This window comes from Pirellulales bacterium, from assembly GCA_035533075.1.
Lineage (GTDB): Bacteria > Planctomycetota > Planctomycetia > Pirellulales > JAICIG01 > DASSFG01.
In genome coordinates this window covers 1-57,671 of the sequence record DATLUO010000097.1, presented here as the reverse complement: position 1 = coordinate 57,671, position 57,671 = coordinate 1, and the positions used below count along the sequence as shown (strand labels likewise).

The 57,671-nt window shown below is 64.1% G+C and carries 37 protein-coding genes; 15 read left to right on the top strand and 22 right to left on the bottom strand.

Annotated elements, in window-relative coordinates:
* Positions 1-168: 168 nt before the first annotated feature.
* Both VNH11_13015 and VNH11_13010 read right to left on the bottom strand, forming a co-directional pair.
* The gene (locus VNH11_13015; protein ID HVA47282.1) at positions 169-555 is read right to left on the bottom strand and encodes a response regulator; all 387 of its coding nucleotides are present in this window, start codon (positions 553-555) and stop codon (positions 169-171) included.
* Between the two features lie 152 nt (positions 556-707).
* Positions 708-2,129: a sigma-70 family RNA polymerase sigma factor gene (locus tag VNH11_13010; protein HVA47281.1), complete on the bottom strand. Its 1,422-nt coding sequence runs from the start codon at positions 2,127-2,129 to the stop codon at positions 708-710.
* Between the two features lie 311 nt (positions 2,130-2,440).
* Between VNH11_13010 and VNH11_13005 the strand changes: the two genes are divergently transcribed.
* Positions 2,441-3,910: a hypothetical protein gene (locus VNH11_13005; GenBank protein HVA47280.1), complete on the top strand. Its 1,470-nt coding sequence runs from the start codon at positions 2,441-2,443 to the stop codon at positions 3,908-3,910.
* A 21-nt stretch (positions 3,911-3,931) separates the two neighbouring features.
* Here VNH11_13005 and VNH11_13000 read toward each other — a convergent pair whose 3' ends face one another.
* Positions 3,932-9,085 carry a vWA domain-containing protein gene (locus VNH11_13000; GenBank protein ID HVA47279.1) on the bottom strand — a complete coding sequence of 1,718 codons (5,154 nt, stop codon included), beginning with the start codon at positions 9,083-9,085 and terminating at the stop codon, positions 3,932-3,934.
* Between the two features lie 170 nt (positions 9,086-9,255).
* On the opposite strand from VNH11_13000, the gene VNH11_12995 reads away from it, so the two are divergent.
* Both VNH11_12995 and VNH11_12990 read left to right on the top strand, forming a co-directional pair.
* The gene (locus VNH11_12995; GenBank protein HVA47278.1) at positions 9,256-11,424 is read left to right on the top strand and encodes a BatA domain-containing protein; all 2,169 of its coding nucleotides are present in this window, start codon (positions 9,256-9,258) and stop codon (positions 11,422-11,424) included.
* 226 nt (positions 11,425-11,650) lie between these two features.
* Entirely contained in the window at positions 11,651-11,884 is a 234-nt protein-coding gene (locus VNH11_12990; GenBank protein HVA47277.1) for a hypothetical protein, read from the top strand.
* Positions 11,885-12,074: 190 nt separating this feature from the next.
* Here the strand turns inward: VNH11_12990 and VNH11_12985 are convergent, their stop codons facing one another.
* The 6 genes from VNH11_12985 to lnt form a co-directional block, all read right to left on the bottom strand.
* Complete coding sequence (locus tag VNH11_12985) at positions 12,075-14,888, bottom strand: DEAD/DEAH box helicase family protein (protein ID HVA47276.1); 2,814 nt, start codon at positions 14,886-14,888, stop codon at positions 12,075-12,077.
* Positions 14,885-15,451 (bottom strand): hypothetical protein, encoded by a 567-nt coding sequence (locus VNH11_12980; protein ID HVA47275.1) that lies wholly within the window; start codon positions 15,449-15,451, stop codon positions 14,885-14,887. The genes VNH11_12985 and VNH11_12980 overlap by 4 nt, the downstream gene beginning before the upstream one ends.
* The gene (locus VNH11_12975) at positions 15,448-16,575 is read right to left on the bottom strand and encodes an AAA family ATPase (protein ID HVA47274.1); all 1,128 of its coding nucleotides are present in this window, start codon (positions 16,573-16,575) and stop codon (positions 15,448-15,450) included. Before VNH11_12975 ends, VNH11_12980 begins: the two co-directional genes overlap by 4 nt.
* Positions 16,572-19,643, bottom strand: coding sequence for a DNA methyltransferase (locus VNH11_12970; GenBank protein HVA47273.1), 3,072 nt, complete (start codon positions 19,641-19,643; stop codon positions 16,572-16,574). Before VNH11_12970 ends, VNH11_12975 begins: the two co-directional genes overlap by 4 nt.
* Positions 19,644-19,943: 300 nt before the next feature.
* Entirely contained in the window at positions 19,944-22,112 is a 2,169-nt protein-coding gene (locus VNH11_12965) for a glycoside hydrolase family 32 protein (protein ID HVA47272.1), read from the bottom strand.
* Positions 22,113-22,236: 124 nt separating this feature from the next.
* The gene (gene lnt, locus VNH11_12960; GenBank protein HVA47271.1) at positions 22,237-23,934 is read right to left on the bottom strand and encodes an apolipoprotein N-acyltransferase; all 1,698 of its coding nucleotides are present in this window, start codon (positions 23,932-23,934) and stop codon (positions 22,237-22,239) included.
* Between the two features lie 142 nt (positions 23,935-24,076).
* Here lnt and VNH11_12955 point away from each other — a divergent pair, with 142 nt between their 5' ends.
* The 3 genes from VNH11_12955 (at position 24,077) to VNH11_12945 (ending at position 26,954) form a co-directional block, all read left to right on the top strand.
* Positions 24,077-24,733: a DUF1080 domain-containing protein gene (locus VNH11_12955; GenBank protein ID HVA47270.1), complete on the top strand. Its 657-nt coding sequence runs from the start codon at positions 24,077-24,079 to the stop codon at positions 24,731-24,733.
* Between the two features lie 293 nt (positions 24,734-25,026).
* The gene (locus VNH11_12950) at positions 25,027-26,250 is read left to right on the top strand and encodes a glycosyltransferase family 2 protein (protein ID HVA47269.1); all 1,224 of its coding nucleotides are present in this window, start codon (positions 25,027-25,029) and stop codon (positions 26,248-26,250) included.
* Between the two features lie 77 nt (positions 26,251-26,327).
* Complete coding sequence (locus tag VNH11_12945) at positions 26,328-26,954, top strand: Uma2 family endonuclease (protein ID HVA47268.1); 627 nt, start codon at positions 26,328-26,330, stop codon at positions 26,952-26,954.
* A 50-nt stretch (positions 26,955-27,004) separates the two neighbouring features.
* On the opposite strand, the gene VNH11_12940 is transcribed toward VNH11_12945, so the two are convergent.
* Together VNH11_12940 and VNH11_12935 are read right to left on the bottom strand one after the other, a co-directional pair.
* Complete coding sequence (locus tag VNH11_12940; protein ID HVA47267.1) at positions 27,005-28,375, bottom strand: trypsin-like peptidase domain-containing protein; 1,371 nt, start codon at positions 28,373-28,375, stop codon at positions 27,005-27,007.
* A 220-nt stretch (positions 28,376-28,595) separates the two neighbouring features.
* Entirely contained in the window at positions 28,596-29,225 is a 630-nt protein-coding gene (locus VNH11_12935) for a hypothetical protein (GenBank protein HVA47266.1), read from the bottom strand.
* A 181-nt stretch (positions 29,226-29,406) separates the two neighbouring features.
* On the opposite strand from VNH11_12935, the gene VNH11_12930 reads away from it, so the two are divergent.
* Positions 29,407-30,288, top strand: a complete 882-nt coding sequence (locus tag VNH11_12930; GenBank protein HVA47265.1) for a formylmethanofuran dehydrogenase subunit C — start codon at positions 29,407-29,409, stop codon at positions 30,286-30,288.
* On the opposite strand, the gene VNH11_12925 is transcribed toward VNH11_12930, so the two are convergent.
* Positions 30,200-30,892, bottom strand: coding sequence for a DUF4339 domain-containing protein (locus VNH11_12925; protein ID HVA47264.1), 693 nt, complete (start codon positions 30,890-30,892; stop codon positions 30,200-30,202). The two genes, VNH11_12930 and VNH11_12925, sit on opposite strands and share 89 nt — an antisense overlap.
* A gap of 167 nt (positions 30,893-31,059) precedes the next feature.
* Here VNH11_12925 and VNH11_12920 point away from each other — a divergent pair, with 167 nt between their 5' ends.
* Both VNH11_12920 and VNH11_12915 read left to right on the top strand, forming a co-directional pair.
* Positions 31,060-31,929 (top strand): sugar phosphate isomerase/epimerase family protein, encoded by an 870-nt coding sequence (locus VNH11_12920; GenBank protein ID HVA47263.1) that lies wholly within the window; start codon positions 31,060-31,062, stop codon positions 31,927-31,929.
* 63 nt (positions 31,930-31,992) lie between these two features.
* On the top strand, positions 31,993-32,946 hold the full coding sequence (locus VNH11_12915; protein HVA47262.1) for a UbiA family prenyltransferase: 954 nt from the start codon (positions 31,993-31,995) through the stop codon (positions 32,944-32,946).
* An 82-nt stretch (positions 32,947-33,028) separates the two neighbouring features.
* Here VNH11_12915 and VNH11_12910 read toward each other — a convergent pair whose 3' ends face one another.
* From VNH11_12910 to VNH11_12900, 3 genes are read right to left on the bottom strand one after another with little or no spacing between them, the layout of a single operon-like run.
* Positions 33,029-34,180: a DNA topoisomerase IV subunit A gene (locus VNH11_12910; protein ID HVA47261.1), complete on the bottom strand. Its 1,152-nt coding sequence runs from the start codon at positions 34,178-34,180 to the stop codon at positions 33,029-33,031.
* Between the two features lie 9 nt (positions 34,181-34,189).
* Positions 34,190-34,738: a hypothetical protein gene (locus VNH11_12905; GenBank protein HVA47260.1), complete on the bottom strand. Its 549-nt coding sequence runs from the start codon at positions 34,736-34,738 to the stop codon at positions 34,190-34,192.
* 4 nt (positions 34,739-34,742) lie between these two features.
* Entirely contained in the window at positions 34,743-36,809 is a 2,067-nt protein-coding gene (locus tag VNH11_12900; protein HVA47259.1) for a DNA topoisomerase VI subunit B, read from the bottom strand.
* A 376-nt stretch (positions 36,810-37,185) separates the two neighbouring features.
* On the opposite strand from VNH11_12900, the gene VNH11_12895 reads away from it, so the two are divergent.
* Both VNH11_12895 and VNH11_12890 read left to right on the top strand, forming a co-directional pair.
* A complete protein-coding gene (locus tag VNH11_12895) occupies positions 37,186-37,554 on the top strand; it encodes a hypothetical protein (protein HVA47258.1) in 369 nt (122 codons plus the stop codon).
* Between the two features lie 61 nt (positions 37,555-37,615).
* The gene (locus VNH11_12890; GenBank protein ID HVA47257.1) at positions 37,616-37,984 is read left to right on the top strand and encodes a hypothetical protein; all 369 of its coding nucleotides are present in this window, start codon (positions 37,616-37,618) and stop codon (positions 37,982-37,984) included.
* A gap of 9 nt (positions 37,985-37,993) precedes the next feature.
* Here VNH11_12890 and VNH11_12885 read toward each other — a convergent pair whose 3' ends face one another.
* A complete protein-coding gene (locus tag VNH11_12885; protein HVA47256.1) occupies positions 37,994-38,407 on the bottom strand; it encodes a DUF4186 domain-containing protein in 414 nt (137 codons plus the stop codon).
* Positions 38,408-38,582: 175 nt separating this feature from the next.
* On the opposite strand from VNH11_12885, the gene VNH11_12880 reads away from it, so the two are divergent.
* Together VNH11_12880 and VNH11_12875 are read left to right on the top strand one after the other, a co-directional pair.
* A complete protein-coding gene (locus VNH11_12880) occupies positions 38,583-39,827 on the top strand; it encodes a DNA repair exonuclease (GenBank protein ID HVA47255.1) in 1,245 nt (414 codons plus the stop codon).
* The gene (locus VNH11_12875; GenBank protein HVA47254.1) at positions 39,824-43,393 is read left to right on the top strand and encodes an AAA family ATPase; all 3,570 of its coding nucleotides are present in this window, start codon (positions 39,824-39,826) and stop codon (positions 43,391-43,393) included. The genes VNH11_12880 and VNH11_12875 overlap by 4 nt, the downstream gene beginning before the upstream one ends.
* 53 nt (positions 43,394-43,446) lie before the next feature.
* Here the strand turns inward: VNH11_12875 and VNH11_12870 are convergent, their stop codons facing one another.
* Entirely contained in the window at positions 43,447-44,751 is a 1,305-nt protein-coding gene (locus VNH11_12870) for a DUF6666 family protein (protein ID HVA47253.1), read from the bottom strand.
* Between the two features lie 319 nt (positions 44,752-45,070).
* On the opposite strand from VNH11_12870, the gene VNH11_12865 reads away from it, so the two are divergent.
* Together VNH11_12865 and VNH11_12860 are read left to right on the top strand one after the other, a co-directional pair.
* Positions 45,071-46,708, top strand: coding sequence for a hypothetical protein (locus VNH11_12865; GenBank protein HVA47252.1), 1,638 nt, complete (start codon positions 45,071-45,073; stop codon positions 46,706-46,708).
* A 60-nt stretch (positions 46,709-46,768) separates the two neighbouring features.
* Positions 46,769-48,394, top strand: coding sequence for a BBP7 family outer membrane beta-barrel protein (locus tag VNH11_12860; GenBank protein HVA47251.1), 1,626 nt, complete (start codon positions 46,769-46,771; stop codon positions 48,392-48,394).
* Between the two features lie 12 nt (positions 48,395-48,406).
* Here the strand turns inward: VNH11_12860 and VNH11_12855 are convergent, their stop codons facing one another.
* The 5 genes from VNH11_12855 to VNH11_12835 all read right to left on the bottom strand — a co-directional run bounded on the left by VNH11_12855 (position 48,407) and on the right by VNH11_12835 (position 57,563).
* Positions 48,407-50,191, bottom strand: coding sequence for a heavy metal translocating P-type ATPase (locus tag VNH11_12855; protein HVA47250.1), 1,785 nt, complete (start codon positions 50,189-50,191; stop codon positions 48,407-48,409).
* A gap of 252 nt (positions 50,192-50,443) precedes the next feature.
* A complete protein-coding gene (locus VNH11_12850) occupies positions 50,444-51,505 on the bottom strand; it encodes an efflux RND transporter periplasmic adaptor subunit (GenBank protein ID HVA47249.1) in 1,062 nt (353 codons plus the stop codon).
* An 84-nt stretch (positions 51,506-51,589) separates the two neighbouring features.
* Complete coding sequence (locus VNH11_12845) at positions 51,590-52,315, bottom strand: ABC transporter ATP-binding protein (GenBank protein ID HVA47248.1); 726 nt, start codon at positions 52,313-52,315, stop codon at positions 51,590-51,592.
* 15 nt (positions 52,316-52,330) lie between these two features.
* Positions 52,331-53,467 carry an ABC transporter permease gene (locus tag VNH11_12840; GenBank protein ID HVA47247.1) on the bottom strand — a complete coding sequence of 379 codons (1,137 nt, stop codon included), beginning with the start codon at positions 53,465-53,467 and terminating at the stop codon, positions 52,331-52,333.
* 25 nt (positions 53,468-53,492) lie between these two features.
* Entirely contained in the window at positions 53,493-57,563 is a 4,071-nt protein-coding gene (locus VNH11_12835; protein ID HVA47246.1) for a hypothetical protein, read from the bottom strand.
* Between the last annotated feature and the right edge of the window lie 108 nt (positions 57,564-57,671).

The following is a 57,671-nucleotide window of genomic DNA, read 5'->3' as shown; positions in this document are numbered from 1 at the left end:
CGGAGGGACAATATCGAGGATGTCCATGTGGCGGAAAAGCTCGGCGGCGAGCGGTCGTGGTCGCGGTCCGCAACGGCTCGCAGGCGGGCATCGCCTGGAACGTCGGTGATGAGGAACTGCTCCTTCGCTCCGTCTCTCCCTCGCTCCGTCTCTCCTTCCCCCCTCCCGTCACACGGGCTGGCCGCCGTTAATCCGCGCCAACGCCTCTTGGATCGCGCGGTCGAGATCGCGCAACGTAATCGGCTTCGCCAGATAGACCTCGATCGGCTCCTGGCTGCGAACGACCTGCTGGAAGTCGGGATGACCCGATAATAAGATGATCGGCACCGGGGCCAGCGATCGCAACTCCTCGGCCGTGGCCAGTCCATCGAGCACGGGCATCTCCAAATCGATGATGGCCAACTCCGGCCGCGCCTGCCCGCACTGGTCCAGCAACTGTTGGCCGTTCTCGGCCAGCGAAAGCACGGTATGGCCCAACGCAACGAGCATCCGCTCGAGCGTATGGCGCACGGCGGGCTCGTCGTCGGCGATGCTGACAGTCAGTGAATGTGGCATGCGACCTTCACGCCCCTTTCCAACGGAGGCAACGGGCCTGCGGCGGATCCGCCGGAACTTCGATGCGCTTGCGCAAAAAAATGCTCCCGGCGCCGCCCAGACGCGAGGAGCTCTCACAACGTCGTTGCCGGCGACGGCTGACCGCGCCCGGCTTATCCACGGTTCATTGTATGTATTTCGTCGGTGTCGAGAAACCCCCGCAACAGACGGCTGCGGGTGGGATGGCGCAAGCGCTCGACGGCGCGGAGCTCGATTTGCCGCACCCCTTCGCGAGTCAGACTCATGAGCTTGCCCACCTCGTCCAGGGTCCGCTGCGACCCGTCGAGCAGGCCAAATCGCAGGCTGATCACGGTCCGCTGCCGCTCATTGAGTTCGGTGAGCACGTCGGCCAAACGCGACTTGAGCTGTTCGCGGCTAAAATCTTCGGCAAAGGCGCTCGCGCGGGGGTCGACGATCAGTTCTCCCATGGCCGCCTCGCTGTTTTCATCGAAGGGCTGATCGAGTGAAAACGGCTCACGATGGACCCGCAGCATCCGCTCCGCCTGCTCGGTCGACATGCCGGCCTTGCTGGCGAGCGTCTCCACGTCGGGATGGAAACCGTGCTGCTGCACCAGCGAGCGAGCGGCGCCTTGAATGCGGCGCAAGCGCTCGACGACCTGTTCGGGCAGGCGAATCGTCCGCGGCTGCAAACGGACCGCTTGCTTCATCGCCTGGCGCGCCCACCAGGTGGCATAGGTGGCGAACTTGCCCCTCTTCGGGTCCCAGCGGTCGACCGCCTGCAGCAGGCTGGCGTTTCCCTCCTGGATCAGGTCGAGAAAGCCGACGCCGCGGCGGCGATAGCGCTTGGCCAGCGCCACCACCAGCCGCAGGTTGCTGGAAACGATGTGTTGTTTGATCTCCTCATACTCGCGCTCGTGCCGCCGGCAAGACTCGATTTGCCGGCCAAGCGTCGCAGGAAGCTGCCCGGTCTCTCGCAGCAGGGCATGCAACCGTCGCCGCTCCTCTTTTGTCCGGGCATCGGGTGTCACGGCATCGGGGCCCGACGTCTGAACGGGTGTAACGCGACGGCGGAGCGACTCGACTTCCATTGCCAGCGACTCCAACTGCTGTTCCCACCGCTGCAAATGCCGCGTGCGGATGCCAATCTGATCGACCGCAGACCCGACCGTGCGGCGCCGCGCCGCCATCCTCCGCCAAGCGGCCCGCCGCTCTTCGACGGGCAAACCGCGGCGCATCAACTGTGCAAAATCGCGGCGGTTGTCGCGCAAAACGGTACGAAGCCGCTCGACGACCGTCGGCAACAGCGCCGTCACCCTTTGCCGCTCGGCGGCGTCGTTGGTCGAAAATCCGATCGTGTGGTCGAGCCGCAACTCGCGCTGTTGCAAGCGCTCAAGCAAGCGGGCCGCCTTTTCAAGAACGAAATCGCTCGATAAAAGGCAGGTCCGCAGCCGCCGGCGCGCGTCCACCAGCCGGTCTGCCGCGGCCGACTCTTCAGCCGCCGTCAGCCGCGGGAACCTCCCCATCTGGTCAAGATAGGCCTGAAGCGAGTCGTTGTTCTCGTACGTCGATCTCATGGAGCAAGCATATAAGCACGTGGCGCGCCACACCGGCCGGGCCGGGGAAACGACAGGGAATTCCAAAATTGAGACGCACGTGGGCCCGCTTGCTCCGCAAGCGGAACGGCATTGCTTCGGGCCGCATCCCCCCAACTGGAAGGCCCTCCCGCTTGCGGAGCAAGCGGGCTACGAGTGACAGAACATTCGTTTGGCATTAAGAATGCGTCAGCTTTCGCGCTATGAGGAATGTTTGCCTTTCTGCCATCGTTGTCTGGGCAGGGTTGACGCCCGCATGGGCTCCGGGCGCAGAGCAAGTTGGCCCTGAGGTGGTGCGGGCCGCTTTGGACGGCACGCAACGGTGGCTGTCGACGAGCGAACATGGTCGCGCCTGGCGCAACTATCTCGGCACCGACGCGTTGCGGCGCGAGCTGGACGAAGAGCGTCCCGACCTTTCGGTCATCCGACGATCACTTCGCCGGCTATCGAGCGATGCATCGGCTCTGTCGGCCCAGCCGCTTTTAGAACTGCGGAGCGGCTTGCAGGGGTGGTTGGCCTGGGAGTGTCTTCCCGCCGACCGGCAACTTGTGTCCGTCGCCGATTCGATCTTGCGGCGGCCCCACGCGCGCGCTCGCCCAGCGGCGCGGTTGGTCTCCCATAAGACCGATGCGGCGCACAAGCACGAGTTGCGGGCGCGACTGACCGCGTTGCTGGCCTTGCTGCCGCGGTACGCCGATCGACCGACGGAGGAACTGGCGGAAGCGATCGACATGCACCTCCGCTGGCTTGACGATGCGAGCGACGCCCGGCCGCTCGTCGCGGCCATTCGGCAGTATTACAGCCACCCGAACGTTTGGATCGATATTTCGGAGGAATATCTCGAGCAGTCGGTGATCCAAAGCATTGACCGCTGGGAACACGTGCAAAGCGTGATCCTCGGCACGCCGGTCTCGGGCCGCGGACGGCTCAGGGCGGCGAGCGACCTGGTGATCGAACCGTATGCCGACCAGGCCCGGTTGCGGATCGTGGTCCGCGGAACCCTCGACACCGAGACCATCGGCCGGGCAGGACCGGCGCGAATCTCCGCGCGCGCGCTGACGAGCTTTCGTGCCGAAAAGCCGCTGCTGCTCAGCGGCGCCGGCTTGAAGGTGCTGCCGGCGGTCTGTGTCGCCGAGACTCGAACGCTGGCGTCGAACGTCGCGGCGTTCCGCCGCGGACTCGCCGCCGGCCTCGTGCGGCGGGTTGCCCTGCGGCGTTGGCAAGCCGTAAGAGAGGCGTCCGAACGCGATTCGGCCCGGCAGGCTGAAACGCAACTCAAAGCGGCCCTGGATCGCGAGTCCGACGCTCTCATTAAGAGGCTCGACCGAGTCGCCTTGGCGCCTGTATTGGCGATGGTCGGCGGCCACGCTGCGCGGACCCGCATTCGCTTCTGCTCCGAAACACGGATGCTTCGAATCGGCGCGGTCTACGGCCCGCTGGGCGCGCCCCCCGGCCGTCCGCGTCACGAGCAGAACCGCGCGTTTACGCTGCAAGTGCATTCGGCCCTCGTCGACCGGCTGAAAAACAGCGTCGCGGCCAGTCCCTGCTCTATGATTGGCGTCCAGCAGTGCGAAGCCCTGGCCTGGAACTGGATCGAAAAGACGCTGTCGCCCCGCTTGACGCCCGGCGGCGTCACATTGCGGGATGGCGAATGGGGCACGCTCGTTCCCGTAGGTCTCGTAGGCGACTGGATGGCGGTCCAGTGGCGGGCCGGCGCGCCCCAGCCGCGGCTGGCCAAGGCCGCTCGCTTGCGCGTCAAGTAGCCAAGCCTTGCCTGCACAGTCTCATTCAACCGTCACCCGCAACGGGATTTTGTCCACGGCGATCGCGTCGCGAGCGAGATCTTTCTTGGTGGTCAGCAACAGCCTGTCGTTCACCAGCGACGAACGCGGACGGCCGTGGAAGTAAAAAACGTGCGTCGCCGATCGCCCGCTGTAGCTGAAGGTGCGCACCACGCGGTCCGGCGGCTCCAACGTCTGCACGCGCAGCCAATCCGCGGCGGCGTCCTCGGGCGGGTGCTCCTCGGTCACCACCAGCCGGCAGCCGTCGTCCTCGTCGGCCGTTTGCACGCCCAATCGCAGCGCCGGCGCTCCGGGGATCACCAGTTCCTGCGTCTCGTCGACCGGCGTTTCCATTTTGCCGATCACAACTTCCTTCGACGGCCTCATGTGGTCGAACTTGAACCAAAGACGGATCTCGGCGTCGCGCGCCGCCACCGGCCACTGCGGCACTCGGCACAGCAACACGGGCACCGGCCGCTCTTCTTCGAACAACAAGTCATAGAACGGGTACGGGCCCGAGGCTGCGCCCTGGGCCGCCAGCGGCGTGATTTCCACCCAAGCTTCGGCCGGCCGTGGGCTGAAGCCGGGCGGGTCGCCCGCGTCTTGAATCGAAATGGCAAATCGCAAGGGCCGCTTCGACTTCGCCGCACCGCCCTCCCACTGCGGCGAGTAGGCCGCGATGTCGAACATCACCGGACGAAACTCGTCGTCGGCCGCTCCCAATGGCACGACGTTCGGCGTCTTGCGGCTGATCGACTGCTCGGCCACGTATTGCCCCTCGGGCTCGTAACGCTCGAACACAAGCTGTTCCTGCTTGCCCCGCCGTTCGACCGACAGCCTCAACGCCTCTTCGCCCTCCAGCTTCACCTTGCGCGCCAAGGCCGGACGGTCGAGCACTCGCACCTCATACTCGCGCGACAGGTCGGGCAGAAACGGCCCCGGCACCACCAGCGGTTTGCCCAGGGGCTCGGGTCCCAGCGTGCGGGCCTCGCGCGGATCGAGCGACCGCAGCTCGTATTCCGCCAGCCCGAGCGCGTCTTTCAAGGTTTGCTCCAGCTTCTGCCACTTGTCGACCGCGATGTATTGACCCAGGCGGTTATTTGCCAGCAGGCCGCGGAGCTCGGCATTCTGCAAAGGCGTGCAATCGAGCACGTGTAGCTTGATCGGCTGGCGACCCTTGTTCTGCTTGTCGGCCTGCATGGCTGTGATGAGTTGCCTGTCCAGAATCCGCGGTTGCTGCTGCGTCACATCGTTCTTGCCATCGGTAATCACCACCAGGTGCCGCGCGCCGGAGCCCGCCGGCCAATGAAACGGCTTCATCGCTTCGACGATCGCCATGTAGAGCGGCGTTTCGCCCCACGGCTTTGCCCCACGCAGCTTGTTCTGAAACTCGCGTTTGGCGGCGTTGTCGAGCAGAACCAAGGGAATCACCTGCTCCACGTCGTTGCCGATCGGCAGGTTCGCCGGCGGAGGCTGCCAGTTGGGATTGATTGCCACAGGGCCGCCGGCCACAAGGCGTCCCAACCGGTGTCCATAGAGCCACAGGCCGACGCGCAGCCGCTGCGTTCGAGAAAGGTCTTCGATAATGCCATCGAGCGTGTTACGGGCCACGTCGATCCGCCGTGCGCCGCCGCCGGCGTCGGGCTCGCCCATGCTGCCCGAACAGTCGAGGATGAACACAATCGAGGCTTCCTTGAGGTCGTCGCCGGTCACGGTCACGGTCGTATCGACGGGCTGCGCGCGCCGCTGGTAGACGATCTCGATCCCCTCTCGCTCGACCACGAGGTTGAACGGACGTGCCTTGCGGTGGCCGCGATAGAACCAAACGACGGACCAGGGCCGACCAGAACCTTCTTGTTCGGCGTCGGTCGACTTGCCGCTCACGCTGCCCCGGCGAATTTCGATCGTCGTTTCCGTCTGGGGCTGCTTCTGTCCGGCAGTCGACACCGGCAACCGGGCCTGAAAGTCTCTCTGGTCTGACGCGGTCCGGCGGGCTTGCACGGGACGCTTGTCGCCATCGAGGACAAACAGCGCGGCTTCTCCCGGAGGCAACTGCGGCGTGAAGATCATCGGCACTTTGCGCTGGAAGGTGGTGCCCGGCGCCCGCGAGACGTCGTTGCGGTCTTTGGCGAGGCCCGATTCTTCGGCGGCCGCGACAAGCTGCTGCGCTCGGTCCTTCAAGGGCGACCAGCGGGCTTGCAGGTCGTTGCCGCCCGTCTGATCGGCCCCACCGAGCTTGCGGGCCGCATCGCGCAGCTCGTCGAACACCAAGGCGAAGTAGGGCTTCGCGGGACGGTCCTCGTCGCCCGAACCCCAAAAATCGTCGAGCGTGCGCTCGGCACGCCAGGCCAAAAACTCGTTCAGGTCGAACCTGGCCAGTCGGTCGATGGGGTCGTTGGCGGCGAACTCGGCCGAGGCGCAGAGAGCCGCCGCCGGCCGCAGCCGTCGCTCTGCGAAGCTGTAAACCGACCGGGCGGGCGCGGGCTCCGCATCGTCGCCGACCGGTTGAGGCCCGACGACACCGACCGAGGCCAATTCGAGCAGTCGTTGCCGCACGTCGCCCCCCTGCCGCGCCAGCCGCAGCCACGACGCTTCGGCCGCCTGTTTGCCGCTCGAATCGGGCTCCTTCGACGTTATCGCCTCCCAACCCACCAGCGCCAGCGCCGGATGGTCGCCCGCAGTCAACCGCCGCAGATAGACATTATCGTCGCCGGATTCCGTTGGCGGCGTGGATGTGCCCGTGGTGCTTGTCGCGGCCGACGTTCCCGCCGACGCCAGCGGTTTTTGCAAGGCGTCGGAGTACTGCCTCCGCAGCGCGATTCGCTTATGTCCCGACACCAGCGGACTGGCCAACAGGGAGACAAGCTGCCGCAGCGTCACTTCGTCGCGCGCCTTGACGACCGCGCGATCGACTGCGTCCTGCAGCTTCACGCCCACGCCCCTTCGCCAGCCGTCGACCCTGTCGGCGCCGAATTCCAGCTCTTCGAGGGTTTCTTCTTGGCCCGCGGCCGCCACGTCATTGCGGAGGAAACCTTCAAGATAGGCGTCGAGACGAACGTCGAGATCGCGCAGGCTGGCGATCGTCTCGGAGATTTTGCCGATCGCCTCGACGTCGCCGCCGTCGAGCGTGTCGGGTCGCCGCAGCAGCCACTGGGCGAGGTAGGGGAACTCGGCCCATGCCTGATCGCGCTTGGCAAGGATCTCGGCCAGCCGCTCGCCGTCGCGCTGGGCGGATTCATAATCCTGCTTGCGCGCCAGACACGGCCCGGCCTGTTTGCAGACATCGTCGTTGATAAACAGGGCGTCTTCCAGACGGCGGAGATCGGCATCGGCCCGTTCGACCCGCCGCCGGAGCGCATAGTGTGCCCGAACGTCGCGCGGAGCGGCCGCCTCTTCGGCCGATTCGCGGAGCTTGAGCACCGGCAGAAGCTGCTTGTCGGCCTGGTTCCAAAGCGAATCGGGCGCATGGTCCGCCAGCAACTTCAATAAACGGATTTCGACGACATCGTATTTATCTGGCGGCGCCGGAGCGTCGACGAAATCGACCGCCCTGCGGCCGGCATCGCGGCCGTCCTGCCCCGCCGGCGCGCGGCCCGTCGCCAGCCATTGCCAAACGCCGTCGGCGCGGACGAAATAGTCGCCCTTCACCTCGCTGGACGGACTCTTCTTCTCGCCTTGAAGATACCCGGCCACCTCCTCGCGCAGCGACGGGTCGATCGGCAACTTTCGCCAACGGCGGGCCAGCGGCAAGCTCGGGACGGGCAGCGCCTCCTGCCGCCGCTGGCTCAGCTTCTGGGCCAGGCCTTTCAATTGCGAAAGGCAGGCGCCGCATTCGTCACGATATTCGCGGCCGGCCAGCAGCAGCGAGCCGCAACGCACCAGTTCCTGCTGAAAGCGGTGCCAGTCGAGGCAGTGCTCCGACCATACCGGCGAAGACTCGTTTACGACCGGGCCTTGCAGCCGCTCGTGCTCCCGCCACAGATCATCGAGCTGACTCCACAACGGCTGCAGCTCGTTGAATTCGCTCTGAATCTTTGCCGCATCGGGCGGCTGAACCACATCGACCGCGCCCAAATCGTTGTAAGCGACGTCAAAATCGGCCTCTTCGGGCACCAGCAACGGAAGCTGATCGTCGTAACGATTGGCGCGGACCCAGTTCGAGACGCGCGTGCGGACGAACCGGGCGAGCTCTTGCAAAGAGATTTTGCCGTTGCGATCGTCGTCGGCCGCGGGATCGCCGATCAAGGCCTGCGAGAGATAAAAGCCGAACGGCGTGCCTTGCAGCTCCACGCCAGGCCAGGCAAGCTGGCCCGCCTGCGCCGCGCTGAGAATCGCCACTGATTTGGCGTTTCCCCGTGCGGCGGGCAGCGCTTCGGCAAATCCGTTGTAGAGCAAGCCGATGGCCCAATCGGCGTCGAGACGGTTGCAATCGAGCACCAGCAGTTTTTTGACATCGGGCCGTATTTCGTCGAGCCGCTGCACAACGTCGGCCACGGCCAACCAGCGGTCGGACTTCAAGTAGGCGGGTTCGGCTGCTGCGCGCGATTTTGCCGCGTCGGCCGGAATAATGCACGCGCGGCCTTTCTCATCGACGGCCCCGTGCCCGGTGATGTAGAGCACCACCGTGCCGCCGGAGCCCAGCATTCGCCGGCCCGGTCCGCCGGGCGTGGCGCCCTCCAGCCATTGCCCCACCTGCTTCAGCAGGGACTCGGCCGATTTGGAGTTCCAGGCGGCCCGCTCGTCGTCGCTGCCGTCGGCCGCGGTCGGCGACGACTTGACGGTCAACATGCCGCTGCCGCGGGAGGCGGCCTTGGCCACCTCGGACAGCCGCGTCACGTCTTCAGCGGCAAAGCTGTTGGGCGGCAGCGGCGCGACGTACTGCGTGATGCTGACCGCCAACAGCGGCGTGGCGCGGGGCCGCATCAGCCAATACCAGGCGAAGGCGCCGCAGAGTCCAAGCACGCTGCTGGTCAACAAGGCCAGTTTGACTCGCCGCCGCAGGTTCTGCTGGGCGACTTCGCGGTTGGTTTTTTCGCCGCGGTCGCGCCAGCGATAATCGGAGGGCGAGGCGGTGGCAGTCGCCGAGCCGCGCCAGCTTGCGCGCCGTGGGGAGCGTGCCTGGTCATCCTTGCCCGGTCCCGCGTCGTTTGCTGCCATGATGAGTGCCTCTCAAGGAACGTGGCAGAAGGGTCCGCAACCCTGCGGAGCGTGGCTCGCCACGGCACTCTTATCTAAGCAGACGGCTGCGTCAGTGACAAGCACGTGGCTCCGCGGGCCCGCGTGAAGTCTATTTGACGTTGCTCGACTGGGCCCGGTAACCTAACGGAATGGATTTTGTCACCCCCGCGTTGCTCTTCGGCGCCGCCGCCGCGGCGCTGCCCGTCGTGCTGCACCTGGTGATGCGGCAGCAGCCGCGACACCTCGAGTTTCCCGCGCTGCGCTTTGTGCAGCGGCGAGAAATCGCCAATCGCCGCCGCATGCGGTTGCGGCACTTGCTGCTGCTGCTGTTGCGGATGGCGGTCCTTTGTCTGCTGGCGTTCGGCCTGGCGCGTCCGAGCATCAAATCGAGCGGTTTCATCGGCGATCAGGAAGCGCCGGTGGCGGCGGCCATGGTTTTCGACACCTCGCCGCGGATGGACTACAAAAGCGAGAACAAAACGCGGCTGGAAGAGGCCCGCGAGACGGCCGATTGGCTCGTCAAGCAACTGCCGCCCGACAGCCTGGTGGCCGTGCTCGATTCCACGCCCGGCCAGCCCGTGTTTCAGGTCGATCTGGGAGCCGCCCAGCAACGCATCAGCCGGCTGGAGACGACCGCCGCCCCGCAAGACCTATGGGACGTGATCGAGCAGGCGGTCGAGTTGTTGAGGAAAGGCGAGCCGGAGCGAAAGGAGATGCCCGAACGCAAGGAGCTGTATGTCTTTTCCGACCTGACCAAGGCCGAGTGGGATCCGCGGGCCGCGGCCAAGCTGCGTCAGCGTCTGGCGGAGAGCCTGGGACTGGGCATCTATGTGATCGACGTGGGGGTGAAAGAGCCGCAAAACCTGGCCTTGGGCGAGTTGCGTCTGTTGGCCGAGTCGATCACCCGCAACCGCCCCTGGTCGCTCACCACCGAAGTCGTCAGCACGGGGTTGGCCGCTGAAAGGGCCGTGGAAGTTTATCTGGTGAACGAAAGCGGCGAGGAAGAAAAACGCGCCCAAGACATCGTCGCGGTGGCGTCGGGCGCCAGCCAGGGAACCGAGTTTTCGCTCGGCCCGCTCGACACCGGCACGCACCAGGGCTTCGTGCGGTTGGTCGGTGCCGACGGTCTGGCCGCCGACGACCGCCGCTGGTTCACCCTCGACGTCAAGCCGCCCTGGAAAGTCCTTGTCGCCTCGTCGCCGCCCCTCTATGAACGCACGCGCTATTTCACGGAAGCACTGGCCCCCGACGGCTTCCGGCAGACGGGCCGGGCACAGTTCGAGTGCGACGTGGTCTCGTTCGGCGAGCTATCGCAACGGTCGCTGGAGGATTATGCGGTGGTGGCGCTGGTCGATCCCGGCGCGCTCGACGACGATGTCTGGAACCAGCTCGACCGCTATGCGGAGTCGGGCGGAGGCGTGGGCATTTTTCTGGGAGCGGCGGCGCGGCCGGAGAGCTATCAATCGGCGGCGGCCAAGCGGCTGTTGCCCGGCGAGCTGGGCAAATTCCCACGCAACTTTCCGGACGGCGGCAAATACCTGGTGATCTCGAACGAGCAGCATCCGATGGTGGCCAAGTTCCGGCCGCTCAAAGGCTCGGTGCCTTGGGACGCGTTTCCGATCTATCGCTACTGGCCGTTGCACAAGCGGCCAAACGGGACGGCCGTGGTGGCCACGTGCAACAAAGAGCCGTTGCTGGTCGAGCGGCCGGTCGGCAAGGGGCACGTGGTGCTCATGACCACGCCGATTTCGATGCTCAACAGCGCCGGCGATGAGCCGTGGAACGAGCTGGTGCGGGGGCTGGAAAACTGGCCCTACTTCATGCTGGTCCTGCAGGTCGGCTCATACCTGGCCGGCAGCACCGAAGGGCAGTTGAACTACCTGGCGGGCGAGGCCGCCGTGCTTCGCCTGTCGGCCGACGAACGCTACACGACCTATCTCTTGACCACGCCGCGCGGCGACACCTACCGCCAGTCGGCCGATCCGAAGCAGCGAGCGATCGTCGTGACTTCGACGGCCTGGGTGGGCAACTATCAGGTGACGGCCGGCGGCAAGCAGGGCGGACTCGACCGCGGCTTCAGCGTCAACTTGCCGCCGAGCGCCAGCGAGCTGGGCCGCACCGACGAGGACGGGCTGAAGCAGGTTTTCGGCGACACCGAGTTCCGCCTGGCCCGCAGCCGCGACGAGATCGACCGCCAGATGAGCACGGGCCGGGTCGGCCGCGAACTGTTTCCACTCTTGATGGCGCTCGTGGCCCTCGTACTGGCGGTGGAACATTTTATGTCGAACCGGTTTTATCGCAGCGAGCGGAAAGCGTAAATGCCCATCTGTCGATTTGGCTCGGGGGGCGCGCCGCGAGCGCGGCGTTGGCATGGCGATCTCCAAGCGGCGTTTTTACTTAAGCGATGGACAAGCAGCCGCAAACCTCCGTGGCCTTGCGTCCGCCACAAATGCGACGATAATAGATAAATGGGTCCGTGCGACAAGGGCGTCATTGCGTAGAGACTCGGCGATCGGTACCATCCCGTTATAGGAAGGTTCAATCGTGCCCGTAATTGACTTTGACGACCGCGACCAGTACGATGCGGCCGTTGCGTTCCTGGCGGGCTGCGGCATCGGATTCCACACGCGTCCGCCGCAACAGCTTGTGGTCCGATCGGAGGATTACAAAGCCCTCAAGGACGCACAGATCATTCGCGAACCGGGGGCAAGAGTGAACCGCGCCGGTGGCAAAAAGACCCGTTCGCCCTCGAAACCCAAAACTGGCCGCGCTCGTTGACAAGCCGCCAGGAAATTTGTGGCTGCCAAGTCTGGCCCGCAATGAGCTTGCGGGGCATGCGTACCGATACACCATTGTTCTGCCGCTCCTCTCCGGATTCGGAGAGGAAGTATTCTCTGTCCAGGGCATTTCGAAGATGGCCAATTCGCGCCAAACGAAGCAGAGCGACGAACACCGACTTTTGCAAACGTTAACGGTGCGACCTGGCGTGCCGCTCAAGAATCTCCGCCACATCCTTGGGGTGGCGCGAAACGTCGCAAGCCCAGCGGCCAAAGTCGCCGACGCCGTTCACGGCTTCAACCCACTCGGCCAGGTAACGCCGCTTGGTTTGCTCGGCCACCGAATCTTGCCCTTTGACCTCCAGCACCAACAACGTGCCGCCCCGCAGCCGAATCAGGAAGTCGGGACGATATTTCCGCACTACGCCCTGCAAGCTGTAAAGAACCTCGAAACCTAAGTGGTCGTTCTTCGCCCACGCCTCGACCAGATCGTTGCGATCGAGTTCGAACGCCTCGGTGGCTTCCCAGGTACTGTCAAAGACGCAAAAATTCACGTGCGAACGTCGTGTTAACTCATGTGGCTTGCCCGTGTACCAGGGCTGCATGTCGGCCGTCGAACGCCGCGGGTGATCGTCGTCGAAAACCGGCACAAGCCGCTCGGTGTTCTTTTCTCGTACCGCGTTCCAAAGATGCTGCACCAGCTTGGTCATGTTCAGCGCGATCACCAGTCGCCGTCGCAATTCGTCCTGAGCGAACGAGTCGGGCACGATCTGCAACCGGTCCGACTGAATAAAACGCTCGACCAGGCCGACAAGCTGCCCGAGCAGAAACTCGCGGTTGCCGCGCCAGCTTGGCCGCGCCAGGTCGAAGACGTCGCGCGCGGCCTCGAAGGCGATCTTCTGCGCGCGGAACCGCCGGGCCAGACTCTCCAATTCGATCTGCGCCAACCGCGTCACGTCGGGCTTGCCCTCGATCACCGGCGCCAGTTCGGCCAGCATCGTCAAGTGAAAGGCGTCCAACACCAACGGCTCGACGGACGACCAATCGAGGGCCAGCCGCGGCTGCAACACGTGGTCGATCCGCACGATGTTCGGCCAGACAATCTCAAACTGCCGCCGCTCGGCAAGCGCCTCGATCTTGGTCTTGGGCGGGGGCGGCGGGGGCGGCGGCCCGTCGCCTTCTTCGTGCGGCAGGAAGGTGAACGGGACGCCGAAGATGTTCACGTACTCCGGCTCATACATGCCGGTCGCCTCATTCACGTCGTAACTGGTCCGCCGCAACCCGCGGCCCACGACCTGCTCGCACAGCAACTGGCTGGAAAAAGCCCGCAGGCCCATGATGTGCGTCACGGTCTTCGTGTCCCACCCCTCGGAAAGCATGCCCACCGAGATCACCGCCTGGATCTGCTCGCCCGGCTGGCCGACCTGCCCGACCGTGTCGACCGTCCGCCGCAAGAGCTCCGCCTGCTGTTGCTTGGTCAGCTTCCGCACGGGTTGCTCCTGATCGTCGTCGTCGCCCTCGTTCTCGCCCGTCAGCGCCGTCGGCTCCTCCTGGGCCTCCGCCATCTCCAGCACCTTCGAGTCGATGTGCAACGTCCGCTCGGGCCGCGCCAGCTCGTCGATTTGGATCTTGGCGCGGTCGAAGGCGAACTTGACCCGCGCTGCCGTCTCGGTGCGGTTGGCCACGGTAATCATCACGGGCGGCGTCGGTTCGCCTTGCTCGCGCCAGCGAGTGGCCGTCTCCAGCCAGTCTTTGCCGAGCAGGTAATAGCCGTTCGTCACCAGGTCGGGCAGCGGCTCGAACGGCTCGGCCTTGCGGTTCAAGTCGTCTTTCACTTCGGGATCGTTGTAAATGTGGTACAGCCGCGACTTGTAGTCGGGCGCCAGCCGCCCGTCGTCGCGAACGACCACCCGCGGCGTCTTGACCAGTCCCGATTCGATGGCATCAGCCAGTCCAAAATCGCTGACGATCCACCCGAACAGCATTTCTTCGGTGCTTTGCCGGCCTGTCGGCGCGAAGGGCGTGGCCGAAAGGTCGTGGCAGGCCAAGATGCCACGCGCGCGATGAATTCGATCGAGCCCGCCGATCCATTTGGTCGCCGTCTCGACTTCGGCCTTGCTCGCGCCCGGCTTGCCGTGGCCGGCCACTCGCCAGGCATGGTGCGCCTCGTCGTTGATGACGAGAAGGTTTCGGGCCGACGCCATCTCGCCCAGCACGTCACGGACGTAGGCTTCGTCGCTTTTGGCCCCGCGCTTGTCGACCCCCTTTCGCCGGGCGATCTGCTCCTCGCTTTCCCAGTCGAGCGCGTGCCAGTTGCGCACCAGCACTTTGCCTTGCCGCAACTTCTCCGTCAGTCCCGGCGGCACGACGGCGAACAGGTCGTAGTAGTTTCCCTCGCTGCCCGGCACGAGCACCTGCAAGCGGCTCTTCACCGTCAGGCCCGGCGCCACCACCAGCACGTTGCGGGCAAATCGCTTGTCCTGCGGGTAGGTCGCCTTGTTGAGCACGTGCCAGGCGATGAGCATGGCCATCACGATGGTCTTGCCGCTGCCCGTGGCCATCTTGGAGCACCACCGCGTGAAGTCGCCGCCGTCGCCTGGCACGTCGATTCCCTGCCGCTCGGCGGCCGGCGCCTCGACCAGCCAGATGAGCGTTTCGATCGCTTCGAGCTGGCAAAAGAAAAACTGCCGGTCCTCGCGCTGTTCGGCGTCGCGCCAATGTTCCAAGAGGCGTCGCGTGATGCCGTTGACACCCGCGTAGGGATTATCGGGGCGTTCTCGCCAGGCTTTGACGCGCTGTCGAATCTGGTTCACCAGCGGCAGCTCGACGAACACGCCCGGATCGTCGAACGACTGGCTACCGGGCGTGGCCATAATGTAGCCCGCCGGCCGCCGCGCGGCCTTACGCGTGAACAGCCGCGACGCGCGGTCGTAGCTCCAATGCGCCGCCGGCTCGCGGAAGGGCGAGTTGATGATCAGTTCGGGGATGGAATAGCTGGATGTCATGGCCGTCCCGCTCCAGGCAGGTTGGAAACTTTCATGCCTTTCGGCCAATTTCGTGTCGCCAGACTGGCAACGATTACCTTGGTTGTCAGCCACCTCAGCCGCTCCTTGAGCAACCGTATTCGCACGCGCTCGGTCAGCGTTGCGTTACGTGTGCCTCCGGGCGGCGGAGGATCGTCTTCCAACCAAAGCAGCACTTTCATTGGCGGCTCGCGCTGGGACAACCGTTCGATGAAGGGGAGCCAGACGTCGGGAGTTGAGGATCTCTGCCAGGCCCCGACCAGGCCAGCGATCGAGTCGCGGACCTTCTCACCAAGCTCCGCGGCTAGTTCGCCGTCGAATTGGCGCGCTTTGTTTTGGATTCGATAGCCGCGGAAGTCTTTGACTTCCATCCAAAGCATTTCCGCCGCCGGCTGCGCTTCGAGGAGGGCGATAAAATCGACCGCCTTGGTCCCTTGCAGCCTCGCCATCTCGGCGGAGTAGTCGCGGTGCCCGTCATACTTGACGACGTACCACTCGTCACTGAATTGGAATCGCAGTTGTCCCTCGCGGAATTCGCTGCTCATGGGCCCCTCTTGGCTGCGGCGGCGCTTTCGCCTGAAAATAGCCTTCGCTCGCGATCACTCTGCTCGGCGTATTCCGCCAGGATCGGGTTGTTTTGGATGTCAGCCAAGACCCCGCCCGACTCAATCACGACCGACGCGTTTGGCTTAGGCCGGCTTAGCCCGAAAAACCGCGCGTTTGCCGCCTTGCCCTCTTCGGTGCCATATTCAACCGCCACCGACAACTGATCGCTCAGCAGAAAATCGTGCGTAGCCACAAACACCTGCACTCCCACCTTGGCAAGCAAGAACACAAGTTCCGATACCAAGGTGATCAGTCGCGGATTGAGACCCGCTTCGGGTTCGTCCCAAAAGAGCACCGTTTCGGAGGTGATACTGCCGTTGCCGATGAGCCGCACGATCTCGCCTAGTTTGCGATAGCCCGCCGCCACTAAGTGCGCTTCGAGCTTACCGATGTAGAAGCGGCCGCCTTTGACCACGACCTTCCCACCGATCAGTTTCTCGATGCGCCGCAGCATCGCTATCGCCCACTCAGGTTCTTCGCGCAACAGAGGCACATCCAGTTCGATGCACAGGTCGTTGTACGTTTCGTCGAGCGAGAGAGCCCGCTTGGCATAGCTGCCGATGAATCCCTCGTACAACGCCAACACGTCGGCCGGAGGCAGAAACACGCACGGTGTGGCAAGGTCGAACTGCGGCGAACCTTCAAAGCCGTAAATTGGCGATAAACCACGTTGCTTCGCGGGCTGAATCGACATTTCGACCGCAGCACCGTCCGTTGCGAGGCGCAGGCTCGCACCGCTCCTTGCGCCGTTTCGCACCAGCCGCTCCAACCGTCCGTGCTCGGGCATGAAAACCGCTCTGAGCTTCTGGAGTACGCCGTGCTGAGACGCCACAAGCGCCTCTGCCAAGTCCTGCGTGGAATGATCTGGATTGGTTGACCCCTTTACGATCGCGTACATCAGCTTCAACAGGTGCGACTTGCCCGTGCCGTTCTCGCCGATGATCACGTTCAGCCCCGGCGAAAACTCGAACTTCGCTTCGTCGAAGACGGTGAAGTTCTTCACCGTCAGTTCCTTGATCTTTGCCCCTCGACCTCGCTGGCGCTTCGGGTTGGTGTTCTTCATCCGTTCAACTCCACGATCTTGAGGCTTTCGATGCCGCGGTCGTCGACAATCTTCACGGCCACGCGGCGGTGCTCGCCGGCCTCGAAGGGGAGCGAGACGGAGCCGCGGTAAGCCTCGATCCGCTCTTCGTCGATCTCGGCCTTCAGGTTGCGCGCCAGCCGCGACCAGCCCTCTTTGTCGCCCGCCATCGGAAAAAACACCTGCCGCGGAAACAGGCTGCGACCGTCGTAGTCGGTGTCCAACAGCCACATCGCGATCTTCGACGTGTCGCCCGACTCGATCTGCCCGCTGCGCGGGTTGTAATAATCGAAGCCGTACACCTCGACCTGCCACAAGCCGCGGTACGCTCCCTCGGCCAGCCGCGTGACGGCCACGTCGGGCTGCCCGACCAGCCAATACGACTCGTTGCTGGCCCGCTTCTTTTTCAGGTCGTCGGTCAACAGATCGGTGTTCATCTGCACTTTGAGCAGCGTGACGCCGGGCCAGCGCGTCTCGTCGATGTCTTTGGCCGCTTCCGGGTCGAACTGAAAGGCCGCGAACACGACGAGCGCCGGACGGGGCTTCAGCCGGCCGGCTTCTTCCAAGGCCGACTCCACCTGCCGCTGTTCCAAGGGCGCATATTCGGGGCCGAACGAAACCACGACGTGCTCCGGCGAATCGCCCTTCGTTTCCCCTTCGCATTGCAGCCAGCGCGTGCCGCCCAGCGGCTCGATTCGGGCAAACTCCACGCGTTGCCCGCTGCGACCGCGGATGCCGCACTTCAAGAGCTCGTCGCGCCATTCGCGTTGCCGGGCCGTTTCGCCGTAGCGTGCCACGGCGACTTCGTCGCGCAGCTCCAACCGCGTTTGTCCGTCGAGCGGTTCGATGCCCGGCAAGCTGGGCTGCTCGTCGAGCACGGCGGCCTGCTCTTCTTTGACGATTTCGCTGATCGGCCGGACGGCGGGCGCGGGCACGGCTTCGACCGTGAAGGGGCCGGTGACGCGGACCTTCGATTTGTCCACGTCTGGCTGGTCGAAAAGCGTTTCCTGCGACGGTGGCTCATCGTTTGCTATCTCGCCCAAAGTGATACGTGGCACGGTCTTGTAGACGAAACCGCTGGGGATGCCTTCGTTTGGATGAGCGAGTTCATAATAGGGAAAGGTCTGGGTCATAAGCCGCTGTTTCGTGATCGCCGTGGCGACCCTCGAGGTATCGCACGTTATCCACCTGCGACCCCAGCGCTCCGCCACGGCCGCCGTCGTTCCCGAACCGCAAGTCGGGTCGAACACGAGATCTCCTGGGTTCGTCGTCATCAGCATGCAGCGTACAACGGCCTTCGATGCTGTCTCGACAACGTACCGTTGCGGCTCCGTAAAACTACCCGTGCCCGTGTCGGCCCAAATGTTGTTGATCGGCACAACAGGATTGTCCTCGAGAAGGTACGCGAATCTCAAACTGTCGCCGGCAACAAACAGCCTGCGCTTTTGTTCAAGTCGCCGCATCGCATTTTCAGAAATGCTCCAGTGTCGGTTCGCTGGTGGCTTGAACTCACGTCCGCGAAATAGATATGTGTAGTTCCTGGTTTCGCTTGGATCTTGCGAAGTTAGGGATACTGATTGGCACGCCTTCGCGCCGTCTGGCAAGTGGGCGCCGTCGCTGAATTCCACGGCGCCGACGACCTCTCCCGACGGCAACAATACGTGCTTAAAAGCGTCGAGGCCGCCGTCAACGGAACTTCGCTTCATAAAGAGTTGCTGGAATTGCATTTGGCAACCGTCTTTGGCGGCCCAAATGATGTAGTCGCAGACTACTGGCAGACGTGCGGACGCCATTGCGCCGGTCTTTTTGAATGCAATTGTGCAGACGAAGTTGTCTGCGCCAAGTATTTCAGTAACGAGCTCGCGTACGTGGTGGAGATTCTGATCGCTGATCTGCACAAAGATGCTGCCCGTGGCAGTGAGGAGATCCCGACAGAGTAGCAGCCGGTCGCGCAGGTACGTTAAGTAGGAATGGATTCCCAGCTCCCAGGTGTCGCGGAAGGCCTGGACCATTTCGGGCTCCTGCGTCAGGTCGTCGTCGCTGCCGTCTTTGACGTCGCGGCGGTTGACGAAGGGCTGGAAGTTCGACCCGTACTTGATGCCGTAGGGTGGGTCGATGTAGATCATCTGCACCTTGCCGGCCAGGCCCTCCTTCTCCAAGAGCGAGTTCATCACCAACAGCGAATTGCCGGCGATCAGGCGGTTGCTCCAGCCGTGGGCGTGCCGGTAGAAGTCGATCGCCTCGCGCAAGGGCGGGTTCTCTTCCGGCTCTTCGAACAACGATCGCTGCACCGGCGCCCCGCCCGCCTTCGCCGCGCCGCCGTTGCGCCTCCGCACGGCTTCGATGATGGTCCGCGGGTCGATCCGCTCGTGAACGTGCAGCGAGACGGTCGGCACTTCGATGGCGCTCTGCTCCGCCTTGCCGGCCCAGACCAGCGTTGGATCGAGGTGCGGGTCGTAGGCATAACGTTTTTTGGTTCCCGCGTCGGGATCGGTCTGGGGCGTCACTAAGCCAACAGGAGGATTGTTCATGCGCGTCTTGTCCGAGTGTTCGTAGTGCTCGATCGCGCGTTTCGCCGCCGGTCCGGCCGACCCGGACCCGGCCGATGTCTGTGACGTGCGTTCGGTTCCCGGCCGCGCGCTCGCCCGCCCGCCTCGCTGGCGCTGGGGGTCCGTCTGTCCGCCTCGCTGGCGCTTCGGGTTAGTGTCGGTGCCTTCGTCGGGCCAAAGCGCGTCCTTGCCTTTCACCGGGTCCGCTTCCGCGGGGCCGGCGGTTTCCGTTTCGGCGGCATCCGTGCCCGCCAGGAGGCGCTCAATGAGTTGCCCGCGACGGCCGACGGAATCAACGTCCACGGCTTCGCAGACCGCCTTGACCTCCGTTTCGCCGAGGTATTCCAACAGGATTGCCGGAGTGGCGCGTCGCGCTCGCGAGAGCCCGCGCCGCATGTCTTCGACGCTGCGCCGGTCGACGCCGTCGAGATCGAATTCATCCACAATCCGTTTGAGTTCTTCCCGGCCCAGCAGGGCGAGGATGGCGTGCTTCAATTTCATCGTTGCCCCTGACCATTCGGGGTCTCTTTTTTCCGCCGCAACCCGCTGCGCGCGTGCTGCGCCCAACGATAACACGTCCCGGCGGCTGAGAGAAGTATGTCGAGCGTGGCGTCCTTGAGCCGGGTGGGTTTTGCCGCCGCCACGAGTCGACCCCATCCAGCTCGCCTGGATGGTGAAGGAGATGGTGAGCTGCGTAGCAGCCGGGAGGCATCTTATTCACCATCCAGGCAAGCTGGATGGGGCCTGAACCATCGGGTGTTGCACCGCTCTCGACATCACTTTGGCTCCTCGACAATCCACTCATTGCCAGATCGACCGCAGCTCGTACACCTCGAACCGCGGCAACCGCACCTGGCCGCGTCGGACCGTGACGGATACGTTTCGGTTCTCGGCCGCGGGGATGACGGGCATCGGGATATAGATCGATCCGCCGTCGGCGAAGATTTCAAACGCGGTCCGATCGACGACGACTCGCACGTCGAGTTTCCCCTCGCGCAACGGAGCAGCGACGGCGTGCCCGTTGACGGTGAGCTGTTCTTTCGCGGCGTCGTAGCTCAGGCTCACGCCGCGCACGTCGAAGACGACTTCGGCGGTCTTGGCGGGTTCCATCACCGCCACGATGTCGAGCAACTCCGATTGAATTCCGCCCAGCTTCTTGCTCTCTTCGGCAGACAAGACGCTGTCCGAGAAGCGGAATTCTTTGGCGCGCAGCCGTTCGATCTCCGTCACGGGCGACCATGTCAGCCGAGGACCATCGGCCGTCGTCAGCAGCCCGAGTTTGAGCGGCAGAGACAAGCATTGATTGAACGGCATGCCGGGCGACGCCGCTTGCAACCAGCCAATCTGAATGCGGCGGCCGTCGCGGGCCGGAATGTCGCTGAAGGTCTGGGCCGCATAAAAGCCGCGGCCGCGGTGGCCGGGCAACCGGGCCGTTTCCGAAACGAAACGCTCGCCATCGAAGCTGCCCACCTGATATTCGCTGCTGGCCGCCGTCAGCACCCACTTTTTCCGGCCCGCATCGCCGTCGACCGGTAGCTCGAACAGATCGGGGCATTCATAAAAGCCCTCGACCTGGCTGCCGACCTTCCACTCTTTCAAATCCGGCGAGGTGAGAAATTGAATCGCGTGCTTGTTGTCGGGCAAGCCGACGTAGAGCACCATCACCCAGCGGCGAGTTGGCTCGTGCCAAAAGACCTTGGGATCGCGGTTGCCGGGCGTGATCTGGTCGACGACCGGATTGTGCTCGTACTTGGTAAACGTCTGGCCGCCGTCGTTGCTGTAGGCCAGGCATTGCACGGTCGGACTGCCGGCCGCGGTATAACAGAGCACCAGCGGCGGTCGGCCGTCGCGGCCCAGGCCGCTGGTGTTGTGCCAGTCGACAACCGCACTGCCGGAAAACATCGGCCCCATCGCATCGGGATACAACGCTTCGCCCAGTTCCTGCCAATGCGCGAGATCGCTGCCCGTGGCGTGGCCCCAGTGCATGTTGCCCCAACTCCAGCCATAGGGATTGTGCTGAAAGAAAAGGTGGTAGCGTCCTTGATGGAAAACAAGCCCGTTGGGGTCGTTCGTCCAGCCGCGCCGGGGCGAGAAGTGCAACTGCGGCCGCAAGGCCTCGTGGTAAACATCGTTCGGTTCCACGGCGTCGTCGCTTTGCCGCAGGTTGTCGAGCGCGTGCGAGTCTCCAGGCAGCTTGTCGACCTCGATCGTGAGCGTCCGATTTTGCCAACGAGTGATGTCGAGCGGCGCCCACCAATCGGCCTCTCCGTCGGCCAGCTCGATCTCGAATTGCCGTTCGGCGCGTCCCTGTACGCTGACCGTCACGCGGCGCTTGGCGGCGCCGTTGCGCACGGGAAAGAGCAAGAACCGCCGCTCGGCCGGCAGGTCGCGGCGGGCGTTGTGGACGACCTCGATCGGGCGGCGGTCTGTGAAGACGATCTGATCGACGTTGATGTGACCCCAACCGCCGCTGGCCTCGTCGACGATTTCGATGCGGGCCATCTTGCCCGTCAGGTCGCTCACGTCCCAGGCGGCGGCTTCAAGCTGTTCGCTGCCGCCGGGCGGTGTGTTCGGGCCGGTGGCCGTCCGCAGAACGCGGCCCTCCACCAACAGGTTCATGCACGTCTTCCCTGGATAGCCACCGCCGCCAATCAGGAAGCCGATGAACTTGCCTTCGATCTTAAACTCCGGCGACGTGAGTTTGCCGGTCGCTTCATCGCCTCCAACGAAACTATTCACCAGCCCCTTGCCCAAGAAGCCGCTTACCGGCATTTGGCCCGCCAGCGTCCCCTTGGCCGGCCCCGCTCCGAAGGCCGTGCCGCTCGTCTGCCAACGACCATAGTCGCCGCCCTCGAAGTCGGCAAACACGATGCCGGCGGTCTGCTCGTCGTCCGCGGCGCATCGAGCAAACAACCACAGCGATGCTAAAGAAACTACGGCGATCGTCAAATTTCGGAGGTGGATCTTCATGGTGGCAGTCTTCGGGCATGTGAATGGGGTTCGCTCTGATTGTAAGCCCCTTCGCGCCGAGAATCGACGTCATCAAAGGCGTCTTCGCTCGACGACCTGGGAAGGTCGCCCCACGGGCGTGTCGTCAGCCGTCGTGCGCTGTTGAGCGTGGAACGTAGCACCGGTAGATCCCGAAAAGCCCGATCGCGCAGGTGGCCAACAGGCAGATGCCCGATGGCCAGTCTCCGCAGACAAGATAAGGGCTTCGACGACCGTCGAGCCGCGGCCGCGCGATAATCACGTCGGCTTCGCGGCGCGGACCGCGCTTGATGATCCGTCCGTCGGAGTCGATCCAGGCCGAGAAACCGGTGTTGGCCGCGATCACGAACGGCTTGCGACACTCGATGGCCCGAAACACGGCACACGTCAGGTGCAGGTCGAGCTCGCTGGAACCGCGAAACCAGCCGTCGTTGGTCAGGTTGACCAGGATGTCCGGCTCCTTGCCTTCCTGCCGCAGGCGTGTCACCTGGCTGCGAATGACATGCGGAAGGACGCTTTCATAACAGATATTGGCCGCCAGCCGCGCGCCGGCCACCTCGAAGACCGGCACCTCGCTGCCCCAGTCGATGCCCGCCCCGATCGGCGACAAGCTGGCCAGCCATTCCATGTCTTTGGCCAGCGGCACGTATTCGCCGAACAGCACGGGGTGCGTTTTGTCGTAGCGCGGCCCGATCCGGCCTTGCCGATCGACGAAGAGCGCCGAGTTGTACCGCCGAGGATAGGTGGTGCAGAACTCGACCGCGTCGATGCCCAACAGCAGCGGCGTATCGAGTGCTTTCGCTTGATGGCCGATCCACTCTCGCCGGGCGATGATTTCTTGATCCAACTGGCCGCGCGTACCCTGCCAGGCTCCCGGAGCGGTCACGTCGGCCGGGCAGACAAACAACGAATCGCGGAACATCGTCTCCGGCCAGACGATCAGGTCGAGATGCTTGCACTCGGCCACAGCCCGCTCAGAAAGGGCGAAGTAGTGCGGATAAACCAACCGCTGTTTCACCGGGTCGTGCTTCAACTCGGTGTCGATCGAACCTTGAATGAGGGCGATGGTGGGACCGGGCCGGCCCTCGGCGTGGTCGAGCCGCCAATAGCCGTAGGTCAGGGCGGACGCCATCGCAGCGGCCATCGGCAGTAGCGGACAGGCCCGCCAGCGACGCCCCTCGGCCGGCAGCATCGTCGTCAAGCAGGCGGCCACGAAGATCACCAGTCCGCTCACCAGATAGCCGCCGGCCAGATCGGCGATTTGCACCAGCGGCAGCCAGCGCCATTGACTGTGCCCCAGCGACGCCATGTTGAACCCGGTGAGCAGGTGCGCCTGGGCCAGTTCCAGCCCCATCCACACGACCGGTGCCACGGCCAGCAGCGGCAGCCGCAGGGCGTGTACGGCCACGCGACAGACGGCCACGAACATCGGCATGTAGAACGCCAGATAAATCGACAGCGCGAACCAGCCGATGATCGTCACCGAGTGTGGCAGCCGCAGCCACTGCAACATGGGGAACCAGAAGGCGAACCCGGCCAGCCAGAGCACGGCGTAAGGCCGGCGGCCGGCCAGCTCGCGGCGGCGGACGAGCAACAGCCAGAAGACCGGACCCATCCAGGCCAGCAGCCACCAATCGACCGGTGGAAACGCCGCATAGGTCAGCAGGCTGCCGAGCAAGGCTGGCCGCCAGGTGGTGGCAGCCATCGGCCGGCCGTCGTCGCGCGGCGCGATCGCCGCTGTTTGCCCAGCGGCGGCGGTTCGGTCGACGCGCGCGCGGCTTTCATGGACAGGACTGGTGGCCATGGTTTACAGCCTACGGCGGATCGTCCGGCTTGCCCAGATGAGTTTGCGGTCGTTGGCACGGCAACTACAATAGATCCCACCCTACATGTCCGTTGCCAAACCAAGAACGAAAACCACGCCCAACTCACCCGGAGACTGCCTCATGCTTGCCCGCCTTCCATCGTGTCTTCTGTTCGCACTCGTCGCCTTTGTCTTCGTCGCGCCCGCTCTGGCCGACCAAGAGGAGGGTTTTGTGCCGCTGTTCGACGGCAAGAGCCTCGACGGCTGGCAAATCGTCAACAAGACGGGTCCCGGCTATGTAGTCGAAGAGGGCGAGCTCGTTTGCCCGAAGAACGGCGGCGGCAACCTGTTCACCAACAAGGAATACGCCAACTTCATTCTGCGGTTCGAGTATCGCCTGGAACCGGGCGGCAACAACGGCGTCGGCTTGCGAGCGCCGTTGCGAGGCGACGCCGCCTACTCCGGTATGGAGAGCCAGATTCTCGACGACGACGCACCCCAATATGCCAAGCTGGAGCCGGGCCAATATCACGGCTCGATCTACAAGGTGCTGCCGGCCAAACGCGGCGCCCCGAAGAAGGCGGGCGAGTGGAACACTGAGGAAATCGTCTGCGACGGCCGGCATATCAAGGTCACCGTCAACGATCAGGTGACCGTCGACGGCAATCTGGACGACGTGAAAGATCCGGAGGTGCTCAAGGCGCATCCGGGCATTCAGCGGACACGCGGTCACGTCGGCTTCCTGGGGCACAACGCGCACGTCGAGTTCCGCAATATCCGCATCAAGGAGTTGCCGTAGTTGCGGTTGCGGCGTTTTTGCGGATCGTGCGGGAACGACGAGCAAGGTAGGGTGGGACCAGCGAGCTTGCGAGCGCCGGCCCACCGTGAAAGGGTTCAGGGTTCAGGGTTCAGGGTTCAGAAACACTTGATTGACTTTCGCCTGACGCCTGACGCCTCTGAATGGTGGGCCGGCGCTCGCAAGCTCGCTGGTCCCACCCTACGCCTCTCACCAAGGCGCTCGCCGCACTACGGACTTACCAGGGAGGCTCACGCCTCCCGCCCGCGGAGCGACCTATATTTTCTCGGACGTCTATGCCCGAGGAACCCATGTCGCTCGACCTGCTGCCGCCCGTCAACGAAACGCCTGCGTCGCCAGAGCCGCGCGCGGCCGCAATCGAGGTGTCGATTGTCATGCCCTGCCTCAATGAGGCCGAAACCATCGAACGGTGCATTCGCAAGGCCCAGCAGGCGATCGGCCGGCACGGACTCAGCGCGGAAATCGTCGTGGCCGACAACGGCAGCACCGACGGCTCGCAGGCGATTGCCAAGCGGCTCGGAGCCCGCGTCGTGGCCGTGCGCGAAAAAGGCTACGGCAGCGCCCTCCGCGCCGGCATCGAAGCCGCCCGTGGACGATTCATCGTCATGGGCGATTCCGACGACAGCTACGACTTCGCTTCCATCTTTCCGTTCATCGAAAAACTGCGGGCCGGCCACGACCTGGTGATGGGCAACCGGTTCCAAGGCGGCATCGTACCCGGTGCCATGCCCTGGAAACACCGCTGGATCGGCAATCCCGTGTTGACGGGCATCGGCCGCTTGTTCTTCCATTGCCCGGCCGGCGATTTTCACTGCGGACTGCGGGCCTTCAGCAAAAGCGCTTACCAGCGGATGGCGCTGCACACGACCGGCATGGAGTTCGCCAGCGAGATGGTGATCAAGGCCACCCTCAACCGTCTGAAGATCGCCGAGGTGCCGACGGTGCTCTACAAAGACGGTCGTTCGCGGCCGCCACACCTGCGAAGCTGGCGCGACGGTTGGCGGCACCTGCGGTTCATGCTCCTGTTCAGCCCGCGTTGGATGTTTCTCTGGCCGGGGGCGGTCTGCTTCGCGCTGGGGCTCGTGGCATCGGTCCTGCTGATGCACGGCCCGCTGCGCATCGCGGGGGTCGGCTTCGATATTCACAGCTTGCTGGTGGCCGGCTTTTTGGCGCTGGCAGGTTATCAGTTGCTCGTGTTCGGCGTGTTCACCAAGATGTACGCCGTCACGGAGGGTTTTCATCCGCCGCACCGGCTGTTGGGCAGCGACCCGCACGTCAATCTGGAGTGGGGCGTGCTGGCGGGCATCACCGTTGGCACCGCCGGGGCGGCGCTGTTAGGCCACGCGGTCTGGATTTGGCAGCAGGCAGGTCTTGGGGCGCTCGATCCGCAGGTCACCATGCGGCACGTGATCCCCGCCGTGGTGTTGATGACGTTGGGCGTGCAGACGATCTTCGCCAGCTTCTTTCTGAGCATCCTATCGCTGCGACGAAGAGGATGACGCTCACTCGGCTGCGACTGGCCTTCGTGGCGGCGGTGGACTAGAATGCGGCCGTAACCTGTTCCGGATGCCAACGCATGTCGACGATCACCGCGAAGCAAACGGCGCCCTACGGCCCCAGGGACGCCGGAGCGATCATGACGCTGGACGAGTTCGAGGAGGCCGACTTCGAACTGGGCTACCGTTACGAGTTGATTCACGGAGTCCTGGTCGTGACCCCGCCTGCACTTGAAGAAGAGCGCGACGCCAATGAAGAGTTGGGTCGTTGGCTGCGGAACTATCGAGAATCGCATCCGCAAGGCAAGTCCCTCGACCTGACGCTGCCGGAGCAGAATGTTCGGACCACCGGCCAAAACCGCCGGTGCGACCGGGTGATTTGGGCCGGGCTGGCGCGGCGGCCTCGAAGTCGTGGGCCGGTCGGGCGCCGCGACGTGCCCAGGATCGTGGTCGAGTTCCCCTCGTCGCGCGCGGCCGACCGGCGGCGCGACTACGAGGAGAAAAAAACCGAGTATCGCGACATCGGCGTTCGCGAATATTGGATCATCGACCGCTTCCGCCGCATCATGACCGTATATCATCGTCGAGGCGCCCGTTGGGCGAAGCGGGTCATCGGCGAAGCCGAGACGTACCGCACGCCGCTCTTGCCCGGCTTCGAGTTGCCGCTGGCAAAGCTCCTGGCGGTCTCCGACCAATACCAGGAGTGATTCCGTGACATTCTGAACCGCACGTGACAGAAATGCAATCGAGTCGCACGTCATGGCCGGCTGAGCTGCAAAAAGCCGTAAAGGGTTTGCGGCTCGTTTTCTCGCAGGATGTAGAATTTGAGCGGCTCCAGGCTGGCCAAGTCCGACCGATTGAGAATGTAGGCCAGGTTGTCGAGTGAGACGGTCTCCCAAATGTGCATGCCCACCAGGATGTCGCCGCGACGGATTCCTTGCCGGGCGGCCGGACTGTCGGGCCGCACCTCCCGCACCAGCAGCCCACCGCGGTAACGCGTGCGGTGATGGTGCTGAAACTGCTTGGCCGTAATGGGACGCGCCTCCAGACCGATCGTATCCCAGACCGGATCGCTCGGTCCCTCCGTGGCGTCGGGCGCCGAAGCCAGCACCAGGTTGACTTGCAAACGCTGGCCGTCGCGTTCGGCTTCGACGGCGATTTTTTCGCCCGGATGGTGGCCCAACAGGGCCCGTTCCAAATCGAGCGCCCGGCTGACGTGGCGACGTGCCACGGCGTGAATGATGTCGCCCGACTTCAGACCGCTTTCGGCAGCGGGGCTTTGTGCGTCGACCGTTTCGATCACGACCCCGTTCTCGTCGACGATGGGCCGGGCGACCATGCCGTGCCAGGTGTGTTCCAGCCGCCGCGTGCTGAGCAGCTCGGCGGCCGTCTCCACAACCTTGTCGGCAGGAATGGCGAAGCCGATGCCCTGCGCCCCCGCCCGGACGGCCACGTTCAAGCCGATCATGCTCCCTTCGATGTTCAGCAGCGGCCCGCCCGAATTGCCGGGATTGATACTGGCGTCGGTCTGGATCAGGTCTTCGTAGTTCTGGGCGTCGCTCACCTGGACGGTGCGGTGCAGGGCGCTGACGATGCCCCGCGTCACCGTATGCTCGTAGCCAAAGGCGTTGCCGACGGCGATCACGGTCTCGCCGGGCATCAGGTCGCTGGAGGTGCCGATGTCGATCACCGGCAGCTTCTCGCGCGACTCGACCTTGATGATTGCCAGGTCGGTCTGGGCATCGCGCGAGACGAGCTGGGCGATATAAGTTTCGCGGTCGGCGGTCGTGACGGTGATCTTCTTGACGCCGTCGACCACGTGGAAGTTGGTGATGATATAGCCCCGTTCGTCGACGATCACGCCGGTCCCCATGCCGTTGACGCGCTTGGTTTCGGACTTGGCGGCATCCCTTTCGGCGTAGGGGTTTTCGGCCGTCACCGTCTTTTCGCCATGAATATTGACGATCGACGAACGAGCGCGCTCGACGGCGACCACCAGCGCGCTGCGGCGCAGTTCATGTTCTTCGGCGGCCAGCGGCGCGGCCTGAGAGGCCAAGCAGGCCAGCGACAGCCATCCGGCCAGCGCGAAGAACGGACGCAATGCCAATCGGCTCGATCGACGGTTCATGGAGTGCATCGCCGCGGGTGAAACAAACCGAGCAGGACCGTGCCGAACGCGCGCCGTAAGCCCGAAGTCTGGGCGCTGGAACGGCGATAGTGCGGCGACTTGCGAGGTAAATCGGTTGTCACGTTGGGGGCGCTTAACGTGCGAATTGTCCCGACGCTACAGAACGCCCAGCTTGTCGGCCGGACAGGGTAACTTCTACCTAGGACCTTCGCACCACCTCCTACTGTCGGATCGGGTTGGATGACCGGAACGTAACACCGCACTTGGTACAGGGACGGCTGACGCGCGACGCTGCGGTGCCGCGGGCCTTGGCGGGCTTCCAACCGGCCTGCTCGACCGTCTGCTTTGGGGCGGCCAGTTCCAACTCGCTGGAACCGTTGCCAGTCAAGTCACCGTATTCTTCCTCGTCATCGGGAGCGGCCGATTCATTCGGCATCGGAAGCGGCTCGGACTCGATCCGCTCGGCGTCCTCGGGCATGAGCGGCTGAAGCTGCGGCTCGATGCCGTCGGGCTCCTCAGACCGCGGTCCGAACACCGGATAGGTGGGCACGGGATAAAGGAAGGTTGGCGTGGCCATCTCCGGCTGCTGGCGAGGCAAGGTGGAAATGATCCGCGGCCCTGGAATACGGGGGTCTTTTTGTCCGACGCGGCAGTCAAAGCGGCGTTTCGGCCGGGCGGCATAGCGGTCGCATCGCTTATCGCAGCCGCCCGGACCGCAGCCGCCGCGGCCGAGCATCGAGCACGTGCGACAACCGCCGCACCCGCGGACTCCTTGGCAGCCGGTGGCTGTGGCAATCGAGCAAGTGGCCCACAGAAGTGCCAAGCTGATCGAAACGGTCCGTCGAAACATGGGTGCGTTTCCCCCGGAAAACTGGATCTAGTCTCTTACACTAAAGGCTTGTCGGCATGTCGCGCTCCGCAAATTGAGCACAACCGTTGCGGTCTGCCCAATGGCAGGCGTCACATTGGAGAAGCTGACCGGCTTTGACAGATTGCCTTGACAGCGAAATCGGCTTTCGTAAGGTGGGGCAATGCCCCTTGCCCTCACGCTCAAAGAACAGCCGCCGGTGCCGTTGGAAGCGGAAGTTATTTCTCCCGACGGTTTGTCGAAGCTTTCGCTGGACGAAGTCGCCGCTTGCCCCGTCTTTCTGGGCAAACGCAGGCTGCGGCTCGACCACTTCTTCACGATCGAGGGCCAGCCCGGTGACGACATCGAGCTCCACGGCGATTTGCGCCAAGTGAAGTGGATCGGCCGCGGCATGACGGCCGGGCGAATCAGCGTCCGCGGCAGCGTGGGCATGCATCTGGGCGCTCATATCAAAGGCGGCGCGATCGAAGTCCACGGCGATGCGGGCGACTGGGTGGGCGCCGAGATGACCGGCGGCGTCATTCGCATCCACGGCAATTCGGGCGGGCAGGTGGGCGCGGCCTATCGCGGCAGTCTGGCGGGGATGCGCGGCGGCGCCATCCTTGTCGACGGTTCGGCCGGGCTGGAGGTCGGCATGCGCATGCGCCGCGGCACGATTGTGATCGGCGGTCCCGCCAAGGATTTCGCCGGCTTACAGATGAAGGGGGGCACGATCGTTTTGCTGCGCGGCGGCGAGATTCGCATCGGCGCCTGGATGGTGCGCGGCACGATCATCTCGCTTGAGCCGCTGCGTTTGCTGCCGACGTTTGCCTTCGACTGCTCGCAGAATCCGGTCTTTTTGAACATCTATGCGCGGCGCCTTCGCGAGTGGGGCGTCACACTGCCCTATGCAGCCCAGGAAGGACGCTACGACTGTTACTCCGGCGACGCCTCCGTGCCCGGCAAAGGTGAAATCCTTATCTGGCGGCCAGTTCGGGAACCGAGTGAATCGGCACCCAAAAGTCTTCACGCCAGGTGCGGTGCCGCGCCAGATCGTAAAGGGTAATCTCGCCGGCCGACAAGAGCTGCCGCACCTGCTGCCGCGTGAGCGGCGCCGAATGGATGCCACGCACGCGCACAAACCATTGGTCGCTGGCTCGGTCCTCCAGATCGCTGGCATAGACGTGATACCATCTGAGCGGCACATCGATCCAATCGTCTTCGACCGGCTCGGCGTAGACCGGTTCCGCGTAGACCGGCTCGGCCTCAAGCGGCTCGGCCTCCGCCACAGGCGGTTCGTAGGGCCGCGGCGGCGAGAGAAAATCGCCCAACGCCATCCACGGACCGCCCGCGGCCTGCACCAGGTCGTTGGCGGCGAGCCGCCCATCGTCGCGGAGCTGATTCAGCCGGCGATGATTGAGGCCGGAATAGACGCGGTCGCCCCGCAGCACGCGCAGCGTTGCGGCGTCGGCCGGACCGGCGCTTTCTCCCTCGACCGCCTGCGACAGGAACTCGGCGATTTGCGTCCAGGGACCGCCCCACAGCGACACGAAGTCCGCCGAAGTGAACCGACCGTTGGCCAGCAGGCGGTCGAAGTCGTCGCGCGCCATCGGACCATACACCGACTCGCCTTTTCGCACCCGCAACTCGCCTTCTTTTTTGACCGCCATGGCCGTCCACCCTCGTTACGCCCCGGTTTCGTCCGTCCGCAGTATAGAACCCAATCGGCTGGAAATGAATTGCTACTCTTGATTTAACCGGCTACGGTTCCTTCGCCGCGTCGCGGTGACCGAGTACAATGCCTGCTCGCCCGCCACGGACCACGGACTACGGACTCATGAAACTCGCCTTCAGCTCCAATGCCTACATGCACTTCTCGGTTGAAGAGGCGATTCGCCGAGTGGCGGAAATCGGCTACCAGGGAATCGAGATACTGGCCGATGTGCCGCACGCCTGGCCCGTCAATTTGTTGCCCGAACGAAAACAGTCGCTGCGGGATGCGTTGGCAAGACACGGCCTGTCGGTGTCGAACGTCAACGGATTCATGATGAACGCCGTCAACGATCCACGTCAGCCGTATTGGCACCCCTCGTGGATCGAGCCCGACCCGCACTATCGGGCCATCCGCCGCGAGCACACGCGACGGGCACTGGCGCTGGCCAAAGAGATCGGAGCGCAGAACATCCAGACCGAGCCGGGCGGGCCGCTGCAGCCCGGTCAAGACTGGGAATCGGCGGCCAACACGTTTTACGAAGAACTGATGCCGTGTGTCGAAGTCGCCGAGCGGCTGGAGGTGGGCCTGCTGATCGAACCTGAGCCGGGCCTGATGATCGAGCGATTCGAGCAGTTCTTCAAGTTTGTCGAACGAATCGACTCGCCGTGGGTGGGCCTGAACTTCGACATCGGGCACGCCTATTGCGTGGGCGAAGATCCGCAACACTGGGTGGCGCGAATGGCGCCGTACACTCGCCACTATCACTTCGAAGACATCGCCGCCACCCGCGTCCACCAGCACCTGGTGCCGGGCCGAGGGGCCATCGACTTCGACGCCACGTTGAAGGCGATCGCCGCCACCAACTACCAGGGCTGGATTACGGTCGAGTTGTACCCCTACATTGACGACCCCGACGCCGCGGCGCGCGCGGCTTTTGCTTATATCACGGCGGCGGTCAAACGGCTTGGCATTCAGGGAGGATGGGCTTCCTAGCCCGTCACGTCGGAGGGCGACGGCCTAGGACGGCCATCCTCCCGTTTTTGTCCTCTAAAACCCATGACAACCACCTCCGACGCCTCGCCCTCGACCGTTCGCGCCCTCGCCGAGTTGCTGCGCTTGCCGAACGTCTTCACCGCGCTGGCCGACGTGGCGATGGGCTTTCTGTTCACGCACGAATCGGCCCAGCCGGCCCACCAGTTCGCATTGCTCGGCTTGGCTTCCGGCTCGCTTTACCTGTCGGGCATGGTGCTCAACGACTACTTCGATCGCGATATCGACCGCCTCCAACGGCCCGGCCGCCCGGTCCCGTCGGGGCGGATTTCGGCCGGCTTGGCGCGTGCGCTGGGCTTCGGATTGTTGGCGGTGGGGCTGCTGGCGGGCTGGGGCGCCGGAATGATGACGGCCAACGCTCGGTGCGGCATCGTGGCGACGGTGCTGGCGACGGCGGTTGTGCTCTACGACGCCGTGCTGAAGCGCACGCCGCTGGGGCCGCTCGCCATGGGAAGCTGCCGAGTGCTGAACGTGCTGCTTGGCATGAGCGCGGCGACCGAACCGTTTCAGCCGATCCATTGGATTGTGGCCTTGGGCGTGGGCACCTACATCGCCGGCGTCACCTGGTTTGCCCGGACCGAAGCCACGGACAGTCATCGCGGGCAGCTCGCCTTGGGCCTGCTGGTGATGCTGGGCGGCATCGGCCTGTTGGCCTGGTATCCGCAGTGGTATACCGAGAGCGTCGAGCCGGTCAGCAAGCCGGTGCATGCACTATTGATCGGCGACCGCTGGTACTGGTTCTGGGGGTTGATGTCGGTCATGATCGGATGGCGGGCGTTGCGGGCGGTGATTTTCCCGCAGCCCGTCTACGTGCAAGGGACCGTGAAGCAATGCCTCCTTTCGCTCATCATTCTCGACGCCGCCGTTTGCATGGGCGTGCGCGGGCCGTTCTATGCCGCCGCGATTGTGGCCTTGGTCTTTCCCACGATGTTTTTCGGTCGATGGATCTATTCGACGTGAAGCTGAAGTAAAAACGAGGAGCAAGACGACGGAGAGATGCAATCACAACCAGAGCGCCATTTCGCCAAGCGGACAGCAATGCTCAGTCGAGCCAGTCTTGTTCTCGCAGTCGATCGGGTACGTATACCTCGGTCACGTAGCTGATGTCTTTGCTGATCAGCGATTCTACTTCCAGCTTGAAGCCATTCGCAAGCATCAACTCGATCTCCTTTTGCCAGGCTTTCTTGTCGGCAAACCAAGGATAGTCGGCGATCTGTTTGGCACGTTTGATATCGGTGTCGGCGAGTTGGATTTTCACGCTGTTTGACAACTGACAGCGTTCAAAATCCTTCGAGCGCAAGCCCAGGTATTTGGCGTCGGGGATCGCCATCCGCCTCGACTCGAAGGCCAAGTTGATCGAACCTTGCTTCACGACGCTATAGATGTAATATCCCCAAGGGTCGTTGTCCAATAAGCAATAGACCGGCAGCTTCAACTCGTTGCGCAACCGATAAAGCATGCGCCGTACGCCGCGGGGCGGCTGGCCGCCGCCATGAGTGAGAATACAGTTGTGATTCTGCCAAAAGCGGTCTTCATTGAATCGCTCCCATACTGTGGCTTTTTCGACGTGGAGCACGAATTTGGCGTCGCACTTCTTGAACTGGATGATGTCCGGCTCGACGATCGAAGGAACGCCGTAACCTCCGGAACCCATGCGCGAGCAGTCGATCTCGTCGCCTTTATCGACAAGCACGATGGGGCCGACCATGTCGCCCGCCTTCTTCGCGTAGAGGTGCATTTCCTCGCGCAGGCTGTTGAGCATCACCTCGACGTCTTCGATGATCGGGTCGCACTCGTCCTGGGTGGCGAATGTCTCCTCCTTCGCGCCTTCGATCGTGTGCTTGAGCAGGTAGAACAGACCTCGGATGCTCGTGGTCTTCTGCTGGTCGATGAGCGTCTTGCAGCCACTGGCGACCAACATCGTCTGCATATAGGCTTTGGCTTGCGACAAATTGAACAGTTGGCGACGGTTCGTGTTGCTCCCCATTTCGATGAACCGCTTCGACTTGTTGAACCGCACGTTCGACAAGGCCCGTGCGGGAATATCGACATACGGGTCGCGGCTGCGCTCAGCCGTGGCGACCACCATGTCGGCCACGCCGTGCAGCCGTTCGAGCGTTTGCTTATCGCGCACACTGGCCGGAGACTTTTTTTGGTCTTTGTCGGGGGCGGGAGTCGTTCGTTTCTTTGCCATGAGTTCCTTTCAGTTATTGCTCGAAATGGTCTTTAGTGCCTCGTTGGCGCGGTTACGGATTCTCCGCGCCAATCGGACATCTTTGACGGCGGCAAGCTGCTCGATTAAATCGCGCGGAGATGCCTGATTGCCTGCCAGAGCCAACCAGACGGCTGGCTCGCCAGTCGCGTAGAGATGCTGCATTTCCTGCAGGTCCTCGGTCTCTGCGGCTTTTTGGGACCAGCGATTCACTTGCAACTGATATCTGAGACGGTTCGCCTCCGGGTGTACTGCAATGGCCCGCTCCAAGATTGACTCTTTCTCGGCGCACGATGGATTTCGCCTGACCAGAGTGTCCAGCATCCAGAAATGGTCCGAATGTCGTTCTACAAACACACGGAAATCCTCCGCACTCTCCCGAGCGTCGGTATAAAGCTGAATCGCTAATGTGATGATGGCCTCCGGATAACGGGCTTCGTTTGCCAACTTCTCCAATAGCCATCGAGGCCCTTGCCGGTGCCCCAATTCATCGAGACAAAGGCCGCTCTCATAAGTTGCTAGCAACAAGTCGTCGCGCATTCTGCTAAGCCGTGCCACCTTGACCCATATCGTCGGCCTGCGGAATGATCAGCACGTTGTCGCCGAAATCTTCTTCCTCTTCTTCGATCTTTTTCCCGCGTTTGTCGAGCTTGACGTCCGCTTCCGCCGTCTTGCGTCTGGCCACCTCTACGAGCCGATCGTAAAGCTTGTCGCGGTCGGCCTGGTTGATGGAGCTGACCGCAGTCGCCACCTCGCCTAGGTAACGGAGGAAAACGTTTCGCCGCTCGCCTTCTTGCTTCACTTTCAAACGCCGCCGCAGATACATGTTCAGCTTGCGGCCGACGGCTTGCAGCGCCAACCGCAGTTCCTTTTGGATCTCAGGATATGACGCCACCGCTTCCTTCGACTCGCTGGTGAACGGCACCCAGACGCTGGCCAGGTGGACCATGATCGTCACAGGACCGTTGGGCAGCGAGCCGCGCGACTGCGATAAACCATAAGCCCGCCAGTTCGTGCCGGCAATCATTTGCGTGATGGCACACGCGCCTGGCTGAAACTGCAGCGGCACCCGGTTGGCAAACCGCATCACGTTCATCGTTTGCCCGTCTTCCAGGCTTACCGACCGCATGGCCGCGTGCAACTTGGCGATGTCGGCCGTCTTCAACTTGCTGGGCGTCAGGCGTTGGCCGAGATCGGCTTCCTTCAGAATCTTTTCCGCGCCGTCGGCGCCGATGCCGCTGAACGTGCTGATCAAGAACTGCCGCAGGCTGCGAGCGTCGCTCTCGGAAAGCAACTCGATCAGCGCTTCCAGCGAAACCTTTTGCGCCGTGCTGACGCCGCCGTAGGCCAGCGCGGCTTCGACGACGAACGGGTTGCCGCGATAGACCGCCGGCGGACGCGTGGCGGCCACATAAAACTCGCCGGGCACGACCTTGTGCAGCCCCTTCAGCAATAACTCCTCGCCGATCGGCACCAGACAATCCGTGGCGGGCGAGCCGATCTTCGTCTGCTGGATGGCCTGATACAGCGAGTCGGCCTCGTGACGGCCGATTTTCGTGGTCGATGCCCGCACGCTCAGCTTGGCCGTTTCGCAAATTTTGCGGGCCACCGCCGGGCTGACGCGCGAAAAGCTGGTGGTCAGGAACTGGGCCAACGTCGTGGCCTTGGTGTCTTTGAGCATCGTCATCAGCCGGCCCAACTCGACGCCGTAAGGGTGCGGCTTGATCTCCTTCGGCTCCGGCGGAAGCTGCTCGGCCGACCGCTCGTAGATGGTCGTGTTCCCCTCGGGATCGACGTAGTGCAGCGTGACGTGCGGATTGGCGATGGCCGTCTGCTGCAGATATTCGTCGACGCTGCCGCGGCCGCGTTGGTAGCGGGCTTCCAGCTCGATCGTCACGCGCGTGCCGTGATCGAGCTCGATCCACTCGATTTCGTGCTTCTCGATGACTTTGCGTCCCGCCTCGCCCGGCGGAATATCGACGCCCTCGCCCTTGCCGTTGAGGATTTCGGGCTTGTTCTTCTTGGTGTCGATCTGGATTTCATAGTAATGGGCGGGCTTGCGCGGCGAAATCTTGGAAATGATCTTAACCGGTTTGCCCGTCGTGAGCACGCCGTACATGCCGGCGGCGCTGATGCCGATGCCCTGCTGCCCGCGGCTCATCCGCAGGCGGTGAAACTTGGAGCCATAGAGCAGTTTGCCGAAGATATTGGGGATTTGCGATTTCAAGATGCCGGGGCCATTGTCTTGAATGCCGACTTTGAAGCGGTTGGGCGAGGTCTGCTCCACATGCACCCAGACTTCGGGCAAGATGCCGCCCTCTTCGCAGGCGTCGAGCGAGTTGTCGACGGCTTCCTTGATGGTGGTCAGCAGGGCCTTGCGGGGGTTGTCGAAGCCGAGCAGGTGCCGGTTCTTGGCAAAGAACTCGCTGACCGAAATATCGCGCTGGCTGGCCGCCATCGACTCGGCCGTGGCCCGGCGTCGGCGGGCGGACGCCGCGCCGTTGCCGTTGACCGAACCGTTGCCCGTGTGGTCGTGGGCCGCGCCGTTGGTTTCGTCGGCAGACCCGTTACGCTCGACTTGGGCGGAAGGGTCGGCGGGTTTTTCGCTCAAGGGTGCGTCTTCCGTTGCGCCGATCAAGGCGGACCTCCGTGCGTGCGATTTGCGGGCGTGCTTCATCTAACCGTGGGTTGCCGTGGGCAGGCAACGATGCAGATTATGCCGCGCCGCCCGCCTGCGAGGAAAGAACAGTTTCGACCGTAGGAATTATAACGGCCGGTCTACGGCGGTCCCAGGCGGTTTTGGGACTGCAAGAGCCCTATTCGCCGACGAGCGCAATTCTGCCTTTTGCGAGGCTCGCGCCTGCGGTCACGATTGCGCGACTGGCCGCAAAAAGCGTGCGTCGCGGGCATAGCGACCGCCGAGAGTCTTATTAGCCCAACGGCCAATCAGACCAAACTCACAGACAGGCCCCGAAAGGAATCGCCCGATGGCTCGTGCATGGTTGCCCACACGCCTGGCGTGCATGGCGCTCGTCGCCACAGGTCTCAGCCTGACCGGCGTCGCCGCGCAGGCCGCCGACCTGTTTTACAACAACTACGTGGCTGGCAACCCGCCGGCCCAACTCTACCCCAGCCCGCGCCCGACGCCACCGCTGGTCGGTCACACCTACGTCACGTACCAGCCGCTTTATCCGCAGGAATTCCTCTATCGCCATCACCGCAGCTATTCCCGCTACGATGGCCGCCACCTGCTGCCGGTGACGCGCACGACGGTGTCATGGAAATCGGGCCTGCTCTCGGGGCACGTCTGGTATCCGCGTCGCTATCCGGATGTGATGTTCCAATACGCGCCGTAAAGACCGACGCCACGACCGTTGCGTCGATGTTCACAAGCGCCAAGTACAAGTTGAGGGAAGTATGAAGTCGCGACTCTTACCCGTGACGATGGCCGTGGCGCTTGCCGCGGTGCTTGGCAGCGTGGCCGACACGGCCCTGGCCGGCGGCACCCATCGCGCAAAACGCCACAACGCCTGCGGCTCCGAGTGGGCGGGCGGTTATTACCACACCATGTGGGGCCAGCCCGTGGCCTTGGTCGTGCCGCCCACGGCCGAACTGCAAACGCACTGGAACTGGGGCGTGGCGCAAACGTCGGTGACGCCGATTTGGCCGCAATTCACGCGTGCCTATCCCGGACCCTACGCGGGCGGCCGCGGCTTTCTGCCCACGCCCCGCTGGCCCAGCAGCACCGACCAGTTCGGCGTCTACTATGTCCGAGGGCCATGGTGACGGTTCGGCTCATTCATCAAACAGCGGCAATTGCCTGGCCGTTGGCGATTGCCCCTGCGGCCGATGTCCCTCCAGCCATCGCCCGATGACGGCCAGTACATAGTCGAGTTCATCCGCCATGAGCTCGCGGCCCTTGTCGATGGCGTGCCATTTGTGCAAACAAGAGCGGCAACAGGTGGCCGTGGCGTGCTGCGCGACGAATACCGGATGGCCCCGCCAAGGCGTCTGCCGGCCGTCGCGACCGGGTGCGGCCGGAGCCAGCCGTTGCGACAGCATGTCGCGCCCCTCTTGCAGGACAATCGGCATTCCCTTGCGGTCGAGATACGCGATCTCGCGCTCATCGAGCCGGAAGCGTGCCCGAAACCGCGACCGCGCGAGACGCTGCAGCACGCGTTCGATGCGGTCGTGTGCGATTGCAACCATGTCTCGTCCGGCAATCCTAATGGGCTGTTCGTGGCGTGATTAGCTTATCGCGCCCTCGTCGGTAAGGTCAAACTCCGCACGCGGCCCCAGAACCGCCCTAGCACGAATTTCCCCGCTTGGCTACACTACCCTGTCGAACGAATTCCGAGGGGGCGATAGGCACATGGAGGCGCCAATGTCCCGACGGCGGCTGCGCTTTGTTCATTCCAGCGACTGGCATTTGGAATGCCCGCTGGTCGGGCTGACGGAAGTGCCCGATCTGTTGAAGCCCGTCTTTGCCGATGCGCCCTACCGTGCCGCCGAAAGAATCGTCGGCACGGCGCTGGCCGAGCAGGCCGACTTCATGATATTGTCGGGCGACATCCTCGACATCGAGCTGGCCGGGCCGCACGGCGTGTCGTTTTTGTTGCGGCAGTTCGCGCGGCTGGCCGAGCGTCAGATTGCCGTTTATTGGGCCGGCGGGCGGGTCGATCGGCCCGAACGTTGGCCCGCCGCCCTGAACTTGCCCGGCAACGTTTATCGGTTTTCCAGCCGGCGGCCCGAAGACTTTCTGTTCCCCTCGGCCGACGCCCCGCTGGCACGCCTCACGGGGCTGAGCCGCCCGCGCGGCGGCAAACTGCGGGCGGCCGATTTCTGGCCCGACCCCGACTCGCTGCCGACCATCGTCGCCGCGCACGGCCGCATCGACCGCGCGGCGCTCGCCGGCCGCAACATCAACTATTGGGCGCTGGGCGGCAAACATCGTCGCACGACCCTGCTTGACGGCCCGCAGCCGGCCCACTATCCAGGAACCCCGCAAGGCCGCGGCCCCGCCGATCTGGGCGCGCACGGCTGCACGCTGGTCGAAATTGACGAACAAGGCCGCGTCGAAATGCGCAACGCCGCCAGCGACGTCGTGCGGTGGTGCCATCGTCGGGCAACCGTCCACGAGACAACGACCGGCGAATCGCTGGAGCAGATGCTGGCCGACCAATTGCGCGAGTTGCGCAGCACGTCGCCCGATCTCGATCTGCTCGTCGTCTGGTCGGTCGCCGGGGCGGGACCGGTCGTTTCCGAGCTGCGGCGTGGCGAGCTGGCCGAAACGCTGCTTGCCCGGCTGAGGCGCCGCTTCGGCCACGACCGTCCGGTGGCGTGGAGCGCGGCCATCGAGCTCGAACCCGAGGCGGCGGTGCCGCCCGCCTGGTCGCAGCAGGATTCGCTGCTGGGCGATTTCCTGCGTGCGTTGCCGCAGTTCGACGGCGAGGGAACCAACGATCCGGCCGATCTGAGCGGGCCGCTGGAGCTGCTCGTCGGCCAAACGCCGCGCGGGCAACAGCTCGATCGGCTGTTGCGTCTGAGCGACCCGGCCAATCGTCGCCGGATGCTGCAAAAAGCGGCCGCCCTGGGGGCCTCTCTCCTGACAAGCGAGGACAAGCCGTGAGAATTCTTTCGGCCCAAGTCGATGGTTTCGGGGTCTGGAGCGGTCTGAAGCTCGAAAACCTGAATGATCGGATCGCCGTCTTCTACGGACCGAACGAGGCGGGCAAGACCACGCTCTTGCAGTTCGTGCGGACCATGCTCTACGGCTTTTCGCACGATCGCGCCCACCGCTATTTGCCTCCGCTCCGAGGCGGCCAGCCCGGCGGCACGCTGCACGTGGCGGCCGGCGCCGCGGGACGGTTCGCCATCAGCCGGCATCGAATTCAAAAGGGCGGCGAGCACGAAGAATTGCGGATCGTGGCGGCCGACGGCGTCTTGCAGCCCGATTATGTGCTGGGCGGTTTGCTGGGCGGCATCGACGAAGCGACGTTCAAGCACGTGTTCGCCCTGGGGCTGGGCGAAATGCAGGAGCTCGGCACGCTCGGCGATTCCGCGGCGTCGGAATTCCTTTACCAGCTTTCGACGGGCCTGAACGGTGTGACGCTGGCCGAAGTGCTCCGCGAGCTGGCAGCCTCGCGCGAGCGAACCGTTTCGTCGGACAAAAACGCCTGCAAGCTGGGAGATCTGCTCGGCCGCCGAGAAACGCTTCAGCACGACGTCGACGAATTGCGGTCGCAGGTGCATCGCCAGGCGGCCATCGCCCACGAGCTGGCCGAGCTGGAAACGACGGTCGCCGTTTGCGAAACCGACCGCGAGAACCTGGAACTGGCCGCCAGGGCCGTGGAGGCGGCGGTCACCGTTCGCGAACCGTGGCGGCGACGGGCGGAGCTGACTCGCGAGATCGCCGAGCTGCCGCCGGTGGCCGCGGTTTCGCCCGGCACCCTCGAACGGCTGGACGTGCTCAACGAGGCCTTGCAGGGCCGGCGGAGACGCATCGCCGAGCTGGTGCGGGCCCGCAGAACAGTGCGCGACGAGATGCGGGCATTGGACTTCAACGCCCGGCTGGCCCGCCATGCGCCGCGCATCGAAGCTCTGGTCGAGCAGGCGACGTGGCTCGGTACGCTGGAAACGCAGGTCGAGCAGCTCACCGCCGAGATCACGTCGCTGGAGCACCAGTTGGCCGAGCACCGGCGAGAACTGGGCCTCAACGGCAAGCAAACGCACGACCAAGGACCGGCGCGCAAGGCGATCGTGGGCCGCCTTCGCCCGGCGGCGCGCGGCTTGGCAAAGTCGGAAGCGCGCGCCAAGACCGCCCACGACGAGCAGGCCGCGTCGGACCGGCAGGCCCAAAAGCTGGCCGAGCAGATTCGTGCCGCGCTGCGCGACGGCTCCGATCACGATCTCGCTCCGGCGCTGGAACGAGCCGGCAACTTGGTCGCACAACTGCGGCGCCGCGTACATCTCGACGAGCGATTGGGCCAGCTTGCCCGGCACGAATCGGAGCTGGCCGATCAAGGGCGTCTGCTGCTCGACCGCCAGCTTTTGCCGGCCTGGGTGCTGGTGGCTCTCGGCTCGGTGTTCGTGTTCGGCGTGGTGCTGGTGCTCGCCAACATGTTCTTGCCGTCGTCGCTGGTGGGAACAGCCGGCTGGATGCTGGCCACAATCGGCGCACTGGGGGCCATCGGGGCGGCGGGCGGAAAGTTCCTGCTCGACCGCTCGGCGACCAATCAGCTCGAAGCGTGCCAAAAGCAGGCGGCCATTCTGGCGTCGCAGGTGAAGCAGGCCAAGGAAGAGCGCGAGGCCATCGACGCACAGTTGCCCCGCGGCGGCGGCCCGCTGCTGGTCCGCTTGCAAACGGCCGAAAAAGAACTGGCCGCTTTAGAAGAGCTACTGGGCGTCGATTCGCAGCGCAAGGCGGCGCTGGCCGCGGCCGAAGCGGCCGCAGCGCGGGTTGCGGCGGCCGACCGCGACAGCCGCGAAGCCCGGCGACGCTGGGAGCAGGCGTTATCGTCGGCCGGTTTATCGAAGAACCTTACGCCCAAGCAGGCCCGCCAGTTCGCCGGCCGGCACGGCAAGCTGGCGGAGTTGGCGCGGCAGCATGAAGAGCGGTGGAGCGAGCTGCAAGACCGTCAACGCGATCTCGACGCCCTGAGCGGCCGCATCAAGCAGGTGTTCCACGACATCGAGGCACATCCTTCGGCCCGGCGGGCCAGCGAACAGCTGCACGAGCTGCGGCAGAAGCTGGCCGCGCACGAAGTCGTGGCCACGAAACGCGCGGCCTTGGAACAACGGGCCGCCCGTTTGCGCCGCCAGCAAACGCGACTCACCACGGCCGTTCGCCGAGGCGAGCAGCGGCGGCAGCAGTTGTTGCACGAAGCTCACGCCGCCGGCGAGGCCGATCTGCGGGTCCGCGCGGCCGAACACGACCGACGGCTGGCGCTTGTCGCCCGCCGCGACGCCCTCTCGCGCGACATTGCCACCGGCCTCGCGGGCCGCTTGAGCGAAGACGAGCTGCGCGTGTGGTTGGAAGGTCCGGAGTGCGAGCGACTGGAAGCACGTTGGGACGAATTGGCCCGGCAGATCGACGCGGCCACCGACCGGCTGCACGTGCTGCACGAACAGCGCGGGCGGCTCGAGCAGGAGGCGATCTCGCTGGCCGACGATCGGCGGATGGCGACGCGGCTGGTCGAGTTGGGCGCGGTCGACCAGCAGGTGCGCGAGGCGGTTGAACGCTGGCGCGTACTGACCGTGACCGAATGCCTGCTCGACTCCGTCCGCCGCACCTATGAGAGCGAGCGACAGCCTGAGGCGTTGAAGGAGGCGTCGAAACACCTCGCACGCCTGACGGACGGAAGGTACACGCGAATCTGGACGCCGCTCGGCGAACGGGCGTTGCGCGTCGACGACGGCGAAGGCAACTCGCTGCCGGTCGAGGTACTGAGCCGCGGCACGCGCGAGCAGCTCTTTCTGAGCCTGCGGCTGGCGCTGGTCGACGTGTACGGCCGGCGCGGCGTCGAGCTGCCGCTGGTGCTCGACGACGTGCTGGTGAACTTCGACGCCCGGCGCGCCCAAGCTGCCGCGACCGTATTGCGAGAGTTCGCCGACGCGGGGCACCAGGTGCTGGTATTCACCTGCCACGAGCACCTGGCGCAACTGTTCCGCAATTTGAGGGTGTCGGTCCACGCGCTGCCGGCCAACGACGATTCGGGGGCGATCACGGTGGCCTATCCGCGCAAAGCCGATTCAACGGAGGAGCCGCAAGGAGATCGCTACGAGGTGGCGGCCGCATGGCAGCCTGAGGAGGACGGCGGCGACGTTGTGGAAGTCATCGACGAGGTGCCCGAAGAGGAGCCGACCGCCGGGGCCAAACCGAAGCGGCCGCGGAAGGGCCGCCGGAAAAAGCCGCGGCCCGCGGCGGAACATCGCCCCGCGGTGGACGACGACGTGGAGCCAGGCCGCCCGCACCGCGTATCGGTCGTGCGCGGCAAACCGCTTCAAAACCCGTTCGCCGATACGAGCTGGCACGAGCCGGTCGATGACGACATGGACGACGCGGCGTTGGTGGCCGAAGACGAGCCGCTGTTCGAGGTGGACGATCGAGACGAGACGTGGCCCGATGACGACGGCCCGCGCTGGAGCGGCTCCGACGACTGGCATCCCGGCGACGACGGGCACGAAGCGGCGTGACGACAATTGTCTGTCGATAGCTTACGAAGCAGGCGGCTCGCACGTGCCGACGGTCAGTCGAAATGACTGGAGTCGACCAAGAAGTTGCTATTGTTGCCCAGCGGCATGTAGGGCAGCCAACGGCTGCCGTTGACGGTCGGGGTTCGAGCGTTGCGGCCCGGATACCAAGCGATCCCCATCGAAACGTTGTAGGCGTCGCTGGCCGAACCGATCGGACCGGCCGACGTATTGGGAGCCATATACATGGCGTTGGCATACAGGGCAAGCTGGTGATTGAGAGGCAGCTGCGCCGTCGCGCCGATGATCGCCGAGCCGGCCAGCGCATTTCCTACCAGTTCCTTCGAGACCGGCAACCCGACGCGGAGCCAGGTGTCGGCTCCGAATTCATATTTGTGGTGCCAAAAGGCGTTGATCTGACTGATGGCGCGAAACTGGTTGTGATTGTCGGGGACGTCGCGGATAAAGCTCTTGTCGTGCCACGTCCCCCACACGCCAAATGAGTTCCGGCCACTCAGCGCCCACTCGAATTGTCCGCGCCACTGACTGATCGTGGGCGAAACGGCGTACTGCGAGTAATTGTTGTTGATCATCCAGTCGTGAACAAGGCCGAAGCTGGCGCGCTGGCCCTCCTTTGCGCGGCGGAAAAAGCCGGTGGTCACGAAAACCTGCTGCTGCGCGCCGCTCGTTTCCGTGGCGGGCGGCGGTCGGCCGCTGAAGTCGTAAATGCCATAGCTGGCTCCCAGTTGCCAGCCGATTCCCCAGGCCTCGAAGATCGGCACGCCGGCGTTCGCGCGCGTCACCTCGCCAAAATTGCTTGGCCCCGAACCTTCGGGCGGACCACGAAAGGTGTCGAAAAGCTGCAATGCTTCGAAGCCGAATCGCGGGCCGTCCTGGCCAACCGCAACGTCGCCGGCTCCGGCGCGGCAGTTGTCGCACGAGCCGTCCTGGCACTGAGTGCAAGCGGGAGCCGCCGGCGGCGTTTGCATCGCTTGGTTGGCGGGCGGCCCATTCAGATAGGAGAGTTGCGAGAGATCCTGCTGGGGCATGCCCTGCACGTTTTGATTTTGATTTGGCGGGTAAGGCTGCATGCCGGGCGGCGCCGGCCCGCGACCGGTGGGCGGCGCAAAGGAGGCCGGATAGCTCGGTTGCTGGACGCCGGCCGGAGCAGTGCCGTAGGCATTCGGGGCGGACTGGAAGGGCTGCGCCGGAGCGGGCAGCGCGGCCGCGCCGGGCCGCGCATAAGGAGACGGTTCCGTAAGGTTGGACGGGGAGTATTGCGCGTCGGCGTCTCCACTGAGGATGAAAGCAACAAGTGCCGCGCTGCTGACCACGCAGAAATGAAGGCTGTGCCGGCTCAAGGTCGCGCCTCCGAGGAAAGGCGTTGGGTTAGGACGGACGACGGTTGCCCGCAGAGTTGGAATCCGGTGGGGCGCGGATTGTTTCAGAATCGGGGGTGCCAGGCAAGCCGAGTTTCTCTCGCCGTGTCTGGCAATTCACAGCCGTGACGTTCGCGGGTGTCTCACTTCTAAGTGACACTCGAGCGCGAAATGGCACGAAATCTCCCACCAAAGTGTGCGGTTTCACCAATTCACGGAGCACGGCGGATTTTGACTAACCGTTAAACTCGCCGTAACCGATAAACACATCCTACCGGGACTTTGAGCTAACGATGAGACGATGAATTGTCGGACTTTCACCTGCGCGCCGCTTGTCGTTTCGCTTTGGGCCTGCCTCCTTGCTCCGCGAGCGGACGCCGACGACGACAGCCGATCGCCGTTTTTTGCCGCTAGCGGCGGCGTGGCCTCGCGATACGCCAGGGCAAGCGCGCCATCGCCGCAGAGGGCGCAGTCCGACGCAGCAGACGCCGCGTCCGCCTCTCAAGCCCCTCTGGGCAACGGCGACGGCACGAAGACAAAATCGACCGGCGGTTCCGGCCAGGGCTTCGACGCCTCGGTCGTTCAAGCAGGCGAAACAGCCTTCAACCGCCATTGCACTTCGTGCCACGACGCTCAGAAGGCCCTGCAGGCAACTAAGAACCTCGCCGGCTGGCGGACCACCGTGCGGCGCATGGCCGGCAAGCCGGATGCGGAGATTCCGGGCAACGTCCACGAGTCGATCGCCACCTACCTCGCGTCTCGCAACCAAAGCGCAAGTGGCGAAACAGCGGCAAACGGGGGAAAGGAGGCCGGGACCGCGGCGGCCGACGCCGGGTCGCCATTCTCTTTCTGGGGCACCTTCTCTCCCTGGTGGCGCGGCGGCGGTGGCAACGCCGTGCAGGATCCCGGCTTCTTCCCCGGTTTATGGATCGGCGGCACCTGGCAAGGCGATGGACCTGTCAGTGCCCGGGCCACCGCCTGCACAACCTGCCATAACGAGGCCAAACTCGACCTGGTCGAGGCCGCGGTCCGGTTCGACATCACCAAGTATCTGCGGTCTCGTAGTTGTACTCGCCCGTCCCAGAGCGAGCCGGAGGCCGACGTGGCGATCGATGCCGGGCGGTTCATCGTCCCCTTCGGAGCCTTTTATCAGCAGTCGAACCCCGGCGTTTACCGCACGGTGAGCATGCCCCTGATCTACAACATGGGCGAGCGGGTCTTTGCCACCAGCCTGAGCGCAGGCCCCTTGGGCTTTCCGGTCTTGCCGATGCCCTATGCGGATACCGGGGCGAATCTTTCGCTTGGTCTACCGATCGCGGAGAACGCAAATGCCACGTTCGACGCCTACCTCGTCAACGGCCTGCAAGGGTCTTCCAACGGCGTCGACTTTGTTCTCACGCGGCAACAGTACTATGGCAACAATCGGCCTGCCGGCGGCGGGAGGGTTACGATCGGGGGACAGCACCTGCGGCTGGGAGCGTCCGTGACGGGGGGAAGCTTCAATACGAGTGCGGCAAGCCCAACCAACCAGGTATTGAACTACCTTATTTTCGGGGCCGACGCGACATTCCGCTGGAAAGACCGGCTACGCGTGCAGTTTGAGTACGCGCAGCGCAATTCGGGCCGGGTCGGAACCGTCCCCGCCAACATTTTCACCGAGCGAGTCGGCGGCTTATACCTGGAAGGCGAGGCGCTGATTTCCCGGCGTTGGAATATGAGTTTCCTGGCACGGTACGACTCGCAGTCGACGCAAAGCTTGCTGCCGCCTCCCGGCAGCACCCTCACGACCGGAAGTTTCACGGTGCAGCGATTCACCTATGGCGTGAACTGGACGCTACCGGGCGGCAGCCTGTTGATGGTGAACGAGGAACATTGGTTCCTGCCCCATAGTCTTGGCAGTGTTGACATCCTCGGTGTTCGTTGGGCGGTGACATTCTGAATCGTGAGCATGTAGCGAGCGGTAATCGGCGCGAACCGGTGTCCGGGACGAGTGTGGCAAATGTCAAAAACGTGTAAAGCCATGACGATCCATCGCATCTCGCGACACGCGACGTCGTTTGCGGATGGCGCCCGGCCGGCCGTGCGGTGGGCCGCGGTTGTCGTGGTGCTGGCGGCGGCATGGCTGTCAGGCAACCGGCCGGCAGCGGCGCAGACGAGGGCCGCGTCGAAGCCGTCGGTCGTGCAAGAGGATGCTGCCGATCCCGCTCCCTGGCAAAGTCAGAACTGGCCGCTTGTCATGGAGCGCGAGAATCGGGTTTCCCGCCGCGTCGTCGAGAACAACTCGCGCCAACGGCCGATGCCACATCCGCCGCGCCAGGGGCCTGCAATTGTTCGACCCGTCGTCGAGGACAACTTGCCCGAATGGCAGACGCCAGGCTATTCTCCCCAGAGGACTGGAAGCGCTCGGTCCGTCGCTCAGCAGAACTTGCCGGAATGGGAAGTGCTAGGCGCCTTGCCCGAGGGCGAAGAGATTGTACTGCCCTACGTAGACAACAACGTGCCCGCGTGGCAGATGGCCCCTTCGCCGGATCAATATGAGCCCGACCCCTGGTACGCCCCCGGCGGCCGGCTCTGGGGCCGTGCCGAATTCCTGCTGCTTTGGGGCAAAGGCGCCGACCTGCCGGCCCTAGCCACCACAAGTCCGATTGGCACGGCTCAGGCGCAGGCCGGCGTTCTCGGCGCGCAAGGCACGACGCTGCTCTATGGCGATCAGATGGTCAATTCGAGCACTCGGGCGGGCGCCCGGTTCACCGTTGGCTGGTGGCATTCCCCTAGCCAGAAGTTCGGATTCGAGGCCACGTATTTTACCGCGGGATCGGCGTCGGCGGGATTTCACGCCTCGGATCAAACCAATCCCATCCTTGCACAGCCCTTCATCAACGCCCAAACCGGGGCACAAGACTCGTCACTCGTGGCCTATCCGGGGCTCGAGACGGGCACGCTTGATGTCAGGTTGAAAAACCAGTTCTACATGCTGGGAGGGCTGTTTCGCGCGGCGTTAGTGCGGGAACCGAAGTACCGTCTGGACGGCCTTTTCGGCTTCCGCTACGCCCGGTTCACGGAAGACATCAATGTCAACTCGCAATCGACGTCCATCTCCGCCACGGGGGCCGTCCCGGTAGGGACCGCCACGAGCATCTCGGATTTCTTCGGGGGCTCCAACAATTTCTACGGAGCGGATTTTGGGATTGCCACCCAAAGCCGCCGCGGCCGCTTGTCGGTCGACCTTTTGTGCAAGATCGCCCTGGGCTACAGCCAATCTTCGGTTCTGGTCCAGGGAGTAACGACCACAACGCTTCCTTCACAGGCTTCAAGCATCGCTTCGGGAGGGCTGTTGGCTCTGCCGACGAACATCGGCCGCCACCAACTCGGTGGCTTCGGAGTGCTTCCCGAGCTCGGCGTCACTTTCGAATACCGGTTCACCCGACGCCTGAGCGCCACATTCGGATACACAGTCGTGTATTGGAGCCGCGTGGCCCGGCCGGCCAACCAGGTCGACCTGCACATCAATCCTTCCCAGTTCCCGCCCGGACAATTGACCGGCCCCGCGTCCCCACAATTCCAGTCGGTGATCACCGACTTCTGGTTGCAGGGAATCACCACGGGGCTGAAATACCAGTTCTGATTCACGATTGCCTCACCGCTTGCGAGTTTCAACGCGCGAGCCGTAATCGGTTAGCGCACCTTGCGGCCAGGCCGCACGCAAGGCGTTGAGCACGGCTACCACGTCGATCGCCTCCTGCGAGATTGCCCCCGCCACCGGCGGCAGGTAGCCGCAGGCCGCCAGAATCATGCCCACGAGACTCAGCAACATCCCTCCCACGGCGCTTTGCAGCGCAATCCGACGCATCCGCTCACCGATGTGAAGCAATTCGTCGACCCGGCCCAGCATGTTATCCATCAGTACGGCGCCGGCAGCCTCGGTGGTCACCTCACTGCGCTGACCCATCGCCAGGCCCACCGTGGCGGCAACCATCGCCGGGGCGTCGTTGATACCGTCACCCACGTAGAGGGTATCGTTGCGGGAAGTCTCTTCACGCACGATGGCCAGTTTCTCTTCGGGCGTTTTGCCGGCGTGGAGCTCACTGATGCCGACACGCTCGCCCAGATACTGCACCTCGGATAGTCGATCGCCCGACACAAGCATGACTTTCTGAAACCCGTGCATCGGTGCGAGGTGGCCGATCAACCCGGCCCCTTCAGCGCGCGGCTCATCGCGAAACCGAAACGTGGCGGCGTAACGGCCGTCAATCACGATCACGCATTGCAGTCCACCGGTCGATGGCGGCAAGCGGCCGACCACGTCCGGTTGCTCGGCCAGCAGCTTCTGCGAGCTCGTCACCCGAACGAACCGCCCGTCAACCGTTCCCCGCAATCCCTCGCCAGGATGTTCCTGAACCGACTCAGCCGCAACCAGCGGGAGCCGCAGCTCCCTCGCGGCATCGAGGACTGCCGTAGACAGGGGATGCTTTGAGTATTGCTCAAGGCTGGCGGCCAACCGTAATACCTCGTTGCGATCGAAGCCGGCGTCGACGTACTGCTCGATCAATCTCGGCTCGCCGTAGGTCAGGGTCCCCGTCTTGTCGAAGATGATAGTACGGCAGCGGCCGATCCGCTCGAGGACCGCCGGATCGCGGATGATGATGCTGCGACGGGCGGCCAGCGAGATGGAACCGATAATCGCGACGGGGATTGCAATCAGCAGCGGACAGGGGGTTGCAATCACCAGCACCGCGAGGAAGCGGGTGGCTTCGCCGCTCACCAGCCAGGCCGCCAATGCCACGGCTAATGCGATGGGTGTATAGACGGCGCCGAGTTGGTCGCCAAGCCTTCGCAGCCGCGGGCGATGCTGCTGCGACGTTTGCATGACCTGCATGATGCGCGAGTACCGCGAGTCGACAGGCAACCGCACGGCGCGAATGCCCAAGGCAGCCTCACCGTTGATCGCCCCCGACAGCACATCCGACCCGATCGACTTCGAGACCCGGTAGGGCTCTCCGGTCAGATAGGCCTCGTCCATGCTGCCATGCCCGCTGATCACCACGCCATCGACCGGGCAGACCTCGTGCGGCAACACCGCAATCGCATCTCCGACCCGGATTTCCTCCAACGCAATGTCCGTCAGGCCTGACTCGGTCTGGCGATGGGCCCGCGACGGCATGCGTCGAGCCAACGCATCAAGAACGGACGATGCCCGCCGGACGGCGAAGGATTCCAAGGCAGCGCCGCCTGACAACATGAGCACGACCAGGGCGCCGGCCAAGTATTCCCCAAGCACGATTGCGGTAACGATGGACATGCCGGCCAGCAGGTCCGACCCAAATTGACCTCTAAGCAGTCGCAACGCCAGTTCGACAATGAGCGGCCCGCCGCAGACGGCCAATGCCAGCCAGAGCGACCATCGGGCCGCGGTTTCCCGCATCACAAAACCATGTTTCGCAATCAGATATGCGACGACGCACAAGAGGGTGATCGCCGCAATGGCGGTGTGGCGACGCTCCCACCAGCGGCCGAAGAACAGAACGTCACCGGTTGGTACGCCGGGGAACGACCGTTCGGCGTTACCTCGATCGGTCGGCGGCGACGAATGGTCCATAGCACCAACAGTATCATCTTTTGACCCGATCTGCAGCACGCAATTTGCAAGCCGGTGCCAATCGCCGCAGCCGCGACGTCACCGCCTTGCCAGCACGGCTTCTTCGATGCCGATCGAGACGTCGACCTGCTGGCCGACGTAGAGCCGCTCGCCGTTCGACTCGATCTTGTAGACCACTTGCAGCACGCGCGTGTCGATCCGCTCGGTGCTGTCACCGGTCAGCGATCGCTTGGGCACCACGTAAGGCTCGACGCGCACGAACTTCAGGGCGAACTCGTGGTCGGGTCGGCCGCGCACCGTGGCCACCGCCGGGGCGTTGGCCGAAAATCGGTGGATGTCGTGCTCGTCGATGTCGACGCGGACGTGAAGCAAGTCGATGTTCCCCAGCACGATCGACGGCTGATTCGACGGCGCCGCCACGAACTCGCCCAGCCGCACGTTCACTTGCAGCACCTCGCCCTCGACCAAAGCCCTGACCGTGCGGACGGCGATTTCGGCTTTCGTTTGTTCGACCTGCGCCAACGCCTCGTCGAGCGCGGCCTGTTGCGCGAGCAGGTCATACTGCCAGGTGCCCGCCTCGAGCAGTTTGAGCTGGGCTTTCATGCGGGCGAGTTGGGCCTCGGCCTTTTGATATTCCTGTTGGCGAGAAACGACGTCTTCCGCGGTCAGCACCTTGCTGGCCGAAAGCCGCTTAGCCCGCGCCAGCGAGTCGCGGCGGGCGACCAGGTTCGCCTCCATTTCCGCCACTTGTGCTTCGGCCACCGGCAGCTCCTCGGGCCGCGGCCGCCGCTGCATCTGCGTCAACTGCGCCTCGGCCGCCGCGGCCGTCGCCTGCCTGGCCTTTAAGTCGGCCTGCTGAATGCGGTCGTCGAGCTGGAACAACGGATCGCCCGCCTGGACGCGTTGGCCGACTTCGACGAACACTTGCGTTACCACTCCGGGCACCTGCGAGCCGATGGCGATGTTCTCGGTTTGCGGTTCGACCATGCCCGCCCCGGCAACCGCGCGAGCGAACGGCGCATGCGAAGGTTCGATCGGCGGCTCGGCCAGCGGCGGATCTTTCGACGCTCCGGCGACGTGCATGGCCGCGAAAACGATGAGTCCGATGGCAGCGGTGGGCAAGAAGTAATGGGTGATCATCGTGAAGGGGTTGGCAGTTGGGGGTTGGGGGTTGGTGTTTCGATGGCCGCGCCTAAAGCCTATCGCCTATCGCCTAACGCCTTTTCACGCAACGGCCTGCAATGCTTCCAAGCTCCACGCCGTCGCGCTGGTCTCAATCTCCGTGATCCGCCCGTCCTCCATGCGGGCGATGCGGTCGCCGAATTCAAACACGCGGCTGTCGTGGGTGACGACCACTACGGCCCGCCCGTTTTCCAACGCCACCGTACGCAGCAGCTCCATGATCGCGCGGCCGGCGCGAGCATCGAGGGCCGAAGTCGGTTCGTCGCAGACGAGCAGTTTCGGGCCGTGAATTAACGCGCGGGCAATCGCCACCCGCTGCTGCTCTCCGCCCGAGAGCTTGCTCGGCAGGTGATGGCAGCGGTCGCCCATGCCCATTTTTTCCAACAAGGCGTGCGCCCTGGCCAACGCCTTGCGTCGCAGCCAGCCGGCCACGATCAGCGGCACGGTGACGTTCTCGGCCGCGGTCAGCGCCGGCAGCAGATTGAACTGCTGCAAGACAAAGCCGATGTTCTGCCCGCGGAACTTGACCAGTCGATTGCCGCCAAGCATGGCCAGGTCGGCGCCGAGCACATGGAGTTTGCCGGCGGTAGGCCGCAGAATGCCGGCGATCACCGAGAGCAGCGTCGTTTTGCCGCAGCCGCTGGGGCCGACGAGCAGCGTGATCTCGCCCGGATAGACGTCGAGATCGACGCCGCGGAGCGCCTTTACCAGGGCGCCCTCGGAGCCAAAGTCTTTCGTCACATTGCGGCAGGTGATGGCGGGTGTCATTGAACCCTGAACCCTTCAACTCTGAAAGACCACGGCTGGTTCTAAACGTAAAACGCGACGTAGCGATAGCAGGCTGGCCGACGCGGCGATGACGAGCACGGAGATGCCTGTGCCGACCATCACTTGCCAGGGCATGAAGAACGCCATCCGCGTCGACTCGCGACAGACGTGTCCAAAACCGGCGGCCGCGCCGATGCCCAGCCCATAGCCGATCACACCGACGACCATCGCCTGGAACCAGATCATCGCCACCAGCCGCAGGTTGCCGGCTCCCATCGCCTTCAAAACCCCGAACTGCTTCAAGTTCTCAATCGTGAACAGGTAGAACGTTTGTCCGGCGATTGCCGCTCCCACGATGAATCCGAGCAAGACTGTGATACCGAAGTTCATGGGGATGCCGGTCTTGCGCATGTAATACAGGATGGTCGTCCAGGCGAATTCTTCGCGGGTCTGGGCCTTTAAGCCCGTTTGCAGGTAAATCTGGCGGCAGACCTCGGCCGGACCGGTGCCTGGTTTACCCTTGGCCAACACGAATGACAGCACCTTCCGCTCGCGGGGAGAGAAGAGCACGGCCTCGCTGTAGCGAGTGTAGACGACCGGATACGTCTGGAATGTCCGCCGCGCTTTGCAGACACCGACCAGCACCGCCCGGCGGTCGTTCATCTCGAACGTCCTGCCCGTGCGATATGGCTGGTTCGGCCAAAGTTGCTGATAGCCGTTCTCGTCCATGATGACGGCGCCGGGCCGGCGGAGATCGGCCAGGCTTCCGGCGACGATTCGCGGCGGCGCGCCGACGAGCGTGGCGTCGTCGAGTCCCAACAGAACGATCTGCTGGAAGCTGCCTGTCTGAAGCCGCGCACGCGTCAGCCCTTTATAGAGCCGCACGGCCCACTGCACCCCCGGCACGCCGCGGACGCGATACAGATCGTTCTCCGTAAGCGGTTTGATGTCGTCGATGAACTGCACGCTGGGATCCATCACCCAGATATCGGCTCCTTGCAGGTCTTTGATCTGGCTGGTGGTGAGCAGCATCAAGCCGCAAAAAATCGAGCTTTGCTGCGCGATCAAGAGCGATGCGAAGGCGATGCCGAAAATGATGCCCACGTATTTGCCTTTGTTGCCGGTGAGCATTTTCCAAGCGATCCAGGTCATCGGGCGGCCCTTTCACCAATCTGCTTCACGGGTGAAGCCAACTCTGCTGGGCAAAGACGGAGTCGACGGCCGCAGTGGCGGCCGTCGCGCTGCGATCGAGTTTCGCGGTTGCCGTTGCCGCGCTGCCTACGCCCGTCGCGTCGGTCAGCGTCGCGGTATAGGTCAAGGTCCCATCGGGCAGCGCCGACACGTCGATTCCCGATACCGCCTGGTTGGCGGAGGAAATGACGCCGCTTCCCGTCACGGCGGCCCCTCCGGCGTCGCTTGTTACGCTGTAGTCATAGGTCGCCCCGATCTGGGCGCCCGAAAACGTAAATCCCGCTGACGAAGCATCGGCGGCTTGGATCAGCGATTGGTTCGCTGTAATCGCATACCCGGTCGGCACTCCGAGGGCCGCCAGCGCGTCCGGTGCGAATACCGACGTCAGGGACGAAGCAGCCGTGGTCTGGGCGGCAGATTGTGGCGCGGCGGCCGCCGACTGCGAGAACAGACTATCGACGACCTGCACCATGGGCGGCGACGAAGCCAAGAACAACCTGCGAGAGATCAGCCCCGCAACGAGTCCCCTCTCGCCGATGTCATACTCGACCCCGTTTTCTCCCGCGCCGAGTTGAACCACGATCTGGTCTTGGCTGGCGGTTCCTCGCGCTACTCCACCGATGGTGCCGGCGGTGGCCATTCCGTCGAGAAAATAGGGAGAATCCGTCACTTGGATCTGATAGGTTCCCGCCAGCAGTTTGTCGAAATGGTAGGATCCGTCCTGGCCGGTTTGAATCGGCGATTTTCCTGCCACCTGCACCCAATTCCCTTGACTGTCCTGGCTGAAGAGCCTCACGACAATGCCGGGCATGCCAAGATGAGGAATCCCTTGAGGAGTGATCCGGCGAGCGTCATTGTCGGCGTCGATATAAACGTATCCCGAGAGACTGCCGGTGGCGGGCGAGACCGTTGTTGGGTCATTGGCGGTGTCGTTCGCGGTGTTCAGCTCGCCGCCACCCGAGACCGTGGCCGTGTTGGTGACGCTGGCCGGTGCGCTGTCGGCGACGCTCACCGTGACGGTGAAGTCCGGATAGCTGGCGCCGTTGGCCAGCGCATCGCTGCGAGTCGCTGTGACCGTTTGGCCCACGATGTTGGTAGTCCAGCCCGTGCCGCTGGCCGCCGTCGGCGTCAAACCGGCCGGCAGCGTATCCGTTACGGTCACTGGGGCGGACGTCGGTCCCGCGCCGGAGTTGCCGACCGAGATGGTATAGTTGTCGGAGCTGTCGCCCTGCCGGAAGTTACCGGTGTGGCTGCTGCTGACGGTCAGGTCGGCCACTTGGGTCACTACGGTCGGGTCGCTGGCCGAATCATTAGCCGTGTTCGTTTCGCCGCCGCCCGATACGTTGGCCGTGTTGGTGACGGTGGCCGGCGCGCTGCCGGCGACGCTCACGGTGACCGTCAAGTCCGGATAGCTCGCGCCGGCGGCCAGCACGTCACTGCGAGTGGCCGTGACCGTCTGGCCGGAGATGCTGGTGGTCCAACCTGAGCCGCTGGCCGCCGTGGGCGTCAAACCTGTGGGGAGAGTATCGGTTACCGACACCTGTCCCACGGTTGGCGCGCGGCCGGAGTTGCTGACCGTGATGGTGTAATTGTCGGCGCTGTCGCCTTGGCGGAAGTTGCCGGAGTGGTGGGCGGCAATTGTAAGATCGGGCATTGGCGGCGTGATCTTCGTCGGGTCGCTGGCACCGTCATTGGAGGTGTTCAACTCGCCGCCTCCGGCGACCGTGGCCGTATTGGTCACGCTGGCGGGCGCGTTGTTGGCGACGCTCACTGTGACGGTCAGGTCGGAATACTTGGAGCCGCTGGCCAACACGTCGCTACGCGTGGCCGTGACGGTCTGACCGGAAATGCTGGTCGTCCAGCCTGTGCCGTTGGCCGCAGTCGGCGTCAAACCGGTCGGCAGGATATCGGTCACCGTCACTTGTCCGATCGTCGGTCCCGCGCCGACGTTGTTGACGGTGATCGTGTAGTTATCGGCGCTGTCCCCCTGTTGGAAGTTGCCTACGTGGCTCACGCCGAGCGTCAAGTCAGCCGCTTGCGCGATCGGGGTTACGTCTGTCGCCGTATCGTTGGCGGTGTTCAGTTCGCCGCCGCCGGAAACCGTGGCCGTGTTGGTCACGCTGGCCGGCGCGTCGGCGGCAACGCTCACCGTCACGGCCAAGTCCGGAAAACCGGCGCCGGCCGCCAGTGCATCGCTACGAGTGGCTGTGACCGTCTGGCCGGCGATGCTGGTGGTCCAGCCGGTGCCGCTGGCCGCCGTCGGCGTCAAACCGGTCGGTAGCGTATCGGTGACGGTGACCGGGCCATTCGTCGCAAGCAAGCCGACGTTGCTTACGGCAATCGCATAGGTGTCGGACTTATCGCCTTGCCGGAAATTGCCGTTGTGGCTGTTCGTAATCGCCAGATCGGGCGCCGGAACCGTAATCGTGGTCGGATCGGTGGCCGTGTCATTGGCGGTGTTCAATTCGCCGCCTCCGGCGACGGTGACCGTATTCGTGACGCTGGTCGGCGCGGTGCTGGCGACACTCACCGTAACGGTCAAGTCCGGATAGTTGGCCCCGGCGGCCAGCACGTCACTGCGAGTGGCCGTGACGGTTTGGCCGGAGATGTTTGTGGTCCATCCCGTGCCGCTGGCTGCCGTGGGCGTCAATCCGGCCGGCAGTGTGTCGGTGACGGTCACCGTCCCGGTTGTCGGCCCGGCGCCGACATTGCTTACGGCGATCGTATACTGGTCGTTGCTGTTGCCCTGCTGGAAGTTTGCGGCGTGGCTGCTCTTAACCGTAAGGTCGGCCGCTTGAGTGACGGCGGTTACGTCCGTCCCTGTATCGTTGGCGGTGTTCTGTTCGCCACCACCGGAGACCGTTACCGTGTTCGTGACACTCGGACTGGCGTTGTTTTCGACCCGGACCGTCACGGTCAATGGCGGATAGCTTGCGCCGCCCGCCAACGCGTCGGTGCGCGTGGCCGTGACGGTTTGGCCGGAGATGCTGGCGGTCCATCCCGTGCCGCTGGCCGCCGTCGGCGTCAGTCCCGCCGGCAGGGAGTCGGTGACCGTCACTTGCCCGCTTGTCGGGCCTTGCCCGACGTTATTCACGGTGATCGCATAGTTGTCCGCGGTGTCCCCTTGCCGGAACTGGCCGGTGTGACTTACGCCGATCGTCAAGTCCGCCACCTGAGTGATCGTGGTTGGATCGCTGGCCGTGTTGTTGGTATTGGTCGCGCCGCCGCCCGAAACGGCGGCGGTGTTGGTGACGCTCGCGGGAGCATTATTGGCGACGCTGACCTTCACGGTCAGGTTGGGGAACGCGGCTCCGGCGGCCAATGCGTCGCTGCGCGTGGCCGTTACCGTCTGACCGGAAATGCTCACCGTCCAACCCGTGCCGGTCGCCCCGGTCGGACTCAGCCCCGCCGGCAGCGTGTCGGTCAGCGTCACCTGCCCGCTCGTCGGCCCGGCGCCCGTGTCGCTGACCGTCAACGTGTACTGGTCGGCGGTGTCACCCTGCCGGAAATTGCCCGTATGGCTGCTGGAGATGACGAGGTCGGGCGGCTGCGCGGGCGGGGCTGGGGGTGTGTAATCGATCGTCAGCGTGGGCGGGTTGGACGAGTGCATGGAACCGATCATCTTGCCCGAGTTCTGAGTCTCGTCGCCCAGCATCAACCAGCCGTAGTTGGTACTCGGATTGTTCAGCCAGCTCTGGACGTCGGCCACCATTTGCGAGGTGGAATTCCACGTGGAGCTTGTACCGTCCGCGCCGAAAACCGTCGTGCCGCTCACCGTGGAGGAGAAATCGCCGCCGGGGGTCTTCCAGGACTGATTGGGATAAAAGGTGTTTGTCCAGGTGGCGTCATTGGTCGTGGTCGGAGCAAACGGCGGCATGAAAGCAGTGGGGATCCCCGTGCCTTGGCCCCAATTCGACAGCACGTCGTGCAGCTCTACGGTGGGAGTTACGGCGGTGGTGGAATTGGTCAACTCGATCGACACGGTGAGCGTCACGCTATTGATCGTTGAGCCCGCGGGAATACTGCCGGCAACGTTGAAGTCGACAAGGCCGCGCATGGGCGTCAATGAATAGTGCTCAAGACCCACAAAAATGTACTGGGATGCACCTCCGCTGTACTGGGGATACTGGTACTCGATCAGCGAATTGTCCTTGACCGGGGTGAG

Bases quoted from the DNA above. Each gene is read 5' to 3' on its own strand.
- VNH11_13015 (HVA47282.1), bottom strand. From the start codon at position 555: ATGCCACATTCACTGACTGTCAGCATCGCCGACGACGAGCCCGCCGTG.
- VNH11_13010 (HVA47281.1), bottom strand. From the start codon at position 2,129: ATGAGATCGACGTACGAGAACAACGACTCGCTTCAGGCCTATCTTGAC.
- VNH11_13000 (HVA47279.1), bottom strand. From the start codon at position 9,085: ATGGCAGCAAACGACGCGGGACCGGGCAAGGATGACCAGGCACGCTCC.
- VNH11_12995 (HVA47278.1), top strand. From the start codon at position 9,256: ATGGATTTTGTCACCCCCGCGTTGCTCTTCGGCGCCGCCGCCGCGGCG.
- VNH11_12985 (HVA47276.1), bottom strand. From the start codon at position 14,888: ATGACATCCAGCTATTCCATCCCCGAACTGATCATCAACTCGCCCTTC.
- VNH11_12980 (HVA47275.1), bottom strand. From the start codon at position 15,451: ATGAGCAGCGAATTCCGCGAGGGACAACTGCGATTCCAATTCAGTGAC.
- VNH11_12975 (HVA47274.1), bottom strand. From the start codon at position 16,575: ATGAAGAACACCAACCCGAAGCGCCAGCGAGGTCGAGGGGCAAAGATC.
- VNH11_12970 (HVA47273.1), bottom strand. From the start codon at position 19,643: ATGAAATTGAAGCACGCCATCCTCGCCCTGCTGGGCCGGGAAGAACTC.
- VNH11_12965 (HVA47272.1), bottom strand. From the start codon at position 22,112: ATGAAGATCCACCTCCGAAATTTGACGATCGCCGTAGTTTCTTTAGCA.
- lnt (HVA47271.1), bottom strand. From the start codon at position 23,934: ATGGCCACCAGTCCTGTCCATGAAAGCCGCGCGCGCGTCGACCGAACC.
- VNH11_12955 (HVA47270.1), top strand. From the start codon at position 24,077: ATGCTTGCCCGCCTTCCATCGTGTCTTCTGTTCGCACTCGTCGCCTTT.
- VNH11_12950 (HVA47269.1), top strand. From the start codon at position 25,027: ATGCCCGAGGAACCCATGTCGCTCGACCTGCTGCCGCCCGTCAACGAA.
- VNH11_12945 (HVA47268.1), top strand. From the start codon at position 26,328: ATGTCGACGATCACCGCGAAGCAAACGGCGCCCTACGGCCCCAGGGAC.
- VNH11_12940 (HVA47267.1), bottom strand. From the start codon at position 28,375: ATGAACCGTCGATCGAGCCGATTGGCATTGCGTCCGTTCTTCGCGCTG.
- VNH11_12935 (HVA47266.1), bottom strand. From the start codon at position 29,225: ATGTTTCGACGGACCGTTTCGATCAGCTTGGCACTTCTGTGGGCCACT.
- VNH11_12930 (HVA47265.1), top strand. From the start codon at position 29,407: ATGCCCCTTGCCCTCACGCTCAAAGAACAGCCGCCGGTGCCGTTGGAA.
- VNH11_12925 (HVA47264.1), bottom strand. From the start codon at position 30,892: ATGGCGGTCAAAAAAGAAGGCGAGTTGCGGGTGCGAAAAGGCGAGTCG.
- VNH11_12920 (HVA47263.1), top strand. From the start codon at position 31,060: ATGAAACTCGCCTTCAGCTCCAATGCCTACATGCACTTCTCGGTTGAA.
- VNH11_12915 (HVA47262.1), top strand. From the start codon at position 31,993: ATGACAACCACCTCCGACGCCTCGCCCTCGACCGTTCGCGCCCTCGCC.
- VNH11_12910 (HVA47261.1), bottom strand. From the start codon at position 34,180: ATGGCAAAGAAACGAACGACTCCCGCCCCCGACAAAGACCAAAAAAAG.
- VNH11_12905 (HVA47260.1), bottom strand. From the start codon at position 34,738: ATGCGCGACGACTTGTTGCTAGCAACTTATGAGAGCGGCCTTTGTCTC.
- VNH11_12895 (HVA47258.1), top strand. From the start codon at position 37,186: ATGGCTCGTGCATGGTTGCCCACACGCCTGGCGTGCATGGCGCTCGTC.
- VNH11_12890 (HVA47257.1), top strand. From the start codon at position 37,616: ATGAAGTCGCGACTCTTACCCGTGACGATGGCCGTGGCGCTTGCCGCG.
- VNH11_12885 (HVA47256.1), bottom strand. From the start codon at position 38,407: ATGGTTGCAATCGCACACGACCGCATCGAACGCGTGCTGCAGCGTCTC.
- VNH11_12880 (HVA47255.1), top strand. From the start codon at position 38,583: ATGTCCCGACGGCGGCTGCGCTTTGTTCATTCCAGCGACTGGCATTTG.
- VNH11_12865 (HVA47252.1), top strand. From the start codon at position 45,071: ATGAATTGTCGGACTTTCACCTGCGCGCCGCTTGTCGTTTCGCTTTGG.
- VNH11_12860 (HVA47251.1), top strand. From the start codon at position 46,769: ATGTCAAAAACGTGTAAAGCCATGACGATCCATCGCATCTCGCGACAC.
- VNH11_12855 (HVA47250.1), bottom strand. From the start codon at position 50,191: ATGCGGGAAACCGCGGCCCGATGGTCGCTCTGGCTGGCATTGGCCGTC.
- VNH11_12850 (HVA47249.1), bottom strand. From the start codon at position 51,505: ATGATCACCCATTACTTCTTGCCCACCGCTGCCATCGGACTCATCGTT.
- VNH11_12845 (HVA47248.1), bottom strand. From the start codon at position 52,315: ATGACACCCGCCATCACCTGCCGCAATGTGACGAAAGACTTTGGCTCC.
- VNH11_12840 (HVA47247.1), bottom strand. From the start codon at position 53,467: ATGACCTGGATCGCTTGGAAAATGCTCACCGGCAACAAAGGCAAATAC.
- VNH11_12835 (HVA47246.1), bottom strand. From the start codon at position 57,563: ATGCGCGGCCTTGTCGACTTCAACGTTGCCGGCAGTATTCCCGCGGGC.